This is a genomic window from Tessaracoccus massiliensis (assembly GCF_000826065.2).
In the GTDB taxonomy this organism is placed as follows: domain Bacteria; phylum Actinomycetota; class Actinomycetes; order Propionibacteriales; family Propionibacteriaceae; genus Arachnia; species Arachnia massiliensis_A.
On sequence record NZ_LN623543.1, the window covers coordinates 908335 to 966005 of the forward strand.

Annotated in this window: 33 protein-coding genes and 1 pseudogene (2 of these 34 only partly in view); 12 read left to right on the forward strand and 22 right to left on the reverse strand. The window is 67.7% G+C overall.

Annotated elements, in window-relative coordinates:
• The 3 genes in view from BN1186_RS14875 to BN1186_RS14885 are tightly spaced (each overlapping or abutting the next) and all read left to right on the forward strand, a layout consistent with a single transcriptional unit that may run on beyond the window.
• A protein-coding gene (locus BN1186_RS14875) for a hypothetical protein (RefSeq protein ID WP_040284703.1) crosses the window boundary here: on the forward strand, window positions 1–324 show its final stretch. Its footprint begins 600 nt before the window's first position; only the last 324 of its 924 coding nucleotides appear in the window; the start codon falls outside the window, past its left edge; the stop codon is at window positions 322–324.
• Window positions 321–1394, forward strand: coding sequence for a hypothetical protein (locus tag BN1186_RS14880; protein WP_040284704.1), 1074 nt, complete (start codon window positions 321–323; stop codon window positions 1392–1394). Before BN1186_RS14875 ends, BN1186_RS14880 begins: the two co-directional genes overlap by 4 nt.
• The gene (locus BN1186_RS14885; protein WP_040284705.1) at window positions 1391–2401 is read left to right on the forward strand and encodes a hypothetical protein; all 1011 of its coding nucleotides are present in this window, start codon (window positions 1391–1393) and stop codon (window positions 2399–2401) included. The genes BN1186_RS14880 and BN1186_RS14885 overlap by 4 nt, the downstream gene beginning before the upstream one ends.
• On the opposite strand, the gene BN1186_RS14890 is transcribed toward BN1186_RS14885, so the two are convergent.
• Window positions 2398–3225, reverse strand: coding sequence for a uracil-DNA glycosylase (locus BN1186_RS14890; RefSeq protein ID WP_040284706.1), 828 nt, complete (start codon window positions 3223–3225; stop codon window positions 2398–2400). The two genes, BN1186_RS14885 and BN1186_RS14890, sit on opposite strands and share 4 nt — an antisense overlap.
• 47 nt (window positions 3226–3272) lie before the next feature.
• Here BN1186_RS14890 and BN1186_RS14895 point away from each other — a divergent pair, with 47 nt between their 5' ends.
• Complete coding sequence (locus BN1186_RS14895) at window positions 3273–4991, forward strand: NAD-dependent malic enzyme (protein ID WP_040284707.1); 1719 nt, start codon at window positions 3273–3275, stop codon at window positions 4989–4991.
• A gap of 77 nt (window positions 4992–5068) precedes the next feature.
• On the opposite strand, the gene BN1186_RS14900 is transcribed toward BN1186_RS14895, so the two are convergent.
• Both BN1186_RS14900 and BN1186_RS14905 read right to left on the reverse strand, forming a co-directional pair.
• Window positions 5069–5746, reverse strand: coding sequence for a response regulator transcription factor (locus BN1186_RS14900; RefSeq protein ID WP_040284708.1), 678 nt, complete (start codon window positions 5744–5746; stop codon window positions 5069–5071).
• Entirely contained in the window at window positions 5743–6453 is a 711-nt protein-coding gene (locus BN1186_RS14905; RefSeq protein ID WP_040284709.1) for a sensor histidine kinase, read from the reverse strand. The genes BN1186_RS14900 and BN1186_RS14905 overlap by 4 nt, the downstream gene beginning before the upstream one ends.
• A 124-nt stretch (window positions 6454–6577) precedes the next feature.
• Between BN1186_RS14905 and BN1186_RS14910 the strand changes: the two genes are divergently transcribed.
• On the forward strand, window positions 6578–7282 hold the full coding sequence (locus BN1186_RS14910; RefSeq protein WP_040284710.1) for an ABC transporter ATP-binding protein: 705 nt from the start codon (window positions 6578–6580) through the stop codon (window positions 7280–7282).
• Window positions 7279–8697, forward strand: a complete 1419-nt coding sequence (locus tag BN1186_RS14915) for an FtsX-like permease family protein (protein WP_052460226.1) — start codon at window positions 7279–7281, stop codon at window positions 8695–8697. Before BN1186_RS14910 ends, BN1186_RS14915 begins: the two co-directional genes overlap by 4 nt.
• A gap of 122 nt (window positions 8698–8819) precedes the next feature.
• Here BN1186_RS14915 and BN1186_RS14920 read toward each other — a convergent pair.
• Window positions 8820–9746: pseudogene (locus BN1186_RS14920) on the reverse strand (glutamate--tRNA ligase); the annotation flags it as partial.
• On the opposite strand from BN1186_RS14920, the gene BN1186_RS14925 reads away from it, so the two are divergent.
• From BN1186_RS14925 to glpK, 3 genes are all read left to right on the forward strand, one after another.
• Window positions 9738–9968, forward strand: a complete 231-nt coding sequence (locus tag BN1186_RS14925; protein WP_074437052.1) for a malic enzyme-like NAD(P)-binding protein — start codon at window positions 9738–9740, stop codon at window positions 9966–9968. The pseudogene BN1186_RS14920 and the gene BN1186_RS14925 sit on opposite strands and share 9 nt — an antisense overlap.
• 242 nt (window positions 9969–10210) lie before the next feature.
• Complete coding sequence (locus tag BN1186_RS14930; protein WP_074437053.1) at window positions 10211–10981, forward strand: MIP/aquaporin family protein; 771 nt, start codon at window positions 10211–10213, stop codon at window positions 10979–10981.
• A 29-nt stretch (window positions 10982–11010) separates the two neighbouring features.
• On the forward strand, window positions 11011–12528 hold the full coding sequence (gene glpK, locus BN1186_RS14935; RefSeq protein ID WP_040284713.1) for a glycerol kinase GlpK: 1518 nt from the start codon (window positions 11011–11013) through the stop codon (window positions 12526–12528).
• Between the two features lie 58 nt (window positions 12529–12586).
• Here the strand turns inward: glpK and gltX are convergent, their stop codons facing one another.
• Window positions 12587–14044: a glutamate--tRNA ligase gene (gene gltX / locus BN1186_RS14940; RefSeq protein ID WP_040284714.1), complete on the reverse strand. Its 1458-nt coding sequence runs from the start codon at window positions 14042–14044 to the stop codon at window positions 12587–12589.
• 92 nt (window positions 14045–14136) lie between these two features.
• On the opposite strand from gltX, the gene BN1186_RS14945 reads away from it, so the two are divergent.
• Both BN1186_RS14945 and BN1186_RS14950 read left to right on the forward strand, forming a co-directional pair.
• Complete coding sequence (locus BN1186_RS14945; RefSeq protein WP_052460227.1) at window positions 14137–14730, forward strand: DUF4112 domain-containing protein; 594 nt, start codon at window positions 14137–14139, stop codon at window positions 14728–14730.
• 23 nt (window positions 14731–14753) lie between these two features.
• Complete coding sequence (locus BN1186_RS14950) at window positions 14754–16436, forward strand: glutamine--tRNA ligase/YqeY domain fusion protein (protein ID WP_040284715.1); 1683 nt, start codon at window positions 14754–14756, stop codon at window positions 16434–16436.
• A 139-nt stretch (window positions 16437–16575) separates the two neighbouring features.
• Here BN1186_RS14950 and BN1186_RS14955 read toward each other — a convergent pair whose 3' ends face one another.
• The 16 genes from BN1186_RS14955 to BN1186_RS15030 form a co-directional block, all read right to left on the reverse strand.
• On the reverse strand, window positions 16576–20679 hold the full coding sequence (locus BN1186_RS14955) for a family 20 glycosylhydrolase (RefSeq protein WP_052460228.1): 4104 nt from the start codon (window positions 20677–20679) through the stop codon (window positions 16576–16578).
• Between the two features lie 192 nt (window positions 20680–20871).
• Window positions 20872–25740, reverse strand: a complete 4869-nt coding sequence (locus tag BN1186_RS14960) for a discoidin domain-containing protein (protein ID WP_082031465.1) — start codon at window positions 25738–25740, stop codon at window positions 20872–20874.
• 312 nt (window positions 25741–26052) lie between these two features.
• Complete coding sequence (locus BN1186_RS14965; RefSeq protein WP_180349089.1) at window positions 26053–31449, reverse strand: alpha-L-fucosidase; 5397 nt, start codon at window positions 31447–31449, stop codon at window positions 26053–26055.
• Between the two features lie 235 nt (window positions 31450–31684).
• On the reverse strand, window positions 31685–34264 hold the full coding sequence (locus BN1186_RS14970) for a glycoside hydrolase family 101 beta sandwich domain-containing protein (RefSeq protein ID WP_040284716.1): 2580 nt from the start codon (window positions 34262–34264) through the stop codon (window positions 31685–31687).
• A 45-nt stretch (window positions 34265–34309) separates the two neighbouring features.
• Complete coding sequence (locus tag BN1186_RS14975) at window positions 34310–36613, reverse strand: sulfatase-like hydrolase/transferase (protein WP_052460231.1); 2304 nt, start codon at window positions 36611–36613, stop codon at window positions 34310–34312.
• 277 nt (window positions 36614–36890) lie between these two features.
• Window positions 36891–38084 carry an elongation factor Tu gene (gene tuf / locus BN1186_RS14980; protein WP_040284717.1) on the reverse strand — a complete coding sequence of 398 codons (1194 nt, stop codon included), beginning with the start codon at window positions 38082–38084 and terminating at the stop codon, window positions 36891–36893.
• Between the two features lie 221 nt (window positions 38085–38305).
• Window positions 38306–38755, reverse strand: coding sequence for a GNAT family N-acetyltransferase (locus BN1186_RS14985; RefSeq protein WP_218975492.1), 450 nt, complete (start codon window positions 38753–38755; stop codon window positions 38306–38308).
• 81 nt (window positions 38756–38836) lie between these two features.
• On the reverse strand, window positions 38837–40918 hold the full coding sequence (gene fusA, locus BN1186_RS14990) for an elongation factor G (protein ID WP_040284718.1): 2082 nt from the start codon (window positions 40916–40918) through the stop codon (window positions 38837–38839).
• Window positions 40919–41003: 85 nt separating this feature from the next.
• Complete coding sequence (gene rpsG, locus BN1186_RS14995) at window positions 41004–41474, reverse strand: 30S ribosomal protein S7 (RefSeq protein WP_040284719.1); 471 nt, start codon at window positions 41472–41474, stop codon at window positions 41004–41006.
• Entirely contained in the window at window positions 41474–41845 is a 372-nt protein-coding gene (gene rpsL, locus BN1186_RS15000; protein ID WP_040284720.1) for a 30S ribosomal protein S12, read from the reverse strand. Before rpsL ends, rpsG begins: the two co-directional genes overlap by 1 nt.
• Window positions 41846–42057: 212 nt before the next feature.
• The gene (locus BN1186_RS15005; RefSeq protein WP_040284721.1) at window positions 42058–43224 is read right to left on the reverse strand and encodes an AZOBR_p60025 family cell surface glycopolymer formation protein; all 1167 of its coding nucleotides are present in this window, start codon (window positions 43222–43224) and stop codon (window positions 42058–42060) included.
• A gap of 84 nt (window positions 43225–43308) precedes the next feature.
• Complete coding sequence (locus BN1186_RS15010) at window positions 43309–49467, reverse strand: GH92 family glycosyl hydrolase (RefSeq protein ID WP_052460232.1); 6159 nt, start codon at window positions 49465–49467, stop codon at window positions 43309–43311.
• Window positions 49468–49581: 114 nt separating this feature from the next.
• Entirely contained in the window at window positions 49582–51582 is a 2001-nt protein-coding gene (locus tag BN1186_RS15015; protein ID WP_052460233.1) for a mannosyltransferase family protein, read from the reverse strand.
• 116 nt (window positions 51583–51698) lie between these two features.
• The gene (locus BN1186_RS15020; protein ID WP_040284722.1) at window positions 51699–52619 is read right to left on the reverse strand and encodes a carbohydrate ABC transporter permease; all 921 of its coding nucleotides are present in this window, start codon (window positions 52617–52619) and stop codon (window positions 51699–51701) included.
• Window positions 52616–53521 (reverse strand): carbohydrate ABC transporter permease, encoded by a 906-nt coding sequence (locus BN1186_RS15025; protein WP_040284723.1) that lies wholly within the window; start codon window positions 53519–53521, stop codon window positions 52616–52618. The genes BN1186_RS15020 and BN1186_RS15025 overlap by 4 nt, the downstream gene beginning before the upstream one ends.
• 72 nt (window positions 53522–53593) lie before the next feature.
• A complete protein-coding gene (locus BN1186_RS15030) occupies window positions 53594–54913 on the reverse strand; it encodes an ABC transporter substrate-binding protein (RefSeq protein ID WP_040284724.1) in 1320 nt (439 codons plus the stop codon).
• A 363-nt stretch (window positions 54914–55276) separates the two neighbouring features.
• On the opposite strand from BN1186_RS15030, the gene BN1186_RS15035 reads away from it, so the two are divergent.
• Complete coding sequence (locus BN1186_RS15035) at window positions 55277–55564, forward strand: hypothetical protein (protein WP_040284725.1); 288 nt, start codon at window positions 55277–55279, stop codon at window positions 55562–55564.
• A gap of 471 nt (window positions 55565–56035) precedes the next feature.
• Here the strand turns inward: BN1186_RS15035 and rpoC are convergent, their stop codons facing one another.
• Window positions 56036–57671: the final stretch of a DNA-directed RNA polymerase subunit beta' gene (gene rpoC / locus BN1186_RS15040; protein WP_040284726.1), read on the reverse strand. It continues 2303 nt past the right edge of the window; the window shows 1636 of its 3939 coding nt (coding positions 2304–3939); the start codon falls outside the window, past its right edge; its stop codon occupies window positions 56036–56038.

A 57671-nucleotide genomic window follows, 5' to 3' on the forward strand; every position in this document is an offset into this window, starting at 1 on the left:
ATGCGCTGGGACGACGAGCAGGCCAGGTTGGGCGCAGCCGCGCTGGACAGGCTGTCCATGGAGGTCGAGTTGGCCTTCACCACCGCGCGTGATCACGCGGAAACCGTGGGCCTGTCCCACCTGCCCGCCACCGCCCAGCCGGATGCGCGGCGTGCCCTCAAGGCCGCCGAACTGGCCAACCGCGCCACCAGCGAGGGTGAGCGGGAGGCGGCGCTGCTGCAGGTGACGCGGTTGCTGGAGTCGATCGCACTGTTCTATCTCCCGGCCCCGGCCGACGTGCCGCGCATGATCGGCGGCTCCGCTCCCCAGTTGGGATCGGGATGAGCGAGGATCCCCTCCTGCTCAGGGGCTCCGACACCCCTCGCCACATCTGGCTCCCCGGCCGCACCGACCTGCGCCTCGGTGACGCCGTGGGGCGCACCATCGTGGTTGCGGCGGGTGAGCGGGAACCTGAGGGTGACGTGCACGTGCTTGAGATCGAGGCGGCCGGGTACAAGGACGTCAGGGTGCGCTCCGGGCCGTTGGGGGTCTCGACGGGGTCGAAGGTCAGGTCGGCACCGGCGTCTCGACGGCTCGACGACTTCATGACCGAGCACGAAGATCTGACCATCACCCGCGCGATGCTCACCCCGCAGGCACGGTGGCCGACGTTCATTCCCGACCGGCGGACAACCCACTGGGGTGCTCTCCTCGCCGGCGTGGGCGCTGCCCTGTCGTTCGCCTTCTATCTCGGGAAGGCCGGTGTCATTCTCGCCGTGGTGAGCGTGGTCATCAGCCTCATCATTCCCGGCCGCAGACAACTGGGCATCCGCATCCACCGGGAGGGCAACAAGAAGCCCTACAGCCGCGGCCACGTCATCGATCGCCTGATGGAGATCCCTGCCACTGCACCCCGGCGGAGCCTGGTGGTGGGCGCAGTGGCGGCCCCCGCAGACAGGGCTCTCGCCATCGAGCGGATCACCCAGGTGAAGGAGCGCTACGGCGAACTGCTGACCGACGTGGTCTACCGCATCGAGAACTCCGCCCTGTTCGACCCCGCCGTCGAGCCCACCCGCGAGTTCACCCTCGCCCTGGCCACCTGGGACGACCAGCACACCACCCTCTCCCCCGACGAGGCGGCCGCCCTCTCCCGCGAAGTACGCCTCGCCTTAGGCACCGCCCGCGCCCACGCCGAAGCCCTCGGCCTGAACCACCTCCCCGAGACCGCGCGAGCCGACGCGGACCGCGCCGCCAAGACAGCAAGAATCGCCATGGACGCCACCACCGACGGAGAACGCGCCGCCGCCATCGAACAGACCAACCGCATCCTCACCACCCTCGCCCTCTACTACCTCCCAGATCCCGCCGAGACCGCCAAGGCACTGGGCGGCCGCCCCCCGGAGGTGGAGCGATGATCCGCCGCGACGGCATCAAACTACGAGACCCGATCGGCAGCCTGGCACACCCCACCTACGTGGTCGCGGGGCGGAACTGGACCCGCGATGAGGAGACGGCCGTCGTCGGAGTGCGTTGGAGGCTCGCCGGGTGGGCGGTGGTGTCCGCCTCCTATCCGGGCACCTACTCGACGCGGTGGCGCCTGGTGCCCGCGTCACGCTCCTTCGAGCGGGTCGCCTCCGAGGCGCTCGGCGAACGGGTCGAGTACGCCTCCAGCGCGCATCGCGTGGCGTGGGGCCGGGGGTCGAAGCACAAGGTGCTGCGCTGGCTGTCCTGGCTGATGGTGGCGATCATCCTGATCACCCTCTCCGTCTCCTACCCCCACACGATCCTCTTTCACCTGTGGGTGCCCAGCCTGGTGATCTTCTCGCTGCTCCTGTCGACGCTCACACGAGGCTCGATCCGGCCGTCGCGCCCCACCCGGATCTATGGCGACACGATGAAGCGTCTCAGGCGGCAGAAACCGTCGCCCCGGCGCCTCGCGATCGGCGAGGTCACGCCGCCCACGGACCTGACTGCGGCCGCCGCGCGCGTCGACCAGGTCAAGGCCACCTACGGCCAGCTGCTCTCCGACGTGGTCTACCGCGTCGAGAACTCCGCCCTGTTCGACCCCGCGGTCGACTCCACCAGGGAGTTCACCCTCCTCCTCACGCAATGGGATGAGCGCTCATCCCTGCATCCCGACGGGGTGGCCGAGCTGGCCCGCACCGTGGAACTCGCTTTCGACACCGCGCGGTCCCAGGCAGAGGCACTCGGCCTCGACCATCTCCCCCGCACTGCCCGCCCCACCGCCCGCCGCGCGGTCAAGTCCCTGCGGCTCGCCCAGGAGGCGACCACCGACGGCGAGCGCACCGCCGCCCTCAACCGCGCCAACCAACTGCTCGGCTCCCTGGCCCTCTACTACCTTCCCGACTCGGCCGAGACGAGCCGCGCACTGGGCGAGACCCGCCCCGAGATCGGGGCTTAGAGGCTGGCCAGCACCGCGTCGAGCATCTCCTCGGTCAGCCGGCCGGTGAAAGTGTTCTGCTGGCTCACGTGATAGCACCCCACCAGGGAGACCTCACGGCCCTCCGGAGTGCGCAGCGTGGCCCGGGCGCCGTGCCCGAACTTCGGCTTGGGCTTGGGCGACTCCCATCCCGCCTGACGCACAGCGGCCAGCGTCGCATCCCAGCCGATCCCGCCCAGGCACATGATGGAGCGCACGTGCGGGGCGGAGAAAGCCAGATCGGCGTCCAACCACGGAGCGCAGGTGTGCCGCTCCTGAGTCGTCGGCTTGTTCTGCGGAGGGGCGCAGCGCACGGTGGCCACGATCCGCACCCCGATGAGCTCGAGCCCGTCGCCCGCGTGGGTGGAGGTGGGCTGCGTCGCCATCCCCGCCCGGTGGAGGGCGGCGTAGAGCCAGTCGCCTGAACGGTCACCGGTGAAGTTGCGCCCTGTCCGGTTGGCGCCGTTGGCGGCGGGCGCGAGGCCGACGATGAGGACCGGCGCGTCCACCGGGCCGAACGCCGGGGCCGGCCGGCCCCAGTAGGGCTGGTCCGCGAAGGAGGCCCGCTTCTCGACGGCCACCTGCTCGCGCCACTCCACCAGCCGCGGGCAGGCGCGGCACACCGAGATCCGGGCGGCGAGTTCATCCGGCGAAGCGTCCGAGGCCAGCCGCGTGACGTCGTCGGGCACCTGGGCGACGGGGGTCGCCTGCGTCGCCCCGTCCCCCGGCCACCCCGTGCCCGGCGGCACCGGGGAGGGGAACAGGTCACCGGTGACGGGATGCGGCAACAGCACTGTCTGGCTCATCACCCGAGCGTAGTCCCTGCCGACGCGCGAACCACTAGGCTGCCTGCATGCCCAAGCGTCAATATGAGGTTCTCCCCGGCAGCCACGGCTCCCGCGTCAGGATCAAGGCACACGGCGGCGCAGTGTTGCGCGACCCCCGGATCAACCGCGGCACCGCGTTCACCCACGAGGAGCGCGAGAAGCTGGGCCTCACCGGCCTGCTCCCCACCCATGTGACCCCGCTCGAAGGCCAGTTGCACCGCTCCTACATGAGGTTCAAGAACGCCACCAGCCCCCTGTCGAAGTTCTCCTACCTCCAGGGCCTGCGCGAGCGCAATTCGGTGCTGTTCTACCGGCTGCTCAGCGAACACCTCGAAGAGGTCATGCCCATCGTCTACACCCCCGCCATCGGCGAGGCCATCAAGGAGTTCTCGTTCTGGTTCCAGTCCATCGACGGCGTGTTCCTCTCGATCGACCACGCGGACCAGGTCGAGGCGGCACTGCGCGCCACGCAGATCGCGCCGGAGGACCTCGACATCCTCATCGTGACGGATTCCGAGGGCATCCTCGGCATTGGCGACCAAGGCGTGGGCGGCATCCAGATCTGCCTGGGCAAGAAGTCCCTGTACACCGCGGCCGCGGGCCTCGACCCTGACCGGATGCTCGCCGTCGTCCTCGACGTCGGCACCGACAACCTGAGGCTCCTCAACGACGAGCTGTACCTCGGCGAGCGCCATGCCCGTGTGCGCGGCGAGCGCTACGACGCGTTCGTCGCGTCCTTCGTGCAGGCCGCCACCAAAGTGTTCCCCAACGCGATGATCCACTGGGAGGACTTCGGCGCGAACAACGCCCACCGCCTGCTGGACACCTACCGCGACGAGATCTGCACCTTCAACGACGACATCCAGGGCACCGCCGCCGTCGTGGCCAGCGCCATCCTCGCCGGCGTGCAGGCCAAACGCGAAAAGCTGCGCGACCAACGCTTCGTAATCCACGGCGGCGGAACGGCCGGCGTGGGGATCGCCGAGCTGCTCGTCGACCTGCTGGTCAAGGAAGGGCTCTCCGTCGAGGAGGCGCGCAGGCTGTTCTGGGTCACCAGCAGTCGGGGGCTGGTCACCGACGACGCCACCCAACGGTTCCGTGACTTTCAGCGTCCCTTCGCCCGCGGCATCGGAGAGTTGCAGGAGTGGGACCTGGACCACCCGGGCCACTACGCCCTTGCCGACACCGTTCGCAACGTGCGCCCCACGGTCCTGATCGGCACGTCCGGCCAGCCGGACTCCTTCACCGAGGAGATGATCCGCCAGCTGGCCCAACACGTCGAGCGACCGCTGATCCTCCCCCTGTCCAACCCCACTGCGCTGGCAGAGGCGGTACCTTCGGACATCCTCGAGTGGACGGGCGGGCGCGCACTGATCGCCACCGGATCGCCGTTCCCGCCAGTGGAACATGATGACGCCACCTACACCATCGCGCAGGCCAACAACGCGCTGGTCTTCCCCGGCCTCGGCCTCGGAGTTGCGGTCTGCAAGGCGGAGCGGGTCACCGACGCGATGATCGCCGCCTCCGCGGAGGCGGTCGCCTCGCTGGCGGAGGTGCGCAGGCCCGGCCAGTCACTGCTGCCCAGCATCAACGACCTGAGGAGGGTCTCCGCGACGGTGGCCATCGCCGTCGCGAAGGCGGCCGAGGACGACGGCGTGGCCCGCGAGCCGCTGACCAACCCGGTGCAGCAGGTGTTCGAGAGCATGTGGATGCCCAGCTACCCGGAGCTCGTCTTCGACGAATAGCCGGACCTTGAGCGTGTCGCGTCCGAGCTTGCGAGGACCCCGACACGTCGAAGGGCGCCCGCAGCTTTCCCGCCACCTCACCCGGCGTCGGACAGGAACGCGAGGATCGCCCGCACTCGGCGGTTCTCCTCCTTGGGGTCGAGGCCCAGCTTCAGGAAGATGTTGGACACGTGCTTGGCGACGGCGGCGCCGGACAGGTACAGCCGCTCGGCGATCTGCGTGTTGGACAGGCCCTGGGCCATCAGCTCGAGCACCTCGAACTCGCGGGGGCTGAGGTTGCCGAGGCCTGAGCGGCTGGAGGTCATCATCGCGCGGGCGACGTCCGGGTCGATCACCACTCCCCCGCCGGAGATCAGACGCAGCGAGCCGATGAAATCTGCCACGTCCGCCACCCTGTCCTTCAGCAGATAGCCCGAACCGCCGGCACCGGGCCCGGAGGGCAGCGAGAACAGCTGCTGGGCGTAGACGGGTGAGACGTACTGGCTCAGCACGAGCACCGCCAGCTCCGGGTGCGCCTGCTTCAAGTCGATGGCGGCCTGCAGCCCGTCGTTGGTCATCGACGGCGGCATCCTCACGTCCGTGATCACCACGTCCGGCAGCTCACCTGCCTCGGCCAGCCGCCCCACCGTTTGGCGCAACGCATCTGCACGCGATTCCTGAGCCACCACCCCATAGCCCTGCCGCTCCAGCAGCCCAACCAGGCCCTCGCGCAGGATGGCCGAATCGTCGGCGACGACGACGCGCTGCCCGTTCACAGCGTCACCGCCGATTCCCCGCGGGCGAGCAGCAGCGGCACGCTGGCCACCACCTGCGTGGGCCCGCCGTCGGGGCTGGAGATCTGCAGGTCTCCCCCGAAGGCGCCCAGCCTCTCCTTCATTCCGGCCAGCCCGTGACCCTGGCGCAGCTGAGCGCCTCCGGCACCGTTGTCCACCACCGAGATACGGAGGTGGTCATCGGCCGTCAGCAGCACGGTCACGTCCGCCCCCGGGGCGTGCTTGCCGGCGTTGGCGATGGCCTCGCTGGCGAAGAAGTACCCGGCGGCCAGCACACCCTCAGGCAAGGCGGGCAGCGGATGCGGGCAGATGATGCGCACGCGGTTCGGGGCGGCAGTGGCCACGTCGTCGAGTGCGGCGGCCAGCCCTTGCTCCACCAGGATCTGCGGATGGATGCCGCGCACGGTCGTCCGCAACGCCGACAGGCCCCGTTGGATGGCATCGCTGGCCTCGCGGAGAAGAGTTGCCAGGGCCGGGTCGCCCTCCACCGCTGGCGACAGCCTCGCCTCCCCCAACTTCATGGCCGCCGCCACGAGGTACTGCTGGGTGCCGTCATGGAGGTCACGCTCGATGCGGCGCCGCTCCACCTCATAGGCGTCGACGATGACGCGACGCGAGGCCGTCAGCTCAGCGATCCGCTGCGCGGCGTCCTCCCCATGGCTGCGCCCAGCCTGCCGTCGGAATCTCACACAGCCAACTTACCGACGACCAGTGCCGAAGTGGCGGCTCCACCTGCAAAGGTAGTGCTGGCACTACCCGGGAACGGGAGCGCACTCCATCGTGCCGGAGCTCAATGGACGGTGAAATCGAGGTATGAACAACGAACCCGCGCTGCTGCGCACCACAGACATCGTGAAGACCTTCGGGCAGGTCCGCGCCCTGGCCGGCGTGAGCCTGGAGATCAGGGCCGGGGAATCCGTCGCCATCATGGGCCCGTCCGGATCCGGCAAGTCCACGCTCCTCCACTGCCTCGCGGGCGTCCTTCTGCCCGACGATGGCACGGTCGAGTTCGACGGCCGGCAGATCTCCGCGCTGCCGGACCGCGAGCGCTCCCACCTGCGGCTGAGCCACTTCGGCTTCGTCTTCCAGGACGGCCAGCTCATCCCGGAGCTCCCCGCACGGGAGAACGTGGCTCTGCCGCTGATGCTCACGGGCACCCGACGCGGCACGGCACTCAAGGCGGCCGACGACATGCTGGGCCGCATCGGGATCGCCGAGCTGCGTGACCGTCGGCCGGGCGACATGTCCGGCGGCCAGGCGCAGCGCGTCGCCATCGCCCGTGCCCTGGTGGGCCAGCCGAAGGTGGTCTTCGCCGATGAGCCCAGCGGAGCGCTGGATCAGGCCACGGGCCACGAGGTCATGCAGCTGCTCACCACCACCGTCGCCCTCGCCGGCGCGAGTCTGGTGATGGTCACCCACGATCTGGGGGTTGCCCGTTGGTGCTCCCGCCTGGTGGAGATCCGCGACGGGCTGGTGCACGCGGATCGTCTGCTCGAGACCGGGGCGGGTGCACGATGACCGTCACCGGCCTGCCCACCCTCTCCCTCCAGCTCACCAGGGCACGCTTCGCTGCCCGTGAAGGCGAGTCGCTGCTCTATCTTGCGTCGATCGCGGCCTACACCGTCGCCAGCGCGCTGGCGCTCACCGTCGCGGGCGGCACCTGGATGTTCTACAGCCGCTGGCAGCAGCCCTACGGCATGCTGGCTGAAGTCATCGCCATCGACGCCTCGTTCGAGCCCGTCATGATGTTCTACTTCGTTTTGGCCCTCATCGCCTGCGCGATGCTGGTCCCCTCCATCCTCACCCTCGCCTCCGGCGCAGCTGTCCTGGGCGCCCGGGGACGGGAGCGCAGGCTCTCGGCGCTACGCCTGATCGGCCTGTCGTCGGGGGACGTGACCCGGATGTCGCTCATCGACACCCTCATCCTGTCGGCCATCGGCACGGCGGCCGGATTCGCGATCTACGCTGTCACCTTGCCGCTGTGGCATCGGTTGACCTTCACGGCGATGCCCATTCAGGCGCACGAGATGTGGCTTCCGTGGTGGCTGCTGCTCGCGGTCACCGTCGCTGTGCCGGCGATCGGCCTGCTCGCCACCTTCTGGGGGCTGCGCCAGGTCCGCATCTCCCCTCTGGGTGTGTCGCGACGCACGAACAAGCCCCCCATGCGGCTGTGGCGGGTCCTCTTCTTCCTCGGCCTCCTCGCGGTGGCCTACGTGGCCCTCAGGATGGTCAACCCTGGTGGCGGCCTTCAGGCCTACCTGGTGCTGGCCGGTGTGATGTTCGTCGTCATCCAGGGAATCAACATGGTGGGCCCCTGGCTGCTGCAGGTGGAGGCCCGGCTGGTGTCGCAGTGGCCGTGGGCCAGCACCATGTGCGCCGCCCGGCGTATCGCCGCAGACCCGAAGCAGACGTGGGCACGCGTCTCCAGCCTGGGTCTGCTCTCCCTGATCGCGGGGTACGTATCCACCATGCCCCTGGAACTGAGCACGGGAGGCCACGAGGAGTTGACGAACTTCGCCATGGCGTCGCGCTGGGACTTCACCAAGGGAGTGATGATCACTCTGGCCGTCGGCCTGGTGCTCACGGCTACGTCGATCCTCATCACCCAGGCCTCCGCCGTCTTCGAGCGTGCCGAGCAGACACGGGCCCTCGCGAAGATGGGCGCGTCGCCGTCGTTCCTGACCCGGGTGATGTGGCTCGAAACGGTGGCTCCGGTGGCGGTGGCCGTCCTGCTGGGCTACGGCCTGGGAGTGGCGCTGGCGTGGCCGATGGTGCAGTTCGCCAGCAAGTTCGGGTTCGAAGCCCCCCTCGCCGGGCAACTCGTCATGGGCGGCATCATCGTGGCGGGGCTCGCGCTCGCCGCCGGCGCCGTGGCCGCCTGCCTCCCTCTGCAGCGCCAGGTTCTGGACGAGCAGCGCCGAGCAAACGACTGAGACAGCGCAGCAGTGACTGATAGCGGAACCCGACTCAACCCAGGCGTCAGACACGCTGCGGCGGCCCTTCGTCGTTCGCTGGCTCGCAGGCACGCTGGCGAACGCTCAGGGGCCGATGAGGAGAGGTGGGCGCGCAGGACCTTGAGGCGGGCCAGCGAGGAGTCGCGGCCGAGGATCTCCATCGACTCGAACAGCGGCGGGGAGACGCGGCGGCCGGAGATGGCCACGCGGATGGGCGCGAACGCGAACTTGGGCTTGATCCCCATCCCCTCGACGATGCGCTCCTTCAGCCCGGCCTGGATCGCGTCGGTGGCGAAATCGACGGACTCGGCCACCTCGATCGCCGCGTCGAGCACCTCGGCGGCGTTGTCTGCCAACGCAGCGACAGAGTCCTCGTCGAGGGTGAGATCGCCGTCGGCGACGAAGAGGTAGTCGAGCTGCGGAAGGGCGTCCTTCAGCAGCACCAGGCGCTCCTGGATGATCGGCACCGCCTTGCGGAGCACCTCAACCTGCTCCTCGGAGGGCGTCCAGTGCGCCTCCTCGAACGCGATGATCCGGTCCGCTAGTTCCTCCGGGCTGAGCGAACGGATGTAGTGGCCGTTGAGCCAGTCCAGCTTCTGCAGGTCGAAGATGGGGCCCACGGTGTTGACCTTGGCCCAGTCGAACTCCTCGACGAACTGCTCGAAGCTCTTGACCTCCTGCTCGTCATCGCCGGCGTAGCCGAGCAGCTGGAGGAAGTTGCGCACCGCCTCGGGGAGGTAGCCCTCCTCCTTGAACCACATCAGCCGCGCCGCGGGGTTCTTCCGCTTGGAGATCTTGGACTTGTCGGTGTTGCGCAGCAGTGGCATGTGGGCGAACTTCGGCAGGTCCCAGCCCAGCCACTGGTAGAGCAGGATGTGCTTGGGCGTCGACGAGATCCACTCCTCGCCACGCACCACGGTGTTGATGCCCATCAGGTGATCGTCCACGACGACGGCCATGTGGTAGGTCGGGAAGCCGTCGGCCTTGAGGATCAACTGGCGGAGCGGGTCACCGACGCGATGATCGCCGCCTCCGCGGAGGCGGTCGCCTCGCTGGCGGAGGTGCGCAGGCCCGGCCAGTCACTGCTGCCCAGCATCAACGACCTGAGGAGGGTCTCCGCGACGGTGGCCATCGCCGTCGCGAAGGCGGCCGAGGACGACGGGGTGGCGCGCAAGCCGCTGACCAACCCGGTGCAGCAGATGTTCGAGTCGATGTGGATGCCCAACTATCCCGAACTCGTCTTCGACTAGCCCTCCGAGCCGACAATGTGTGTGAGTCAGCGCCCAGCCACGCCACTGCCCCCACACATTGGCTCCCTCCACGAGCACTGAAGTGCATTGCCAAGGGACGCCTTTGCACGGATGTGCATGCCTGTTGCACTGGCGTGCACACCTGCGGTGTGCTGGGGGTTACAGGCGGAGGAAGTCCGCCCATTGACCGTGCGTCATCGGGACGCCAAGGCTGACAGTGCTGTCAGGAACGGAGAGAAGACATGGATGAAGTCTCACTGGGAGTGGTTTTCCTCTCAGAGGTGGTCGGCTCAGCAATGCTGCTGCTGTTGGGTGGCGGCGTCGTCGCCAACGCGATCCTCACCAAGACGAAGGGACTCGGCACCGGCTGGCTTCTGATCAACTGGGGCTGGGGTCTCGCGGTGTTCGCCGGCGTCCTGGTGTCCTACAAGTCGGGCGGCCACCTGAACCCGGCCGTCACCATCGGCTTCCTCGCCGCCGGCAATGAGGAGTACGCCGCCGGCGTGCCCGTCACCGCCCTCTCGACGGTGGTCTACATCGTCGCCGAACTGATCGGCGCCATGATCGGCGCACTGCTGGTGTGGGTGGTCTACAAGGACCACTTCGACGCAGAGCCTGACCCCGGCAAGAAGCTGGGCGTGTTCGCCACCGGCGCCGAGATCCGCAACCCCATCATCAACGTGGCGACTGAGGCCATCGGCACCTTCGTGCTCATCTTCGTCATCCTCGCCGCCGGCAAGTTCACCGCCAACGCTGGTGACGCACCCGCCAACATGGGTTGGCTCGGCGCCCTCGGCGTCGCCCTACTGATCGTCGCCATCGGCGCCAGCCTCGGCGGCCCCACCGGCTATGCCATCAACCCGACGCGCGACCTCGGCCCCCGCATCATGCACGCCATCCTCCCCATCAAGGGCAAGGGCGGCTCGGACTGGGGCTACTCGTGGATCCCGATCTTTGGCCCCCTCCTGGGCGCCGTCATCGCGGGTCTGCTGTCCAACGTCCTGCTCCCCTGAACCAACTGAACTGAAGGAACTGATTTCACGTGAACGACAAGTACGTACTGGCCATTGACCAGGGCACGACGAGCTCCCGCGCCATCGTGTTCGACCACAAGGGCACCATCGTCTCGCTAGGGCAGAAGGAGCACGAACAGATCTTCCCCCGTGCCGGATGGGTGGAGCACGACCCCAAGGAGGTGTGGGCCAACGTCCGCTCCGTCGTCGCTGACGCGCTGAGCAGGGCTGAGCTGAACTCCTCCAACATCGCCGCGGTGGGCATCACCAACCAGCGCGAGACCACCGTCGTGTGGGACAAGAACACCGGCGAACCCGTCTACAACGCCATCGTCTGGCAGGACACCCGCACCGGCAAGATCATCGAGGAACTCGGCGGCGGGGACCAGAACAAGTACAAGGACCGCGTGGGCCTGCCCCTGGCCACCTACTTCTGTGGCCCCAAGGTCAAGTGGATCCTCGACAACGTCGACGGCGCCCGCGAGAAGGCGGAGGCCGGAGACCTGATCATGGGCACCATGGACACCTGGGTGCTGTGGAACATGACCGGCGGCACCGACGGCGGCGTGCACGTCACCGACGTGACCAACGCATCGCGCACCATGCTGATGGACCTCAAGACCCTCAGCTGGGACGAGGAGATCGCCAAGGACATGACCATCCCCATGTCGATGCTGCCTGAGATCAGGAGCTCGGCGGAGGTCTACGGCGAGGGCCGCCAGCGCGGCATGCTCGGCGGTGTTCCCATCGCGGGCATCCTCGGCGACCAGCAGGCGGCCACCTTCGGCCAGGCCTGCTTCGAGGTGGGCATGGCGAAGAACACCTACGGCACCGGCAACTTCATGCTGATCAACACCGGTGAGGAAATCGTCCCCTCGGAGAACGGCCTGCTCACCACCGTGTGCTACAAGATCGGCGACAAGCCCGCGATCTACGCCCTCGAGGGTTCCATCGCGGTGACCGGGTCGCTCGTGCAGTGGCTGCGCGACAACCTCAAGATGTTCAGCTCCGCCCCGGAGATCGAGGAACTCGCCGCCACGGTCGACGACAACGGCGGCGCCTACTTCGTGCCCGCCTTCTCCGGCCTGTTCGCGCCGTACTGGAAGGCCGACGCACGCGGTGCGCTCGTGGGCCTCACCCGCTACGTCAACCGCGGCCACATCGCCCGCGCCGTCCTGGAGGCCACGGCCTACCAGACGCGTGAGGTGCTCGACGCCATGAACGCGGATTCGGGTGTGGATCTGGCCGAGCTCAAGGTCGACGGCGGCATGACGGCCAACGAGACCCTCATGCAGTTCCAGGCCGACATGCTCGGCGTCGATGTGGTGCGCCCCGTCGTCGCGGAGACCACCGCCCTGGGCGCGGCCTACGCCGCCGGCATCGCCGTGGGCTACTGGAACGGCGAGCAGGACGTCATCGACAACTGGGCCGAGGACAAGCGCTGGACCCCGTCCATGGATCAGGACGAGCGCGAGCGCCTGTACCGCAACTGGAAGAAGGCCGTCACCCGCACCTTCGACTGGGTCGACGACGACGTGAAGGAGTAAGCACCTACAACGAGACGGGGCCCGGCTGCATGGCAGCCGGGCCCCCTTTCGCGTCGGCTCAGCCGAGGCGGGAGCGCAGGTCGCGCAGGCGCGTCAGCGAGGACTCGCGGCCCAGGATCTCCATCGACTCGAACAGCGGGGGTGAGACCCGGCGGCCCGAGATCGCCACGCGGATGGGCGCGAACGCGAACTTCGGCTTGATGCCCATGCCCTCCACGATCCGTTCCTTCAGCCCGGCCTGGATCGCGTCGGTGGCGAAATCGACGGACTCTGCCACCTCGATCGCCGCGTCGAGCACCTCGGCGGCGTTGTCCGCCAGCGCGGCGACAGAGTCATCGTCGAGGGTGAGGTCCGCGTCGGAGACGAAGAGGTAGTCCAGCTGCGGCAGGGCGTCCTTCAGCAGCTTGAGGCGTTCCTGGATGATCGGCACCGCCCTGTGGAGCACCTCAACCTGCGCCTCGGAGGGCGTCCAGTGCGCCTCCTCGAACGCGATGATCCGGTCCGCTAGTTCCTCCGGGCTGAGCGAACGGATGTAGTGGCCGTTGAGCCAGTCCAGCTTCTGCAGGTCGAAGATGGGGCCCACGGTGTTGACCTTGGCCCAGTCGAACTCCTCGACGAACTGCTCGAAGCTCTTGACCTCCTGCTCGTCATCGCCGGCGTAGCCGAGCAACTGGAGGAAGTTGCGCACCGCCTCGGGGAGGTAGCCCTCCTCCTTGAACCACATCAGCCGCGCCGCGGGGTTCTTGCGCTTGGAGATCTTGGACTTGTCGGTGTTGCGCAGCAGTGGCATGTGGGCGAACTTCGGCAGATCCCAGCCCAGCCACTGGTAGAGCAGAATGTGCTTCGGCGTCGAGGAGATCCACTCCTCCCCGCGCACGACGGTGTTGATGCCCATCAGGTGGTCGTCGACAACCACGGCCATGTGGTACGTGGGGAAACCGTCGGCCTTGAGGATCACCTGATCGTCCGGCCGGGGCGCCTTGACCTCGCCGCGCACGATGTCGTCGAAGGTCAGCGGGACATCGTCGGGGATGAGCATCCGCACGACGGGCGTCTCGGAGAAGCCCGCCATCTCGGCGCGCTGCTCCCGGGTCATGCCGTGGCACAGCCGGTCGTAACCGGTCACCGAGGCCTTGGAGCGCTCCTGCTCCTTGCGCAGTTCGGCCAGCCGCTCCGAGGAGCACCAGCAGTAGTAGGCGTGCCCGGCCTCGATGAGCTGCTCGACGTAGGGACGGTAGGTGGTCAGCCGCTCCGACTGGCGGTACGGACCGTGCTCGCCGCCCACGTGCGGGCCCTCGTCGGGCTGCAGGCCGAGCCAGGCGAGGGACTCGTAGATCTGCTCCTCCGAGCCGACAACCAGCCGGGCCTGGTCCGTGTCCTCGATGCGCAGCACGAACTGGCCGCCTGTCTTGCGGGCCCAGGCCAGGTCGAACAGCGCCATGAAGGCGGTGCCGACGTGGGGGTCTCCAGTGGGCGACGGGGCGACACGGGTGCGGGCGGCAATCAGATCAGTCATAGTGCCCTCAGCATACGGCGACCCCGTGGAGGCCGGCCACCGCGCCAGAGCGCTGCTAGGCAGGATTCCCGCCGTGCGGCATTCTTGGAGGCATGACGATGGAACCGACCCCGGCCCGCGCGATCGAGCGCGCGCGCAAGGTGGCCGAGGAGGCGTTCGCTGGCAGCACCACCGATCCGAACCTCAAGGAGGCCCGCGACAAGGTCAAGGCGGACCTGGTTGAGACGCCGAAGCCAGCCAAGCTGACGCGCTCCCTGTCGTACGTGCTCGATGACCTGGTGAAGGTGCCCGGCACCCAGATCCGGGTAGGTGTCGACCCCGTCCTCTCGCTCGTCCCATGGGCAGGCACCGCGGTGGGTGCGGTGTTCGGCGGCGCCATCGTGGTTGACGCGGTGCGCATGCGTGCCCCCCTCTCGGTCATCGCCCGGATGGGCGCCAACTCGCTGCTCGACTGGCTGCTGGGCATGATCCCCTTCGCAGGTGCCTTCTTCGACGCGGCGTTCCGCGCCAACAAGAAGAATCTCAAGCTCCTCAACCGCGCCATCGAGAACCGGGAACTCGTGCGCCAGGCCTCCATCAGGTACTGGGTGGGCGTGGCGGCCATGCTGGCGCTGCTGCTGACGGTCATCATCGCCATCCCCGTCCTGCTGTTCATGGGGCTGGCAGACCTTGTCGCCACCAGGTGACGGGAGCGTGCTAACTTACCCGCATGACCGAGCCCTCAGCCATGCCCTCGAACTTCATCTACGACGCCGTGCGCGCGGACGTCGAGCAGGGCAAGCGCGACGGACGCGTGCAGACGCGGTTCCCACCTGAGCCCAACGGCTACCTCCACATCGGGCACGCCAAGGCCATCGTCGTGGACTTCGGCGTGGCCGCGGATTTCGGCGGCATCTGCGTGCTGCGGCTCGACGACACCAACCCGGAGACCGAGGAGACCAGCTTCGTCGAGTCCATCGTCGCCGACATCGAATGGCTCGGCTACCAGCCGGCGGATGTGCGCTACGCCTCGGACTACTTCCAGCAGCTCTACGACTGGGCCGAGCGCCTCATCGAGAAGGGCGTGGCCTACGTCGACGATCAGGACGGCGCCGCCATCTCCGCTGGCCGGGGTGGCTTCGGCAAGCCCGGCGTCAACTCCCCCTACCGAGACCGCAGCGTGGAGGAGAACCTCGAGCTGTTCCGCCGCATGCGCGCCGGCGAGTTCGCCGAGGGCAGCCGCGTGCTGCGCGCCAAGATCGACATGGCGCACGAGAACATGCAGATGCGCGACCCGGTGATGTACCGCATCCGCAAGGTCGCGCACCACCGCACTGGGGACCAGTGGCCGATCTACCCGAACTACGACTGGGCACACGGCCAGTCTGATGCCATCGAGGGCGTGACCCACTCGCTGTGCACGTTGGAGTTCGAGTCCCACCGCCCGCTCTACGACTGGTTCCTGCAGCAGCTCGAGGTGGAGGACGCCCCCCGCCAGTACGAGTTCGCCCGCCTGGAGTTGACCCACACCGTCACGTCGAAGCGCCGCCTCGCGAAGCTGGTCATGGACGGCGTGGTGGACGGCTGGGACGACGCCCGCATGCCCACGCTGCGCGGCCTGCGTCGCCGTGGCTACCCGGCCGCGGCCATCCGGAACTTCTGCCGCGAGGTGGGCACCACCCGCACCAACTCGCGCCAGTCCATCGAGGCGCTGGAGAGCTACGTGCGCCGCGAACTCAACACGACGTCGCAGCGCCGCATGGCGGTGTTGCACCCGCTGAAGCTGCGTCTGACCAACTGGCCCGTCGACGAGAGAGGTGAGCCCGTCGTCGAATACTTCGAGGTCGCCAACAACCCGGAGCGCCCCGAGGACGGAACCCGCCAGGTGCCGTTCACCGGCGAGTTGTGGATCGAGCAGGACGACTTCCGCGAGGTGCCCCCGCCGAAGTACTTCCGCCTCTCCCCCGGCCGCGAGGTGCGGCTCCGTGGGGCGTTCTTCGTGACGGCCACGGATGTGGTCAAGAACGACGACGGCGAGGTCATCGAGGTGCTGGCCACCTACGATCCGGAGTCCAGGGGCGGCAACGCTGCCGACGGTCGCCGCGTGAAGTCGACCATGCACTGGGTCTCCGCCCCGCACGCCGTCCCGCTGAAGGCCGCGCTGTACGAGCGGCTGTTCACCGCCGAAGCACCGGGCGAGGCGACGGGTGAGGCGCTCGACGACCTCAACCCCGATTCCCGCAAGGTCGTCGACGGCTGGGCTGAGCCGGCGCTGGTCGACGCCACACCCGGCGAGGTCGTCCAGTTCGAGCGGCTCGGCTACTTCGCCACGGACCTGGACCAGGTCATGCTGTTCCACCGCACCGTCGGCCTCCGCGACGAGTGGGCGGCCATCCAGAAGCGCAACGGCTGACCCCGGTCCCTGAGCCAGCCGCCCGCGGCTGGTCGAAGGGCCCCACCACAAGAAGCGTCCCCAGCACCTCATTCAGGTGCTGGGGACGCTTCAGGGTTTCGACACGGTCACGGTCCTCGGACGCGACCGGCTCAACCAGCTATCGCAGCTCGGGGCCTCCGAACATCACGATGTTGTTGAACACCCACTCGTTGTTCTGCGAGAACACGTATCCACCCTCGGGCTTCGCCGTGGCCTTGTAGACCGTCACGAAGGTGTAGGAACGGCAGCCGTTGCGACCCGTGCGCTCCGTGTCACACTCGGTCATCCACTTGCGCTGGTCCGTGGTAGCGGTCCACTCGCCGGTGTTGGCCAGGGGGTTGGCACCCCAGGCTTCACGGGTCATGTACGGCAGGTAGGTGAGGTTGTTGAACGTCCACCCGTTCTTGCGGACGAACTGGCCGTCCTCGATCACCACGATGGTCGCCCAGATGTCGGTGCGGCAACGCTCGGTCTGCGAGTACGGCTCACACTTGGTCATCCAGTCGCGACCGTTGAGGCCCTTGTGGAGGCCCGGCAGCGTGTACGGCGCGGTACGCACGTACTTCTTCACCGGGGGCGTCGTGGGTGTCTGCGTCGGGTCATCCGTCGGGTCATCCGTGGGATCGACCGTCGGATCATCCGTGGGGTCCACCGTCGGTGCGACCGCGACGGTGATGGTGAACGTGGCCTCAGCCTCGTTATCGGCCTCGTCGGTCACGGTCACCGTCACCGGGTACGTGCCGGCCTCGGTGGGCGTGCCGGAGATCCGGCCGGTGGCCTCGTCGATCGACATGCCGGCGGGCAGCCCCTCGGCGGCGTAGGTGAGGTCCGAGGAGACCTCATCGGTCGCCTGCACGTCCACCGTGAGCTCGGTGCCGACCTGACCGGTCTGGTCCTCGATGTCCGCGATCACCGGTGCGGTGGTGTCCGGGCCGCAGGTAGCCGGCGGGGTCCAGACCGCGGGCACCACGGGCTCCGGCGTGGGCTCTGCCTCACGAGGCTCCAGGCCGCGGAACTCCAGCTCGCCGATGGTGGCGAACTCGTCTGTGGTGGCGTGGTTGTCCGTGATCGAGATCCGCACGTAGCGTGCGGTCGCGTCCACCTCGACGTTCGTTGCGGTACGGCCGCCAGGCAGCGTCTTGGCCACAGGCTCAGTCCAGGTGGTGTTGTCCTGGCTGAACGCGATGGTGAAGTTCGACACCTGGCCGTTGTCGTTGTTCTGACGCGGCACCCACGTGAGCCAGTCCAGCTCGTACACCTTGCCGAGATCGACATTGACGGTGTGCGGGAACGTGTCAGCCGGGGCGGACCACTTCGAGTGCCAGTACGTGTCGCGGTTTCCATCGACGATCGCCGAGGCGAGGCCGTTGGGGGCCGGCTCGTTGGGCGCCTCGGAATCCGCCGTGGCGGTGGCACCCGTCAGCACGCGCCCGGTGAGGGGCGGCACCTGGGAGTTGACGGTGATGACCTTCTCCACGAAGCGGCCGTTGCTGTCCTCGAAGCGGACGACGTGGTCGCCGGCCGCCAGCTGGTAGCGGAAGTAGACGCTGGAGAAGGCGTTGCCCTCATCGTCGCTGCGCACCGTGCCGTGCACGTCGCCGTCGACGCTGACCTCGACCCAGTCGCTGGGCGTCAGGCCCTCGATGTCGACGAACACACGTGCGTCGTCCCGGGTGGTATCCGCCTCGGGAGTGGCCGACGGGGCGACGCACTCGTCGAAGACAGGCTCTGCCGGGGCGGTGTAACCGGCGGTCGCCTCGACGCTGCCGGTGACCGTGCGGCCATCCGAGAAGGTCACGGTCACGTCGTAGGTGCCTGCCTCTGCGTAGGTGTGCTCCGCGCCGACGGTGTAGAGCGAACCCGCGTAGACGTTGTTGCGCTCCTGCTCGGTTTCGAACGTGGCGGGCACCGCGGCGGTGCCGTCACCGAAGTCGATCGTGGCCGTCAGCGCACCGTTCAGCGCCGAGTTGCTGGGCCCGTCCAGGTCGTCGACGGAGTCGACGGCGATGGAGGTGCCGTCAGCCGACGCCTTGGTACCGGGGGCGGCGATGGTGGCGCCGTCGATGCGGAAGGCGCCGCCCGGAGCAGCCTGGGCCTTGAGACCGGCGACGTGGGTCTCCCACTCCACCTTCGGGGTGTCGAAGAAGTTGATGTCGGCCGCCAGCATGCGCGCGCCCTGATCCGCCATCCGGTCGAGGAAGTCGGGCAGGTTGCGCTGAGCCTGCGGGGTCCAGCCGATCTCGGCCAGCGAAATGCCGCGGGGGAAGACAAGGAACTGCATGTTGTCCATGCCGCGGATCGCCTCAGACCAGGTGGGGCCCTCGACGCCGATGATGGCGCTCTCGGGCACACCGGCGTCGACGGTGGCGGGGTTCCAGTTGTAGTACTTGTCGATGTCACCCAGGCCCAGCCAGGTCAGGCCGATGGGGGTCTTCTGGGTGTACTTCATGTCGAGGTACGCGGTCTGGCCGCGGCTCATGACCACCTTGGCGCCACGCGCGACGGAATCTGCCACGGCCTGACGCTCCTCGGCGTTGTTGATGTACCAGTACTGGATGATGTCGCCGGCCTCCAGGGCGCCGCCCTTGGCGAACTCGTTCCAGCCCATGGGGTGCTTATCCTCGGCCCGGACGATCTCGGTCATGTTCTCGACGTGGTGGAGCTGGTCCGCCGCGGTGGTGGAGTGCACCTCGTCACCGCCGATGTGGATGATGTCCGCATCCGTCATGTCCATGAGCTGACCGTAGATGTGGCGCAGGCTCATCCAGGTCTGGCCGGCGCGCACCGCCAGCGAGGAGGTGCCGACGCGGCGGTCGTTGTGCTCGGGCGCGGTGCCGTAGACGGTGGTGGCAGGGCGGGAGTTGTCGACGTTGAGCTCGGGGATGGCGTGCAGCAGGGCGTTGGTGTGGCCGGGGACGTCGATCTCGGGGACGATGTCGACGAAGCGCGCCTTGCCGTAGGCGACAAGCTCCTTGTAGTCCTCCTGCGTGTAGTAGCCCACGCGGCCGAGCTCGTCAAAGTGGTTGTCAGGGTCGTTCTGCATGGCGGACTTGCCGCCGATCTTGGTCAACTGCGTGTAGTCGACCGGATCCGCGGGATCCTTGCCCTCGTTGGTGATCTCGATGCGCCAGCCCTGATCATCGGTGAGGTGGATGCGCAGCACGCTCATCTTGACGCTGGCCATCGAGTCGACCAGGTCCTTCATCTCCTCGAGCGTGTAGAACGAGCGGGCCGGGTCTGCCATCACGGAGCGGTACGCGTAGCGCGGCACGTCGTTGATGGTCACTGCGGGGGCCGTCCACTCGCCCAGCACCTCAGTGGTGGAGTTGATCATGGGCGGGAACAGCTGCAACAGAGTGCGGGTGCCGTTCCAGATGCCGTTGGCGGCACGCGCGGTGATGGTGGCCGAACCGGCCTCCGTCACCAGGGTGTAGCCCTCGTCGCCGTTGAGTTCGGCGACCGGCTCGTAGGCGGCGTCGACACGCAGCGTGATGGAATCCTCCGCGGCGGTGGCGACCACGGGGATGGCGTAGCCGGTGGAGGCGCGCAGCGTCCCGGCCAGCAGTTCGGCCACCGGCACGGCGTCGCCGGTGGCGACGATGCTGGAGGTGGGCTTCAGCTCGAAGGGTTCGCCGTCATCCTGGGTGACCTCCACCGGCAGCGGAACCAGGCTGATGCCTTCGCCGGGCTCCGGCACGGGGCCGTTCCAGACCTCGAACTCGAAGAGGGACACGCCCCACTTCCGGCCGCCCACAGGGGTGCGGTCCAGCGCCTGCATGCGCACGTACTGGTACGCGGTGGTGGCGGTGTCGTTCAGGGTGAACTTCTGCGTATCGGTGGTGCCGCACGTGGGGCGCAGTTCAGCCGTCGCGTCGGTCCAGTTGGTGCCGTCGTTGGAGACCTCCAGCTTGTAGCGGGCGGCGCAGGCGTCCTCCCACTGGATGGTTACGTGGTCGACGACGGTGGGCTCGGCCAGGCGGACCTGGATCCAGGCCTGGTCGTTGTGGTCAGACGACCACCGGGTGGCGGGGTCGCCGTCGACGGCCAGGTCAGGGCCGAACCGGTCCGGGACTTCCTGGCCGGAGGCGGTCACTTCGGCGCCGATGGCGACGTTGACGCCGTCCTGGGCGCGGGCCTGTGGGGCGCCGGCGGTGACCAGGAAGGTGGCCAGAAGTCCCACCGTGGTCAGGATCGCCGTGACGCGGGATCGAACTCTGAGCATCCTTGCTCCTCTTGGTGTGCTGACAGCCGCGACGATACGACTTTGAGGTCAGGCTACTTACCGGCTCTGACAGTCGCCACAGTTTCGCTGACTTGCGCACTCACCATGACGCCCCCAGTGCCTCATTGAGGTGCTGGGGGCGCTTCAGGGGTTTCGACGCGGTCGCGGTCCGGACGCGACCGGCTCAACAAGCTATCGCTGCTCGGGGCCTCCGAACATCACGATGTTGTTGAACACCCACTGGTTGCTCTGCGAGAAGGTGTAGCCGCCCTCCGGCTTCGCGGTGGCGGCGTAGACCGTCGTCATGGTGTACGAGCGGCAAGCGCCACGGCCGGTCTGCGCGGTGTGGCATTCGGTGCGCCACTGACGGCCGCCCGAGGTGAACCCCGCCATGTTGTGCTCGGCCAGCGGGTTGCCCTGCCAGGCGGCCTCCGTCATGTACGGCAGGTAGGTGAGGTTGTTGAACGCCCAGCCGTTCTTCAGGACGAACTGACCATCCTCGATCACCACGATGGTCGCCCAGATCTCGGTGCGGCACCGCTGGGTGCGGGAGTACGGCTCACAGGTGGTCATCCACTGGCGATCGTTGAGCGTGTGCTTGCCGGCCAGGGTGTAGGGGGCGGTGCGCACGTACTTCTTCGCAGGCGGCACCGTGGTGGCCGGATCCGTCGGCCGCCCCGTGGCCCTGGGCTCGACGGTCAGCGTGAACGTGGCCTCAGCCACGTTGCCGGCCGCGTCGGTGACCGCAACGGTCACCAGGAAGGTGCCCTCGCCGCTGGCGGTGCCCGTGATGCGACCGTTCGCGTCAATGGACAGCCACGCGGGCGCGCCGGAGAGGTCGTAGGACAGCGGCAGCGACGCGTCCGTTGCCCGGACCTGGACGGAGACCCGCCCGCCGGCCGTGACCGAGACGTCGGCGATCTCCCTGATCACCGGCGCGGCCTCGTCTGGCGGCGTCGAGGTGGGCTCGTCGGTCGGGTCGGCCGTCGGGCCAACCGTCGGTTCGGGCGTGGGCGACTGCGCCGGCAGCGGCACGTCGACGAGCGGCTCGGGCTGCTCGACGGCCGGGCCCGCTGCCCCCAGCTCCGCGGCGTGCGCCCAGGGCTGGCTGGCACCGTCCGCACCCGGCACGGCAGAGGTGGAGACGAGCTTGAGGTAGCGCGTGGTGACCGGCTCGTCGAGCGTGATGGTCTTCGCCTCGGTGCTGGCGGCGTCGAACGTGCCGGAGCTGATCAGCGTGTACTCGGCATCGGCGGGCTCGGCGAAGGAGGTCTGCTCCAGATCTTCAGCCGTGCGCACCCCGAAGGACCCGGTGCCCGCGTACAGCTCGTAGCCCACGATCTGGCCATTGCAGATGGGGGCGGCGATAGAGCCGCTGCAGTCCGAGGAGGGACGCGGCAGGTAGGTGAACGAGGCCACCTCCTGTTCGCTGCCCAGGTCGAGCACGATGTGGTGGGGGTGCGCGGGGTTGGCCTGCTCCCACTGCGTGTGCCAGAACGTGGCCGGGTCGCCGTCGATGGCGGCGGTGACGTACCCGTCGGCTGGCTTACCCTCGGCGGGCTCGGCGGAATCCCACGCCACGACCCCTTCAACCGTCAGCACGGACGGGTCCGTGAGCCTGATGATGGTTGAGGTGGTCCTGCTCGTGCCATCAGGGGCGGTCACGGTGGCGCGGATGACGCCGGACAGTCCGACGACGGGCGCGCGGACGGTGACGGAAGCTTCGGCTTCCCCTTCCTCCAGGTACTGCTGGGAGGGGCTGACGGACCAGCCGGCGGGCACCAGCACGCTCAGGATGCTGCCCGCGGGCACATCGGTGGCGGTGAAGGCGAGCGTGGCGTCGGAGCCGTAGTCCATGCTGGCCGGCGACTGTGTGACGGTGATCCCGGAGCCGTCCTGCGGTTCGGGCTGCGGCCAGGCGGCACGATCCGCGTGCGACAGCGTGGTCCAGCGGTAGATCCGCTGGCTCTTCCCGTCTGCGGCGGTGACCCAGGCCTCGAGGACGGTGCTGCCACCGGTCACGGGCACGGTGAAGGTGCCGTCGGCGGCGGGCTCGAGCGCCACGCCGTTCAGACGGGCGTCAAGGGTGGCGGCCGGGTCGGCCGTCGCGAAGTTCACGGTGTAACCGTCGACGTCATCGGCCACCGTGGTGACGAGCCCCTGCGTCGTGGCATCCCGGACCGTGCCGGGGAAGGTCACGCCCTGGAAGCTGGCCGTGGCGATCTCTGCCAGGCGGCTGGGCGGGCCTGCTGGGCGCACTGGGCTGTCAGGGCCAGCCTGACCGCCGCCGAACTGCACCAGCGGGACCGAGGCAGCGCCGACGGTGAGGTCACTGAAGTCGAAGGTGTGCTGCAGTGAATTGGCGTTCTGGTACCCGCCCGCCACCAGGACGACGCGACTGGTATCGGTGATCGAGGCGTTCGCCACCTCGCTGCCGACATTGGTGAACGTCGTGCCATCGAGCGAGTACGAGCCCTGCACTCCGGTGGCCGTACGGGTCAGGCGCAGCTGCACCGTGTCGCCAGCGGGATCAGCGACGAAGCGCCCCTCGTTGGCCGCACCCGCCAGTTCGGTGACCACGCGAAGGTCGGGGCTGCCGTTGTTGTGCTTGCGTTGGATAAGCACGTAGTTGTCATCGTCCGTGTACAGACCCATGCCCACCTCTTCGTACCACTGCTGCGTGCGGCCCTCCATCGTCACGGTGACGGCCTCGCCCACCCGGAGGGTGGGCGAACGCAACGCCACGATGTTGCTGAGGTTGTTGCCGGTAGCCCACAAAGAGGTGCCCGCCGGCAGCAGCCGCAGCGAGGCATCCTCCCGCGCGATCAAGCGACCGGAAGTGGGGCGGATCACGTCGAACGCGCCGGAGAGGTTCGGCACCTGTGTGCCGGATCCCTGCCCGACGGTGACCGTCGCGGCGAGGCTGTCGGTGATGCCCAGCGGCGAACTGCGCCACCCGGTGATCTCCGCAGTGCCACTGGTGATGGCTGTGACGACACCATTGGCATCGACCGTCGCGACCGCCGGGTTGCTCGAAACGTAACCGTTCTGACCCTGCGGAGCGGTGTTGTTGGCGTTGACGGCGAGCGCGGCGTCGTTGTTGGTCAGGTCTGCCGTCGTCATGTCCGAGGTGGTGACACGACGGTTGAATCCGTCGTCGTAGGTGTTGCCCGCCAATTCCACATCCGTGGAGCCGCGCAGGACGAACAGGGGACGGTTGTAAGTCCCCCCGGCGAGCGTGGCCTGGGTGGTCTCCCCTGGCGCGAGTTGGGCGTCACCCAGCGTGAGGCCGGTGGCCAGGGCACTGTCGTAGCGACCGATCGTGTTGTTACGAATGGTCAGCCCGTTGACGGACTTGGCGTCCACGATGGTCACGTCACCGGTGAGGAAGGTGTTGTCCTCGATCGTGATGTCCTCATGCGCCTTGCGTGACGGCACGATCGTCTGGAGGATGGGGTCGACGAAGATCACCGGATTACCGCCGCCGTCGGCGCTGCCTGGACGGATGAACACGTTGCCGCGGATGGTCACGTCACGCACGACGGAGGACTCGTACCAGTTGTTCGCGTCACCGGAGATGTAGATCGAGGCCATCTCCATCTGGTCGAACACGTTGTTCTCGATGAGTACGGGCTTGCGGGTGGTCACCAGGACGCCGCGCGTGGGGATGGCCTCGAAGTGGCTGCCGCGCACCGTCAACTGCGGAGAATAGGTGAGGTTCTCCAGCACGAAGTTGTTGGCGGTGATGCCGGCCGGGAGGTCGCGGTCGAAGGTGACCTTCATGGTGGCCAGCGGCTTGGTGGAGTCGTAGCCGGAAGGCCCGTCCACGGCGACGACGGTGCCCACCCAGCCGGGCACCTCGAGCATCGTGGAGCGTTGCACGAACATCGCCTCGTTGCCCGGGTAGAACTGCGGGAAACCCGCGGTCTCGTTGTGCATGTAGCGCAATGTGACCTCCCGGCCGTTGATGGCGTCGACCTGCACGTAGGTGCCGTGCACGTTGATCGGGTCGTCATGCGCGAAGCCGAACGTGGAGTTCTCGATCAGCACCTCGCCCTTGTCGCCCGACACCTGGATCAGGTCGGCGAAGGCTGAGGTGGAGCGCCAGGAGTCGCCGGGGGCGCGGAAGTTGACGTCGCGCACGGTCAGGCCGTCGTTCATCTGGGCCACGACGCCGAAGCCGTGCAGGTAGCCGAGGTCCAGGTTGCTGAGGGTGGTGTTGACGGATTCGAAGATCAGCATGCCCGAGGTGTCGCGGGTGGTGGTGCGGATCTGGATGGAGCGGCCGAGTTCCATGGTGCTGCCGTGGAAGCGCAGCAGGCCTGGCTCCACCTCGGTGATGGAGGTCACGCCGGTGAACAGTGAACCGGCGGCGCCGCCGGAGCGCAGCAGGCGGCCGCTGTCGTAGTCGAAGGTCTGCGTGTAGCCCATGGAGCGCAGGCTCGGGTAGCTCCAGTACGGCTGGCCGCTGTGCGGGCTGAGCTCGGAGGTGACGGCCAGATCCGTACCGTTGATGGTGTAGCGGTAGCCGTCGGGGATCTTGATGTCTCGGTAGCCCTCCCCCACCGCAGCCACGGTGAGGTCGACGACGCGGGGGGTGATCCAGTCGAGGTCGAAGTTCTGCATCGTCGCGTTGGTGGAACGCAGCGCGGCGAAGATGATCTGCTGGCCGTGCATGACCAACTGCGAGCCGTTGCCCTCCACCGTCACGTCCGCCATGTCCTCCAGAAGGATCGCGATGCGCTTGTTCCGGTAGGCCTGGTTGGTGCCCACCGTGTTGGAGATGTAGAGCTCACGCTCCGGCGCGTTGTCGCTGTACAGAGCGTAGGTGCCGTACGGGAAGCTGATGGTGACCGGGCCGGTGAGCGTCTTGGCATGCTCGATGGCGGCGGTGACGGCCTCCGTCGAATCGGTGGCGCCGGTGGGGTCCGCCCCGAAGTGCGTCACGTCGACGACGGTTGCGGCGTTGGCCGGGATCGTCGAGGCGGGAACAAGCCCCAGCATCAGAGCGAGGGCTGCCAGCACAGCGAAAGGAGCGGCGAGGATTCTGCGTGCGCGCATGGGACGGACCAATCTGTCGACGGTGACCTGGGTGCCATCACTCTACGACGTACCCTGTCTCCGCGCAGCACCCGAACACGGTTCCTGAGCGCTAACACCAGACGTCCCCATCACCAGAGTCCCGGCCCCAGACGCGCTACGAGCGCACTGGTACCTGAGCGTTCGACAGCGAGCTTGCGAGCCAGCCAACGACGAAGGGACCCCGCAGCCAATCTGTCACCTCAACCACAGGGGTCAAGGTCACAGTCACGCTGCGGGGGCCCTTCATCGTGGCCCGGCTCCTTCGCCGCAAGGGCCACGCTCAGGGACCAACTATCGCAGTTCGGGGCCTCCGAACATCACGATGTTGTTGAACACCCACTGGTTGCTCTGCGAGAACGCGTACCCACCCTCAGGCTTCGCGGTGGCCTTGTAGACCGTCACGAACGCGTAGGAGCGGCAGCCGTCACGACCAGTGCGAGCAGTGTCACACTCGGTCATCCACTTGCGGCCATCGGTCGACGCAGTCCACTCACCGTCATTCGCCAAGGGATTGGCACCCCAGGCCTCACGCGTCATGAACGGCAGGTAGGTGAGGTTGTTGAACGCCCAGCCATCCTTACGGACGAACTGACCATCCTCGATCACCACGATCGTCGCCCAGATGTCCGTGCGACACCGCTCCGTCTGCGAATACGGCTCACACTCAGTGTGCCAATCCCGGCCATTGAGGTTCCGATGCAGACCAGGCATCGTGTACGGCGCGGTACGCACGTACTTCTTCACCGGCGGCGTCGTCGGGTCCTCCGTGGGATCGACCGTCGGATCAACCGTGGGCTCATCCGTCGGATCATCGGTGGGATCAACCGTCGGATCAACCGTGGGATCGACCGTCGGATCAACCGTGGGATCGACCGTCGGATCAACCGTGGGCTCAACCGTCGGATCAACCGTGGGCTCAACCGTCGGATCAACCGTGGGCTCAACCGTCGGATCATCGGTGGGCTCGACCGTCGGGTCAACCGTGGGCTCAACCGTCGGCTTCAGGGTCACCTGCAGCGTGGCGGTGCCGGTGGCCACACCGTCGGTCGCGGTGATCTCCACCGTGCCGGCAGCCTGGGCCTCCGGGACCGTCAGCGTGGCGGTTGCCACGCCCACCTCGTTGGCGGTGACGGTGACCGTCTCGTCGCCGAGGGTGATCTCCACCGAGGCGCCGGGCTCGAAGCCCACGGCGGTGACGGTCACGTCTCCGCCCTGCTCCACCGTGGCGGGCGCCACGGAGACGCGGGCGTCGGTCAGCGGCACATCCTCGAGATCTGCCATGTCGACGGGCTCGGCGACCATCACCTCACCCGCGCTGGCCCACGCCTGGCTGGTGCCGTTGGCGTGGGTGACGGAGGAGGTCGAGACGAGCTTCAGGTAGCGCGTCGTGACAGGCTCGTCGAAGACGACCGTCTTGGCGTCGGTGTTCGACGCGTCGAAGGAACCTTCGGCGATGAGGGTGTACTCGGCATCCTCCGGATCTTCGAAGGAGGTCTGCCTCAGTTCGTCGGCGGTGCGCTCACCGAAGGTTCCGATGGCCGAGTGGATCTCGTAGCCGACGATCTGGCCGTTGCAGCCGTTCGGGTTGATCGACTGACCGCACTGCGACTTCGGCCGCGGCACGTAGGTGAACGACCCGATGGTCTGCTCCGAGCCGAGATCGATCGTGATGAAGTGCGGGTGCGCCGGGTTGGAATCCTCCCACTGGGTGTGCCAGAAGGTGGTGGGATCGCCGTCGATGGCCGCGGTGACCACACCGTTGGCGCCGCCCTCGGCGGGTTCCGCCGAATCCCAGGCCACGACGCCGGAGATGGCGACGTTGGCGGCCGGGTTGGTCAACCCGATCTCCGCGGAGACGCTTCCGATCTCGCCCGACGGGGTGAGCACCGTGGCGGTGACCTCACCCGACGTGCCGGAGGCCGGTGCCCGGAGGGTCACGGTGACGGTGTCGTCGCCGGTGGGGGCCCACTGGCGCGACGGGGACACGACCCAGCCCTCAGGAGCGTCGACCACGACCACGCTGTCGGCCGGGAGGCCGTTGGTGGTGTAGGTGATGGTCTGGGTGGTGCCCAGCGCCATCGTCGTCGGCTGCTCAGCCAGTTCGATGAGCGGGGCCCGCGTCACGTCGATGGTGAACGTGGCGGAGGCCTCTCCCCCACGGCCGTCATTGACGGTCACGGTGACCTCGCTGCTGCCGATGGCCGTGGGCTGGCCGGAGATGAGGCCGGTGTCGGCATCGATCGTCAGGCCGGCGGGCAGGCCGGCGGCGGAGTAGGTGAGCTCGTCGCCGTCGCGGTCCGAAGCGAGGATCTGCAGGGAGGCATCGCGGTCCACGATGTAGCTCTGCGCTGCGGGCTCGGTGATGCGGGGCGCACGGTTCACGTCGGGGTCGACGAAGACCTCGAGATTCTGGGCCTCGTCGTAGGACGCGAACCAGGCCTCGGCGGGCTCGCCGCCGATGGTGGGCATGTCCTTACCGTCGTAGGTGGTGATCACGACGGGGTCCTCGGGCGTTCCGTAGGACCACAGCTGGGCCGTGGACGCGTCGCAGGAGGTGCCGGACTTGAAGAACACCGTCGCGCTGGCCGCCAGGTCCAGGGTGCGCAGCTGTTCGAGCGAGTTGAGCGGCGAGGTCTGCGCGCCGGTGCCGGCGGTGGGAGCCTCGCAGTCGATCCAGATCTCGCTCTTCAGGCCCGGGTCTTTGGCCAGGGTCTGGTAGAGCGAGATGTTGGCGATCGCATAGGTGTTGCGGGCGGACTGGACGGTGAAGCGGAACTCCTGCGCGGTGACCGGGGTGGACAGGCGCCAGGTGCGGTTCACACCGACGGTCTGTGCCGTGGCCACCTGCTGCCAGGTGCCGCCGACGTTGGCCTCCACCTTGATGCTGCGGATCTGCTGGCCGTGGGCCAGCGAGTCCTCGCTGATGCTGATGCGGTTGACGCGCTGGGCGGAACCCAGGTCCACCACGATCGGCGTCTGGTCCTCACCGCCGTCGGAGACCCACGATGAGCGCGTGTTGTCGTCGGTGATCGCCTTGGTGGTCTCGGTGCCGACGGTCACGTCCCGGCCTAGGGCCAGATCGTTGCCGTAGGCCTGGCGGCGCAGTGCCGCGAAGTCCATGATCGCGTTGACGTTGGACTCGGAGAAGCGGCCCTCCGTGGTGGGGGGCACGTTGAGCAGGAGCAGCGAGTTGCGGCCCACAGAGGCATCCCAGTGGTTGTCCAGCAGCGCCTGGCCGGACTTCGGGGTGTCCTTACCGGGGCCCCAGAACCAGCCGGGGGTCAGCTTCATATCCGCCTCGGACGGCCACCAGTGCATGTGCGTGGCGCGGCCGGCCTGGGTGACGTTGACGATCTGATCGTCGGAGCCGTAGCTCTGGTCGAAGTGACCGGAGCTCTGCACGTCCTCGATCTTGCCCTCGGGCTGCACCTCGCGGACGGGCACGACGGCCCACTCGTTGTTGCGGGCGTAGCCACCCTCGTTGCCGACCCAGCGGATGTCGCGACCGCCGACGGCGATCTGCGCCTTGGGCTGCAGCTTCTTGATGAGGTCGTAGTAGGCCACGTAGTCGAAGCGCTCGACGCCGGTGGTGTTGCCGCCTGCGCCGTCGAACCACACCTCGTCGACCTGGCCGTACTGGGTCAGCACCTCGTAGAGCTGGTTGAGGAAGTACTGGCCATACTCGGTGGCCTCGTAGGTGTAGGTGGGCAGGTCGCCCGCGGCGACGGCGTCGGCACGGTCGTCACCCTCGACGAGGGTGGGGATGGTGCGGTCGATCTTCGGCGACCCGTTGGCGTAGATGCCCTCGATCTCGGCGTGCGAGTCAGCCGGCGACAGGTAGAGGCCCACGCCCATGCCGTACTTGCGCGCGGCATCGGTGAACTCCTTGACCACGTCGCCCTTGCCGTCCTTCCACGGGGAGGAGGCGATGGAGTAATCGGTGTAGCGGGTGGGGTAGGACAGGAAGCCGTCGTGGTGCTTGACGGTGAGGACGGCCATCTTCATGCCGGCGTCGCGCATGTTCTTGACCCACGAATCGATGTCCGAGTTGGTGGGGTTGACCTTCTCTGCGGGGAACGTGCCGTGGCCCCACTCGACGTTCTCGAAGGTGTTGGGGCCGAAGTGGATGAAGCCGGTGTACTGCAGTTCCTGCCAGTCCAGCTGCTCCACCGTGGGGCGGACGGCGCTGGCCTTGGCGATGATGTCCTCGCGGCAGTCGGTGCGGTCGACGGGGACGAAGTTGGCGGTCTCGAAGGGGCCGCCGGTGCAGTCGGTCTCGACCGGGTCGAGCTGCTGGTAGACGAAAGCGGCGTTGGTGAAGGCGTCGTCCAGCGAGGCGAGACGGGCACGCTGGATGGTGCCCGTGAAGCCGCGGGTAGCGCCCTGCGCGTTGACGTCGTTACCGAACGCGGCTGCGCCGGGGACGCTCTGGCGCGACAGCCCGGTGCCGGTGATGGTGGGGGCGGCCACGCCGTCGACCCAGAGGTGCATCTTGGCTCCGCCGTCGGCCTGGGGCTCGTAGGCGACGGAGATGACATGTGCCTCGCCGGCTGCGGGCAGCGCGGTGGTGGCGATGTGATCGGTCCACTCTCCGCCCGAATTGCTCGACCAGCCATAGCGCAGTTCGTTGTTCTGGTAGCGGACGAAGAGGTTGCCGCCCAGCGCGAACAGCGTGGTGAGGTTGGCCTGGGTGGCGCCCGGGGTGAACTCGAACTCGGCGACCAAGCCCTGGTCAAGGTCCTGCGCGGTGAACGGGTTCTCCGCGGGTACGAACTGGACGGCCTGCTGGCCGCCGGCGATGGTGGCCTGACCGCCGGAGACTGCGGCGCCGCCGCGGAGGGTGACCGCACCGTCGGCGACTTCGCCCTCGGCTGCGGTGTACGTGCCGTCGGCCACGGTCCCGTCGAAGGAGACGTTCAGCAGGTCCGTGGTGAGTTCACGGGGCTGGTACTCGTAGTGGTTGCCAGCCTCTCCGTCGGTCTGGGCGACCCGGACGGCGTGCAGCGTGCCGGCGATGCCGCGTTCTGCGGCCTGGGGGTGCACGTCGTTGCCGAAGCCGAACATGTTGCTGGCGCCGTTGGCGATGGTCAGCGGCAGGGCGCCGGTCAGCGACGGGAGGGATTCGCCGTCGAGCATGATCTCGAGCGTGGTGCCTGCGGGTGCGTAGCGGTAGTGGATCGACAGCGCGTGCGGGCCCTCGCCGGTGGGCAGATCGGCTTCCTGGAAGTAGTCCTGCCAGGTGCCGCCGCTCTCGCCGGACCAGCCGTAGCGTAGCTTGCCGTTCTGGGCGCGGACGAACAGGTTGCCGCCGGCGGACACAATGGTGTCCAAGTTGTCGAGCGACGCGGCGCTGAAGCGGGTCTCCATGATGAAGCTCTGCGTGCCGGAGTCAAGCGCGAAGGTGTTGGGCAGGAAGCGGATGCCCTCGGCACCGCCGGCCAGGCCAACGCCGCCGCCCTCAAGTTGGTCCTCTCCACCGGCGATGCGCTGCAGGACGCCGCGCTTAATCTCGTCGCCTTGGCCCGTGTAGTCGTCGGTGCCCACGAGGGAGCCGCCGAACTGCACGTCGAGCGCCTCGGTGACGGCCGCTTGCGCGAGTTGTGGTGAGGTGATGGTCATGGTGGCGGTGAGGGCCACAGCGAGCGCAGCTACCAGCGCCCTTCTGAACCCTACGAAACGCTTGCGCATCTGGTCTCCTATCCTGATCAACGATGATGCAGTCAGCATCCAGACTAAGGCCCGCTGTTAACGGTGCCAACCATCCGTGCAGTCGGGCTGCGCGGTCGCTGAGGGACCCGCAACTGATCTGACGCCTCCGCCACAAGTAACGTCCCCAGCACCTGCAATTCAGGTGCTGGGGACGCTTCAGGGGTTTCGACACGCTGCGCGGCTCGTTCCTCGCCGGCAGCGGCTCAACCAGCGACTACCGCTTCTCGGGGCCTCCGAACATCACGATGTTGTTGAACACCCACTCGTTCTTCTGCGAGAAGGTGTAGCCACCCTCGGCCTTCGGCGTCGCAGCGTAGACCGTGGTCATCGTGTACGAACGGCAGGCGTCCCCACCGGTGGCGGGAGTCTTGCACTCCGTGCGCCACTGGCGACCGGCCGAGTCGAACAGACCGTTCGTCGTCGCGCCCAGGTCACCGAGCGGGTTGCCCTTCCACGACGCCTCGGTCATGTACGGCAGGTAGGTGAGGTTGTTGAACGCCCACCCACTCTTGCGCACGAACTGGCCGTTCTCGATCAGCACCACCGTCGCCCAGATGTCGGTGCGGCAACGCTCGGTCTGCGAGTACGGCTCACACTTGGTCATCCAGTCGCGACCGTTGAGGCCCTTGTGCAGACCCGGCAGCGTGTACGGCGCCTGCGGCACGAACTTCTCCACCGCCGGCTTGGTGGCCGGAGGCGTGCTCGGCGGCTGGGTCGTCGCCGGAGGAGTCGTGGGCGGCGGGGTGGTGGGCGGGGTCGTCGAGTCCTTCGGCGCCACGGTGATCGTGAGGGTCGCCGAGGCCGAGGCGCCGGCGGCGTCCTTCGCGGTGACGGTCACGTGGTAGGTGCCGGCCTTCGTCGGGGTGCCGGTGATGGCACCGGTGCCCGCATTGATGGCGAGGCCAGCGTGGAGGCCGGTGGCCGAGTACGTCAGCTCGCCCTCCTCCGGATCCGTGGTCTGCACCTGGATGCTGACCGGGGTGCCCACCTTGGCGGCTGCGTCCTCGACCGTGAACTCGGCCGGCGGCAGGTTGCCCGCCGTCGGGGCCTCAGAGGTGGGGAACAGCACGTAGGCGGTGCCGGGCAGCGCCTGGATCGTGATGGCGCCGCTGGCGGCCTTGACCTCGCGGACGAGGGCGCGGCCCTGGTCCGTCAGGCTGAACTGCGTGAACGAGGTGTCCGCGGCGAACTCCTCCGTCAGCGTCCACGTGGTGGCGCCACCGGCAGGGTTGTAGTGGTAGAGGCGCTTGGGGCCCTCGTCGTTCCACTCCGAGCCGCCGTCGCACCAGGGCAGCAGGTAGGCGCCGTCCTTGGCGACGGTCACGTCGCCGTAGGTGACCTCCGTGGCGGTGGCCACGGTGCCGTTGGCGAACTTCGCAGTGGTGGCGTCCCGGTCGGTCAGATCCGAGCGCTGCAGGAACTTGGCGGGCAGGTTGTTCTCCCACACGTTGGTGTAGAAGGCGTCGTCCCCGAAGTCCACGAACTGGGCGGCACCCAGGATGGGATCGTCGTTCCAGCCGTCGCGCGCCGCGTTGTAGACGAAGCGGATGACGTCGGAATCCGCGCCGGTGTTGGCCAGCGGGTGCGTGGAGACCACCCAGCCCTGCTCCTGGAGCGCGGCGTTCAACTGCTGCTGCGCCGGGGTGTCCAGGGCCTGATCGAAGTAGAGGGTGTCCACGTTGACCGGGCCGTTGTCCCAGAGGCTCTGGAACGCGCCGGCGGTGGCGCCGGCCACTGCGACGTCGTAGCCGAAGGTGGAGTTCAACGCCACGCCCGCGTCGGACATGGCCTCGAGGCCATCGGCGTCTGCGGTCACGCCCTCAAGAACGACCCTCTGGCCGAGGTTCTCGGTGGCTGCGGAGATGGCGGCGGTGTCGGCCTGGGCCTGGGCGAAGGAACCCGACGGGGCGCGCGCGATGACCTCGTTTGCCACCTCTTCGGCGCCGTTGCCCAGTGCGATGATGCTCTGCGCGGCCACACCGGCGTCCTGCCAGTCCACCGTGCCGTCGCCGTTCTCGTCTGCGACGACCTTCACCTCGACGTAGGGCTCAGCACCGGCGACACCGGTCCAGGTGCCGGCCGAGACCGCACCCAACCGGTTGTGCCCCGAGGTGCGGATCTGGTGCTGCCACGTGCCGTTGGCGGCCGTGCCCACCGCGTTGGTGGCGAACGCGGCGGCCAGCGACGAGGTGTTGGCCAGCACCAGCGAAGAACCCTGCGCGGAGCCTGCGGTGCTGCCCGCGAGCTTCTGGAAGGTGTCTCCCCCGGCCTGGGTGCCTGCGGCCACGCGCGCCGTGGTCAGCTGCGCCGCCGCGTCGGTGGAGCCCAGCGTCACCAGGTCATGGTTCGGGATCTGGATGCTCTGGATGCGGGATTCGGGATCCACCAGATCGGTCAGTGTCAGCCGCAGCACCCGGTCCTCCACCTCGGCCAGGACGGTCAGGGTGACACCCGCGAGGTTGGGGAACGAGACCGCGTAGGTGGCGCTCTTCTGGCCGTGGCCGACGACGGCCTCTGCCACCGTCACGGTCTGGCTCTGCCCGTTGACGAGCATGGAGGTCAGCGGTCCGCCGATGCGCCCCGCGAGCTGCTCGTCGCCGAGGCGGTAGTCGACCACCTGGGGGAAGTCAGGGTGCAGGCGCACCTTGAAATCGTAATCCTGCAGTTCGATCGCCCCCGCGGGGATGACGACGGCCGGGTCGCCGTGCGCCACGTAGTTCGGGATGACGATCCCGCCCGCGGCGAGCGCCGAGGCGGCCACCACTGAGGCGATGCGGGTCTTCTTCGACACCATGGTCTTTCCTTCTCGTGTATTTGGCGTCATGTCAGTCATCGCCGATCAGCGCCAGAACTCGATCTCGCGGACCACGAAGTGGCCTTGGCTGGCCTCGTGGGTGCCGTCTGCGCCCGTCTCGAGGCGCACGAACTTCGCGCTTGTCGGGCGGAAGTTGACGACCTGCGGGGTCTGGTTGGCGGAGCCGCCTGCGGCGTAGGTCTCGGTGGCCACGGTGGTCCAGTCGGTGCCGTCGTTCGAGGTCTTGATGTAGAGCGTCCTGGGCAGCTCATGGTCGCCACGGGCGATGAAGCGCACCTGGGCCACCGTCGTCGCGGCGGGCGCGTCGGCCTGGATCCAGTGCGGCGGCGGAGCGTGATCCGGCTCCGCAGTGGCGGACTTCCACTGGCTGTGCCAGAACGTCTCGGAGTCGCCGTCGAACGCGTGCTGAGGGCGTCCGCCGCGGCCGTTGCCGGACAGGTCAGTCGACGAGCTTGCCGTGAACGTCCACCCCGCGGTGGGGATGCGCCTCAGTTCGGCGGTTGGCACCCCGGCGGTCACCGAGGCGGTGGTCCTGGCCGTCCTGGCGTCGCAGCCGTCGTAGAGGTAGGCGGCGGTAGCCACCAGTTGCTGCGCGCCCCGTGCCGCGGCGGGCACCGTGACGTCGATGACGAACTCGCGGCTCTGCCCCGGGCGGATCGCGGCCCGGCTGCGCCGGGGAACCGTCACCGACCAGCCCTGCGGGGCCATCACGGCGAGCTCCACGCGGGTGTAGGGCCGGTCCGTGTGATTGTCGAAGCGCACGGTCACCGGCGTGGTGCCGCCCGCCAGCAGCGTCTGCGGTGGGTCGATCACCAGACCGCTGACGCTCCACTTCGGACGGGGCAGCGCCGGATCCGTCCAGGAGTCCTTGATCGCGGCCAGCATCATCGCGGCGATCTCCGGCTGCTGCGCGGCGAGGTTGGTGCGCTCGCCGATGTCGGCGCTCAGGTCGTAGAGCTGGAAGTCCCACTGCGCGTCGGGAGCGGTGCGGTCCCGGCCCGGCGCGATGCGTACCGCCTTCCAGCGGCCCTTGCGTGCGGCCTCCGCCGCGTGGAGGACGCGGCCCTGCTCCTCGGCGTCTGCCCGCGGGGAGGGCCACGGGTCGAGGCGCCACCAGTACAGGTTGCGCTCCGGCAGCGGCCGGCGGTACTCGTGGGTGGCGGAGGCGTCGAACGTGTGGCGGATGGATCCGCCGTCGACGAACGGCGGCACGGGAGCGCCGGCGAGATCGGCCAGGGTGGGTAGCACGTCCCAGAACCCGAGTGGATCCGACACCTCGCTGCCCGAGATGGTGCCCGTGTAGCCGGGGGCCCAGACGATGGCCGGCGTGCGGATGCCGCCGTCGTAGAGGTTGCGCTTGTAGCCGCGCAGCGGGCCGTTGAGGTCCAGCGGCACGTCCGGATTGAGGCTGGGGTCGCCCTCCTCGTGCGGACCGTTGTCGCTGAGGAACAACAGCACCGTGTCGTCGGCGATGCCCAACTCCTCCAGCTTGGCCACCACCTGGCCCACATGCCCGTCCATCCTGGTGATCTGCGCCGCGTGCGCCTTCTCACCGGCACCCCACGGCTTGGTGGCGTACTCCCCCAGGTCCGGCACCTGCTGCGGGGAGTGCGGGATGTTGGTGGAGAGGAACAGCAGGAACGGGTGGTCCCTGTTCTCCTCGATGTAATCCAACGCAAGCTGATTGAAGAAGTCCGGCGCGTAGGTCCCCCGCGCGCCGCCCTGGTTGCCGGGCACGTCCACCTTGGTCTGGTTGTGCCACAGGTAGCTCGGGTAGTACTGGTGCGCGTGGATGTGGGTGAGGTAGCCGTAGAATTCCTGGAAACCCTGCGGGTTGGGGTGACTGAAGTGCCCCGCGCTGTCCGGGGAGAAGCCCCACTTGCCGAAGAGCGCAGTCTTGTAGCCCTGCGCCTGCAGGAGGTGAGCGAACGTGACCTCGTCCGGGTTCAACGGGAAGTCCTCCACCTGACCGCGCTCGGGGTTCTGCCTGACCGTCGCGTGGCCGGCGTGCATGCCGGTGAGCATCGTGCAGCGCGACGGGCCGCAGACGGCCGCACCGGCGTAGAAATCGGTGTAGCGCACGCCCTGAGCGGCGAGCCTGTCGAGCACGGGGGTCCTGATCTCCTTGTTGCCGAAGGAGCCGAGCGCGCCGTAGCCCAGGTCGTCGGCCAGCACGATCACGACGTTGGGTGAACGCCGGCCCTGCCGCGCCGCCTCGGCGCGCGTGGACCGCCATGCCCCGCCCGCGAAGGCCGCAGCACCCAACGCTCCCCCACCGGCGGCAAGGAACGCGCGCCTGTTGAACGCCTGCTCAGCCGAACCCAGCATCTGATCCTCCTTGATACGACACCATCGTCTGGCCCATCCAACCACCGGCTCTCCACGGCGCCGATACCGGGCGGAGAAGTGCTCAACGTGCGAGCGCGGATGCCTTCGGTGGGGGCCGCGCCCAACCACTGCGGTGACGGCCACAGGCACGCCTGGCGGTTTCGACACCTCTCGCAGCTCGCGGGCTCAGCCAGCGCGGGGCCGCGACGCTCAGGGACCAGAAAGGGGCCGCGCAGCTTTCGCTGCGCGGCCCCTCCGGTGGCTCAGTTGCGTCAGATCACTTGAGGATCTTGGTGACGTTGCCGGCACCAACGGTGCGGCCGCCCTCACGGATGGCGAACTTGAGGTTCTCCTCCATGGCGATCGGCTTGTTGAGGTGCACGGTCATCTCCGTGTTGTCGCCGGGCATGACCATCTCGGTGCCAGCGGGGAGCTGGACGACGCCGGTCACGTCGGTGGTACGGAAGTAGAACTGAGGCGAGTAGTTGGAGAAGAACGGCTTGTGACGGCCACCCTCTTCCTTGTTCAGCACGTAGACGTTGGCCTCGAAATCGGTGTGAGGCGTGGTGGAACCCGGCTTGATGACAACCATGCCGCGCTCGACGTCTTCCTTCTTGGTGCCGCGGAGCAGCAGGCCGACGTTCTCGCCAGCGCGACCCTCGTCGAGGATCTTGCGGAACATCTCGACACCGGTGACGGTGGTCGTCTGCTTCTCTTCGCGGATGCCGACCAGGTCGACGGTGTCGCCGGTGTTGACGACGCCACGCTCGATACGGCCGGTGATGACGGTGCCACGACCGGTGATCGTGAAGACGTCCTCAACGGGCATCAGGAACGGCTTGTCGGTGTCGCGCTCAGGCTGCGGGATGTACTCATCCACGGCGTCCATGAGCTCGAGGATGGTCTTGGCCCACTTCTCCTCGCCGTTCAGGGCGGGGAAGGCGGCGACGCGGACGATCTTGGTGTCCTCGAAGCCCTGGGCGGACAGGATCTCGTCGAGCTCCATCTCCACCAGGTCGATGAGGTCGGCGTCGCCCTCGTCGATCATGTCGCACTTGTTGAGCGCGACGACGATGGCGGGCACGCCCACCTGGCGGGCCAGGAGGATGTGCTCGTGGGTCTGAGCCATGGGGCCATCGGTGGCGGCCACCACGAGGATCGCGCCGTCCATCTGGGCGGCACCGGTGATCATGTTCTTGACGTAGTCAGCGTGACCGGGGCAGTCGACGTGCGCGTAGTGACGCTTCTCGGTCTGGTACTCGACGTGCGAGATCGAGATGGTGATACCGCGCTGACGCTCTTCCGGCGCCTTGTCGATCTGGTCGAACGCCGAGGCAGCATTCCACTGCGGGTAGGCGTCGTGCAGCACCTTCGTGATCGCCGCGGTCAGAGTGGTCTTGCCGTGGTCGACGTGTCCGATGGTGCCGATGTTGCAGTGCGGCTTGGTCCGCTCAAACTTGGCTTTTGCCACGAGGGCTCCTTCTTGGATCTGCCACGCGCTCTGCGCAGCTCGAGTTTCTGGTATCCCTGCATACGGACACAGGGAACTCATTCATTTTTGTGCAGTGAACGCCGATAGTCAAACTGCGACGGTCACACTGATCGAACAGTCTAGCGCGAGTATGGCACACACAACTAACGGCCTTGCCAAAAGCTCACCTGGGAGCCGTGCCGGGCGTCCCGCCGGGAACGCTACGGCAACCGCAGCATGGTGATGTGTTCGATGCCCGCCTCGTCGAACGTCTCCCCCACCGGCCGGAAGCCGAAACCTTCGTAGAGGCGCTGCACGTAGGTCTGGGAGTGCAGCACCATCGGCTCTGACCCGAGGCGTCCCACCGCGGCCGCGATCAGTTCCCTGGCCCAGCCCTTCCCCCGGCGGTCGTGGCGCACCGCGACGCGTCCCAGCGCCCACGAGGCCCCGTACTCGGGCTGCGGCAGCCGCAGGGTGCGCAGGTAGGCGGCCGCTCCCCCGTCGTCGTGGATGGCGTAGTGCAGCGTGCCGGCCGCGCGGTCGTGCTCGTCGAAGTCCTGCACATCGGCACGCTGCTCCACGTAGAACACCTGGCTGCGCAGCACCGCGATGTCGAAGAACTCGTCCTTGTCGAGTTCGGTCCAGGTCTTGATCCGGATGTCGGGAATCACACCGGCACTCTAGCGCCGCGAACGAAAGAAACGGCCGGGAGCGTTTGCTCCCGGCCGGTTCTGGTCACTCAGTGGTGAGGATCACTCGCCCTTGGACTTGGCGACGATCTCATCCATGATGTTCTTCGGCGTCTCGGCGTAGGAATCGAACTCCATCGAGTAGGACGCCTGGCCCGAGGTCTTCGAACGCAGGTCACCCACGTAGCCGAACATCTCCGACAGCGGCACGAGCGCGCGCACGACGCGGTTGCCGTGCTGCTCGTCCATGGACTGGACCTGGCCGCGACGCGAGTTGAGGTCGCCGATGACCGTACCGAGGTAGTCCTCGGGGGTCGTCACCTCGACGGCCATCATGGGCTCGAGGATGGCCGGGTCCGCCTTGCGGGCCGCCTCCTTGAACGCCTGCGAGCCGGCCAGCTTGAACGCGAGCTCCGAGGAGTCGACGTCGTGGTAGGCGCCGTCGGTCAGGGTCACCTTGATGTTGTCGACCGGGTAGCCGGCGAGCACGCCGAACTGCATGGCGTCCTTGACGCCCGCGTCCACGGCGGGGATGTACTCGCGCGGGATGCGGCCGCCGGTGACGGCGTTGACGAACTCGTAGCCGGAGCCAGGCTCGGTGGGCTCGAGGTCGATGATGACGCGGGCGAACTGACCCGAACCACCGGTCTGCTTCTTGTGCGTGTACTCGATCTTCTCCACCTTGCGGCGCAGGGTCTCGCGGTACGCGACCTGGGGCTTACCGATGTTGGCCTCAACCTTGAACTCGCGCTTCATGCGGTCGATCAGCACGTCGAGGTGCAACTCGCCCATGCCGGCGATGATGGTCTGGCCGGTCTCCTCGTCCGTGTGGACGCGGAACGTCGGGTCCTCTTCAGCGAGACGCTGAATGGCGTTGGACAGCTTCTCCTGGTCGGACTTGGTCTTCGGCTCGATGGCCTGCTCGATGACGGGGTTCGGGAACTCCATCGACTCCAGCACGATCGGGTTGGCCGGGTCACACAGGGTCTCGCCGGTGGTGGTGTCCTTCAGGCCCATCACGGCGCAGATCATGCCAGCGCCGATCGACTCGATCTCCTCACGCTTGTTGGCATGCATCTGGTAGATCTTGCCGATGCGCTCCTTGCGGCCCTTGGTGGCGTTGAGCACCTGGGAGCCGGACTGCAGCACACCCGAGTAGACGCGCACGAAGGTCAGGCGACCCAGGTGCGGATCCGCGGCCACCTTGAACGCCAGGATGGACAGCGGCTCCTCGTCGGAGGGGTGACGCTCCATCTTGACCGACTCGTCGCCCGGCTTGAAGCCGTCGATGGCCGGCACGTCGAGCGGGGACGGCAGGTAGGCGATGACCGCGTCGAGCAGGGGCTGGACGCCCTTGTTCTTGAACGAGGTGCCGCACACCACGGCGGTGAAGGCGTTGGAGATGACGCCCTTGCGGATGGCGGCCTTGATCTGCTCCACGGAGGGCTCTTCGCCCTCGAGGTAGAGCTCCATGATCTCGTCATCCACGTCAGCGACGCGCTCGATGAGGGTGGCGTGAGCGGCCTCGGCCTCGTCCTTGAGCTCGGCGGGGATCTCCTCGACCGTGTAGTCCTCGCCCATTGCCGTCTCGCCGCGCCAGGTCAGCGCGCGCATCTCGACGAGGTCGACGACGCCCAGGAAGTCGGCCTCGGAGCCGATGGGGAGCTGCAGCAGCACCGGATCGGTGTTGAGACGCTCGCGGATCGTCTTGACGACGTGCTGGAACGACGCACCGGTGCGGTCAAGCTTGTTGACGTAGCAGATGCGGGGGACGCCGTACTTGGTGGCCTGACGCCACACCGTCATCGACTGGGGCTCAACGCCAGCCACACCGTCGAACACGGCGACGGCGCCGTCGAGCACGCGGAGCGAACGCTCCACTTCGACGGTGAAGTCAACGTGACCGGGGGTGTCGATGATGTTGATCAGGTGGTCTTTCCAGAAACAGGTCGTCGCGGCCGACGTGATCGTGATGCCGCGCTCCTGCTCCTGCTCCATCCAGTCCATGGTGGCTGCGCCGTCATGGGTCTCACCGATCTTGTGGTTCTTACCGGTGTAGAACAGGATGCGCTCGGTGGTGGTGGTCTTGCCGGCATCGATGTGAGCCATGATGCCGATGTTGCGAACCTTGTTCAGGTCGGTCACAGTGCAGTCCTTCTTGATGTTCGAAGAGTCAAGTCTTGAGAGACGGTGAACGCCCCCGTGCCTGTCCGGCGCGGGGGCGGTTGGCTCACCAGCGGTAGTGGGCGAAGGCGCGGTTGGCCTCGGCCATCTTGTGCGTGTCCTCACGACGCTTCACGGAAGCGCCGAGGCCGTTGGAGGCGTCGAGGATCTCGTTCATGAGACGCTCGGTCATCGTCTTCTCGCGACGGGCGCGGGAGAAGCTCACGAGCCAGCGGAGAGCCAGCGTGGTCTGACGGGCCGGCTTGACCTCGATCGGGACCTGGTACGTGGCGCCACCGACGCGACGGGACTTGACCTCGATGGAGGGCTTGATGTTGTCGAGCGCCTTCTTGAGCGTCGCGACCGGATCGTTGCCGGTCTTGGTGCGAGTGCCCTCGAGGGCGTCATAGACGATGCCCTGCGCGACGGACTTCTTGCCGTCGAGCAGGATCTTGGCGACGAGCTGCGAGACCAGCGGCGAGCCGTAGACCGGATCGACGACGACTGGGCGCTTCGGGGCGGGACCCTTGCGAGGCATTACTTCTCCTTCTTCGCGCCGTAGCGGCTGCGGGCCTGCTTGCGGCCCTTGACACCCTGGGTGTCGAGCGAGCCGCGGACGATCTTGTAACGCACACCGGGGAGGTCCCTCACTCGGCCGCCGCGGACGAGCACCATCGAGTGCTCCTGCAGGTTGTGGCCGACGCCCGGGATGTAGGCGGTGACTTCAATGCCGGAGCTCAAACGCACACGCGCGACCTTGCGGAGCGCGGAGTTCGGCTTCTTCGGCGTAGTGGTGTACACGCGGGTGCACACGCCGCGACGCTGGGGCGAGCCCTTGAGCGCGGGGGTGTTGCTCTTCGACGGTTTGTCCCTGCGGCCCTTCCGGACCAGCTGCTGAATAGTTGGCACCTGTTTGGTTTCACTTTCGTTGTCTTGGAAACTGGCGGGGTTTTCCCTGGCGCAGGTCTCCGCGCAACCCTTCCGGGTCACCGTTCCAGGCAGGAAGCGCAGGTAGCTGCCGTGCGAACTCCGCACAGGTCAGGGTTCCTCGCAACGTTTAGGATCTGACCGTCATGCCAGGGCACGCACAACGCGCCCGAGTCCGGGCACGCTTGTCAAGGTTACTCCACGGGTGCCGCGCGGTCAAAAGCGGCAACCTTCTCCCCCGGCGTCCTGCCGCTCAAGTGGACGGCGATGAGGAGCGCCGCGAACAGCAGCGCGACCGACGGGATCCGGAACATCTCGTGCGGATACAGCAGGGTGCGCCAGCCCAGCGTCGAGAGCAGCACGGCCTGCAGCACGACGACCCAGCCGAGCGCGTCGCGGCGGATCAGCCCGATGACAGCGGCGATCACCATGACGGCCGCGGTCGCCATCAGCCCCGGCACCGCCGTCGACCCGATCTGGGCGGCGTGGAACTCGCCCACGCGCAGTGTGCCCGCCATGTCGAAGGACTCCAGCCAGCCCAGGACCGGCACGCCGATGTTGCCGTCGTCGTAGGCCCGTTGCTCCGCGGTAAAGTTGGACCGCACGTAGAGCAGCCAGGCGCCCAGCGCCAGCGGGCCCACCACCACCACCAGGGCCCTTCCCCACAGCAGGCGCCGCTCGCGCACCATGCGGATGAGCAGCGCGAGGCCCAGCGCCGCGGGCACGAGCACGAGTTGCTCCTTCGTCAGGCACAGCACCGCCATCAGCGGGGCCAGCAGCCAGAGGTTGGGCCTGTCCCGGAGCCACAGCAACAGCACCACCGCGACCAGAGCCACCTGCGCGGGCTCCGTCAACGCCGAGGTCGCGCTGTAGAGCAGGCCGGGGCTCACGCAGACGAGGAGGCCCCACCAGCGCGAGGCGCCGAGCCGGCCCGCCAGGAACGACACCGCTGCCGCCGCCCCGGCCATGCTGGCCACGCTCAGCAACCAGAAGACCCACGGCAGGGCGGCCGCGTTGCCGCCGCTCAGCAGCGCCGCGATCCAGGAGTACATGGGGTGGCCGTAGCGGTAGGCAGCCAGGTCAATCAGATCGTGCGCTGCGCCCAGCGCGAAGGGGTCGTTCGCCATGGCCCAGAGGTAGACGCCGTCGTAGTGGTCCACCGCCACGGTGAACCGGAACGCGGGGTCGAGGTGGGCGACGTGCCCGGCGATGGCGTCGGTGTCGGCCACGTTGAGCAGCAGGCTGGGGTGGAACTCCGGCCGGCGGGACGAGTACTGCGTGGTCACCGTGACAACAGCCGCCACGAGCGCGCACAGCCACGGCACCAGCGACTGGATCCGGTTGCGTAGGTGGGATTGCATGGCGCGCCTCTCGTTGAAGCAACAGCGTAGTGCTGAGGGGTGGCCGCACCGATGTGCGCCCACCCCTCAGATCACCGACCCGGCTCAGCGGCTCTTGAACCGCACCATGTTGTTGAACAACCAGCCCCGCTCCCAGGCGTAGCTCCACGTGCCGTCAGGCGCCTGGCTGGCGCTCACGTAGTCGGCCAGGATGTAGCTGCGGCAGCCGTCGCGGCCGGTGGCCGGGGTGTCGCACTCGGTGCGCCAACTGCGGCCCTCCGTCGACGTCCAGGAGTTGGTGTGCCCCAGCGGATTGCCCTTCCACTCCGCACGAGTCATGTACGGCAGGTAGGTCAGGTTGTTGAAGTGCCAGCCGGTCAACTGGACGAACCGCCCGTCGATCTCCCGCACCTGTGTCGCCCAGATGTTGGTGTGGCACCGCACCGTCTGCGAGTACTCCTCGCACTCGGTGAACCACCGGCGACCGTTGATGAAGTGGTGACCGGGCACCTCGTAGGGAGCGATGAGCGCGATCGGCTCAGGCGTCGGCTTCTTCGTGGGTGCCGGAGTCGTCGGCTCCACGGTGGGCTCCTCCGTCGGCTCCACAGTGGGCTCCTCCGTCGGCTCCACAGTGGGTTCGTCAGTCGGCTCATCCGTCGGCTCGACGGTGGGCTCATCCGTCGGGTCGACGGTGGGCTCCTCCGTGGGTTCCGGATCCGGCTCGCGGACGGTGACGGTGAATGTGTCGGTGAACGTCTCCTCACCCACCGTGTAGGTGACGGTGACGGTCTGCTCCCCCACCGTGTCCGGGTCATAGCCGCTGATCTCGACGTCGTCGAGTTCCAGCGGCTCAGTCGACCCGTCGGAGAGGGTCCCCGTGACCAACAGCCCCGTCAGGTCCAGTTCCTCACCGGCGAGGTAGTCGACCTTGGTGGGCGGGGTGACCTCGATCCCGGTGAGAGCCGGGGCCACTGTGACGGTGAACGTGTCGGTGTACGTCTCGCCCTCACTGGTGTAGGTGACCGTGACGGTCTGTCCCCCCACCGTGTCGGGGTCGTAGCCACTCACTGTCAGGTCCTCCGCCGGCAACACTGCAGTGGAGTCGTCCGAGTAGGCCGCGGTCACTACGAGGCCGGCGAGGTCAAGTTCCTCGCCCGCCACGTAGTCCACCTTCGTGGGCGGCGTGGTGACTGAGATCCCTGTGACCACCACCGGCGCCGCGTCGACCTCGATCTCGAGTGAAGCCGAGGCGGACTGCACACCGTCGCTGGCCGTGACCCACACCGTGTAGGTACCTGGCTCGGCGTAGGTGTGCGAGGCCGACACGGCCCCGTCGACGACGGCGGCATCTTCCAGCGGTGTGCCGTCGCCCCAGTTGATGGTCGCCATCGCGTCGTCCAGGCCGAAGCTGCTGGTGACCGTCGCCAACTCAGCCTCGAACTCGACGCGGGCGGTCGGGTTGGCCACGGTGCCCGCAGTCACGGCGATCTGGTCGAAGCCGCTGCGGTCGCCGTCGTCTGCGATCGCGAAGATGTGGATCCGGCCCTGTTGACGCAGCGTGCCCTCCTCCTCGGGCAGGGTGAGGCTGACCACGGTCTTGGGCGCGCCCTCATCATCGACGGCCAGGGTGAACGGGGCTGTGGCGTACACGGCGGTGTTCTTCACGCTGGACTCCGGGCTGGTACCCGAGAGCCGCCCCTCGGAGACGGCGAGCACGATGTTGCCGAAGGCCGGGTTGCCTGAGGCTCCCACCCAGTCGCCGAACTCGATCGGCACTTCCTGCGTCGTGCCGTCGCTGTAGGTCAGGACGCCGACCGTCTGGCGGTTGGCCTCGGTGCCCATGCCGATGAACGAGATCTGCGTGGCGCCCTCACCCAGCACGAGCCTGACGGTCTGCCCCTCGCCGGTGATGTTGTCCGGCCTCCCTGCCGGGATGTCCGGCAGGTCGTAGGTCAGCTCCGTGCCTGGCACCGCGATGGTCTGGCCCTGGATGAAGCCGTCCGCGGCGAGCTTGTCCCGGAAGTAGCCGTAGTTCTGCCCATCGCAGTTGGCGGCGGTCCGGTTCAGATCCCCGATGCAGACGTTGTTGAACTGGCCGACGAGCGTGTCGTCGGTGGTCACCGTGATGCGGATGGTGTCGGTGCGGACGGTGCCTGCGCCGTCCGTGACACTGATGGTCGCGGTGTAGACGCCGGGCCTGGTGAAGGTGTGCGGCGCGGCGATGCTCCAGCCGCCCAGGCCTGTGGACGTGAGCACGCCCGGCTGCGGGCCGGTGCCGTCGCCGAAGTCGACCGTGACCTCCGAGCCGCCGCCGACCTCACCGCCGATGACCCGTGCCAGGGGTGCGGAGAGTTCCGCGTTGACCGGCACATACTGATCGTCAGCGGGGATCAGGGTCAGCTCTCCACCCTCCGCGGCGCGGGCGAACAACTCGATCTCCGCCAGGCCGAGGGTCATGCCCTCGGCGCCCTGGATGGTGAGGCGGTAGTGACTGAAGCTGCCGGCGCCTTCTGGCACGGTGAACGGGCGCGTCTGCGTGTCGAACATGAACACCTGCTCGGTGCGGGCGTCCAGCTGGGTCCATGCCTCGCCGTCGAGCGAGCCCTCAAGCGTCCACGACACCGGCGCGCTGACGCCCTCACCGACGGTGCTGGTGAGCGTGTACTGGTACACGTCCACCGCGCCCGCGAGCGCGGTCCACGTGAGCACCGCCTCGTTGCCGGTGAATCGGGCTGCGGTGCGCATGTCGTCGTCGATCAGCGGGCGGGTCTCCGTACCGTCTCCGGAGACGAGCGCGCCGAAATCCGGGCCTGATGCGTCGATGTGGGTCTCGGGCACCTCGAGGGCCTCCCCGAGATCCTTGGCACCCCAGGCGGTGGGCGTGTCGCTCATGGTGAACGCGAGCGTGCCTCCTGAGCGGATGAGGTCGCCGTCGATGGTGGTGGTGGTCAGGGCCGTGCCGTTGTGCGACAGGCCGGCGACATACACGCGCCCCTGAGTCGCCGCGCCGGGCGCGGTGATGGTCAGCGGATTGCCGTCGAGGTTGAGCGTGACGCTGTCGAACAGCGGCGAGCCGACGGTGTAGTCGCCCGAGCCCACCTGGAGCGGGTAGAAGCCCAGCGCGGAGAAGATGTGCCAGGCGGAGAACTCGCCGTTGTCCTCGTCGCCGGGGTAGCCCTGGCCGATGTCGGAGCCTGCGAACAGGCGCTGCTGCGCGTCCCTGATGAGGGCCTGCGCGCCGGACGGGTCGCCCGCCTCCGCCAAGACGTAGGGGATGTGGTGGGCGATCTGGTTGGACAGCCCCAGCATGCCGAGCCGCACGTCGCGTGCCTCACGGGCCTCGTGGATGCCCGAACGGTCGGCCCGTTCCTGGGTGGCCAGGAACTCGTGCAGTTCGTCGAGGAGGCCCTGACGCCCGCCGTAAAGGGCGGCCATGCCGTCGACGTTGTGCGGCGCATGGAACGCGAAGGTCCAGCCGCTCGCCTCGGTGAACGCGCCGCCCCAGGCCTTCTTGTCGAAATCGGCGCCGTAGGGCCAGGAACCGTCCGCGTTGCGGGCGGTGAAGACACCGGCGGCAGGGTTGTACATTTCGACGAAGCGGTTGGCCCGCACCCCGAAGTACTCCGCCTCCTCCAGCAGTTGCGGCACGCGTGCCGCGGGAGTTGCGGGGTCCTCGGCGAGCTTCAGCGCCATCTGGGCGATGCCGAAGTCGTTGATGAAGCCTTCGAGCCCCCACGACGCGGACTCATGTGTGGTCGCTTCCGTGAATCCGAGGAAGATCGAGCGCTCGAGGCCCTTGCGGCCGACGGCGTTCGACGACGGGCGCGCCGTCGCGTTCTTCACCGCGGCGTCGTAGGCGTCCAGCGCGAGTTCCGTGCTGATGGCGCCGGCGAGGTAGGCCTCGGCGAAGGCGACATCTGAACTGGTGCCCGTCATCAGGTCGGCGTAGCCGGGCGAGGACCAGCGGGCGATCCAGCCGCCGTCGCGGTACTGCTGCACGAAACCGTCGACGAGTTCCTCGGCGAGTTCGGGGTAGAGCAACGCGTAGGCGGGCCAGGCGGTGCGGTAGGTATCCCAGAAGCCGTTGTTGACGTAGACCTTCCCGTCGACGATCTGGGCGTTGGTCCGGGTGGCGGTGGCCGCCCCGACCGTGGGCGAGACCGGGCTGGCGTACTGGTAGGCCGGCGCCTCGACGGTGCCGACATTCTCGAACTGCGAGTTCGGGTACAGGTTGAGCCGGTACAGGCCGGAGTAGATGTTGACCAGTTGCTCATCGGTGGCGCCGACGATGTCGGTGATGACCGAGAGTCGCTCGTTCCACGCGGCCGTGGCGGCGGCGCGCGCGTCCTCGAAGCTGCGCCCGGTCGTCTCCTGGTCGAGGTTCTTCTGCGCTTGGTCCACCGAGATGAACGAGGTCGCGATGCGTAGTTCGACGGACTTGTCAGCGGTGGTGTCGAAGGCGGCGTACCGGGCGCTGGCCCGCCCTTCCGCATTGCCCTGCCCGGTGGGGGTGGCGTCAAACTGGCCGGCCACGAACATCCGGGTGCGGCCCGGCCAGCCGGAGCCGCCGTCGACCCAACCGGTGACGCGCCCGTCGGCGCTGACGTTGAGCCCGGACTGGCCGACGCCCTGGTCGACCACCACGCTGCCCACGTCGCCAGGGAAGGTGAACCGGAAGATGGCCGCGTGATCAGTGGGGGTCACCTCCGTGCTGATGCCGTTGTCGAAGTTGACGGAGTAGAGATCCGGCCGCGCCACCTCGTTGTCGTGGTGGAAGGCGAGCGCTCGGTTGGTGAGGCCTCCCGGCGGCGTGGCGGACAGCGACGGCATCATGACGAGCTGATTGCGGTCCCCCATCCAGATGCTGGGCTGGTGGGAGAAGCCGATGCCCTGCAGCCTGGGACGGTTCTCCGCGTTGTTGGCCTGCTGGTAGCTGTAGACCGTGCCGGTGGTGTTGGCGTTGGTGAAGGGGGTCACGAAGTTGAACCCGTTGGGCCAGGCGGTGGCGGGCAGATTGTTGCCACGCGAGAAGCCGCCCGTCGAGTTGGTGCCGCGGCGGGTGTCGACGTAGCTGATCAGCCCGTCGGAGGTGTCTCTGGGCGTGGCCTGCTCGATGGTGATGTCGTCGACGAAGCCCGCCACGGGGGTGCCGGCTGGCGCGGCGGCCTGGTCGTAGCTGAGCAGGATCTGGCTGATGGTGCGGCCGGCGAGCCCGTCGAGGTCGACGGTGACGGAGTTCCACTGATCCGGGAAGAGGATCTTGCCTTCGCCCTGGGCCCGCGCACTCGCCCCGTAGCCGTAGGCGTCGGTGGCGCCGGAGGTCGACAGCCGGGAACCGTCCGTAAAGACCAGGTCGACCGCCACATGGGTGGACGAATAGGTCAGCGCCGGGTCGAGCACCGGGAAGATCTTGTAGCTCAACTCGTCACCAGCGGCCACGGCGATCTCGAGGTCGTCGAACAGCAGATTGCTGGCCGACGCGGCACCTGCCACGAGGACTCGGCCGGAGTAGCCGAGCGACCGCACGCCTGTCCACCCGACGCCGAGCTTGGCCGTGTAGGACGATCTGGGCCCGCCTGTCACCTCGGTCACCATCGGCAGCAGGCGCGCCTCCCGATCCACATCTACGAGGTCGAAATCCGCCAACTGCACGATGGTGGCGCCGTTGTTGAGTTGCACGCTGAGGCGGTAGTACTGGTACTCCGCGCTGCGCTCCGCGAGGTCGTAGTCCTTGGTGACGAAGCGGTTCTGGCTACCGCCCTCCTGCCACTGTTGCCCCGTCTGCGTGTCGATGGTGACCCAGGTGCTGCCGTCGGTGGAGCCCTCCACGAGGAAGTCCCGTGGGTCGCGGTCCGGGGCGTCATTGGCCGAGGTCAGCGCGTAGCCGGTGATCGAAGCGGGCTCGGAGAGCCGGTAGGTGAGCGTCGCCGTCGGGGCGAAGGTCAGCCACTTCGTCGTCGAATTGGCGTCAGCGGCCATCTGCGGGGACTCACCTGCGGGGCTGGAGCCGGTGCCGCTGACCTCGTCGACGAGGCTCAGCAGGCTGCTGGCCATGAACTGCTCTCCGGTGAAGTTGACCGGGTAGCCCGCCGCCTCGTTGAGGAGGGGTTGGGGCTGTTCCGCCTCGAATGACGTGTGGAAACCGTTGACCGGCGCGGCGGCCGCCGGTTGTACAGACACGCCAAGGCTCACCGACATGGCGGCGGCGACGAGCAGTGCCACCTTCTGGGTGGCGGGGCGTGAGGCCAGGGGCAGATGCAACATCGTGGGTGCTCCTCTGTGCTACCACCGCCTGACAACGCCGTCAGGCAGAATGCGAGCACACTAACACGGTATGCGGGCCATGAGGAGCGTTGCGAAACAAAAGATTCTCCAGGCTCAGAAGAACCAGCGCCCGCTGGTCAGCACGACGGCACCCACCATGGCCAGGCCCGCAAGCAGCACCACGACATAGGAGTGCACTGCTTCCCTGCGGCGGGTCAGCGCGGCCAGTGCGAACGCGAACGGGAAGAACGCCAGGGCCAGGCGTGGGTTGCTGAAGTACCACGTGTTGCCCAGGGCGATGATCAGGGTGGCGCCGACGTAGACGCTGTAGCCCACGTAGCCGCGCCACATGAGCCACAGCAGGAGGAGGACGGACAGGCCGGCGAAGATGACCTCCAGCCGCCAGGCGAAGATGTTGTTGGCCGAGTAGCCGCCCTCCCAGGTGTTCCACGTCAGGACCAGGCCATCGACCAGGCCGACGAATTCGCGTCCCCAGCCCTCCTTCTGCGCGTGCTGGAAGGCGAAGAAGGCCCCCGCAACCTCGCGGAGATGCAGGCCATAGGCCCAGAAGGGGATGGTGGCCGCCGCCATGGCCAGGGCGGACATCAGAAGCTTGCGCCAGTCTGGCCAGACGCGCCTGGCCAGTTCGAAGGCCACGCCCATCAGGACCAGCAGCCCCACCGTCCGGGTGCCCACCGCGACGGCGGCGAACAGCGCTGCCGGCCAGGGGCGCCCGCGGTAGGCGTAGTAGAACGCGGGGATGGCGCCGGCGAGGAACAGCGCCTCGGTGTAGGGGGCCACCAGGAAGGCAGCCGTGGGAAACAGCAGCAGGTACAACTGGGCGTGCCTGCCCGCGAAGCCGTGCAACTCGGCGAGGCGATGGAGGTAGACGCATGCGACGAAACTGGCCAGCAGCGAGATCAGCATGCCCGCGATGAGCGGTTCGAGGCCCAGCGCGCTCAGCCCCCGCACGCTCAGCGGGAACAAGGGGAAGAAGGCGGCCGCGTTGCCGTTGGCCACGTCCGCAGCGTATCCCCGCTGCGCGATCTCGATGAAGTACTCCGCGTCCCAGCGCAGCCAGGTCTCGAGCGTGAACTCGGGCTGCATCTCGTCACGCGTCGTCAGCCACTGCGCCGCATAGGCACCCAGCACGTACATCACCCGGGTGACCCCCACCGCCACCGCTGCGGTGACGACCGCGGGACGCCACGCGGGCCAACCCGAGGGAGGATCGGCTTCGACGTGCCGGGCGGCGGGAGTGGCCGGGGGCACGACGCGCAGCCGGTCCTGCACCGGCCAGAGGAGATCCCAGAAGACGAGGGCGAGGATCCAGACCTGGGCGACGATCGGCGCCGCCGTCAGCAGCGCGTGGAGCCAGTGGGCGGGGTCGCTGCCCGCGGGCCCGAACCAGCCCGAGGCGCCCGCCGCATAGGCGGCCTGCGCGACGCCCACGACGAGGACCTCGAGCGGATACGGCCTGGCCACCAGCACCGCGAGCAGCACCCACACCCCCACGTGCGGCGCCACCTCCGGTGCTAGCAGCACGGAGCTCAGGACCACCACAGCGATGAGGGAGCCGACGCGGGGGCTCTGCCCGGTGCTGCGCAGCAGGCCGAAGAGGCAACCCAGCGCCAGGAACAACGCCGCGAAGCCCAGCCACCCGGCGTGGCCGATGCTGGGTCCCCACAGACCCAGGAGGTACCACACTGACCCCGGGCCGACGGGGGCGTCGATCTGCGCGAGATAGCTCTGCACGACGCCGGCCGGGCCCTGGCCGAAGGCCAGTTGCCCGATCAGGAGCGCCCCCGCGGCGGGCGCGCCCACCTGCAGCAGGCGCCGCCAGCCCTCCCTCAGCCCCACCGCCACCAGAACGGCCAGTGCCACCGCCACCGGCATGCTGCCGCCGCAGATAGCAAGGCCCAACAGCACCCCGGCCACGACGCGGCGGCCGTCGGCGAACGCGACCAGCGCGAGGCCGGTGAGGGCCAGCGGAATCATCTCAGCCGGGGAACGGACGAGGGCGACGGCACCGCTGAGCAACGCCACCACCAACGGCACCCACAGGAGCCGGGCCGAGTAGCGGCGCAGCGAGGCCTCCGCGGGAAGCTTGTTCATGGCGATGAGACTACTGGCCTGACAGGGACCGAGCCCAACGGATCCCGGCATGGAACTGGCCGGCGGGATGGGGATCCATCCGACCGGCCAGTTGCAGGTGTCCTGATCGGGGCGGGTTACTTCACAGAGCCGCTCATCAGGCCGCTCACGAAGTAGCGGCCCAGGAAGATGTAGACCAGCAGCGTGGGCAGCGAAGCCACGAGCACGCCCGCCATCATGCGGGAGTAATCAGGGTTCTGCGCCGACGCCAACTCCTGCAGTGCGTACGTCACCGGGCCGGTGTTGCGGTCGGTGAGGAACAGTGCGAACAGGAAGTCGTTCCAGGCGGAGGTGAACTGCCAGATCATCGTCACCACGAACGCGGGCGCCGACACCGGCAGCACGATCTTGGTGAAGATCGACCACATCCCAGCGCCGTCCACGCGCGCCGCCTCGATGATGTCGGTGGGCACCGCGGTGGCGTAGTAGTTGCGGAAGATGAGGGTGCAGATCGGGATGCCGTAGATGACGTGCGCGATGATGAGCGTGGGCACGCCGGAGAGGAACGGCATCGACTGGTTCATGTTGATCATGAGCGCCTGCAGCGGGATCATCACAGCCTGGTACGGGATGAACATGCCGAACAGGAACATCGTGAAGATGATGTCCGCGCCGGGGAACTTCCACTTCGAGAAGACGAAGCCGTTCATCGAACCCAGGATCGAGGCGAACACAGCCGACGAGATGGCCAGCACGACGGAGCGGACCAGCGCGGGTGCGAGGGCCTCCCAGGCGGCGGCCCAGCCGTCGAAACTCAGCCGCTCCGGCAGGTTCCAGGCGGTGACCACCGAGAAATCGGCGGGCGACTTGAAGCTCGTGACCAGCACCACATAAATCGGCATCAGGATGATTGCGACGAAGAAGATGAGCAGCGCCATGCGGATGACGCGCCAGGACACCTCTCCCGGGGTCACCGTCTTCTTGCGGGGCTTCAGCGACGTGAGCGCCGAGCCCTCCCCCTCCAGGGGAGCGGGGGGTGCGACAGTTGAGGTGGTCATCGCATGTCCTTCTCAGTCTTGTTGGTGTAGACGAGGTAGGGGATGACCACCAGCGCCACGATCAACAGCAGGATGGTGGCGTTGGCCGCCGCCTGCGGGGCGTTCTTCTGCTGGAACAGCTGGACCCACATCAGCGTGGCAGGCACGTCGGCGACGACGTTGTTCTGGCCGGCGATGGCGTAGATCAGGTCGAACGTCTTCATCGACATGTGGCCGATGATGATCAGCGCGGACAGCGCGATGGGCGACAACTGCGGGAACAGCACGTGGCGGTAGATCTGCCACTCCCCCGCACCATCCATGCGGGCGGCCTCACGCTGATCCTCCGAGATGCCCCGGAAGCCGGCGAGGAACAACGCCATCACGTAGCCGGACAACTGCCAGACGGCGGGCATGGCCATGGCGGCCATGCTGAACGCGCCGGGGTCCGACCACCAGCGGGACTGCAACTCCGGCATGCCCATCATGATCAGCAGGCGGTTGAGGCCGATGGCCTGGTTGTCGCCGATGCCGGGTGACAGGAGCCACTTCCACACGGTGCCCGAGGCGATGAACGACACGGCCATCGGGAAGAGGTAGACGGAACGGAAGAAGCCCTCGCCCTTGACGCCCTTCTCCAGAAGGATGGCCCAGATCAGGCCGAACAGCATGGTGCCGCCGACGAACACAGCGGTGAGCACCAGCAGATTCCACAGCGAATCCTGGTACCGCTGATCTGCCAGCAGGGACGTGTAGTTTTCAAACCCGCCGGGAGCGACGACCCGCTCGTTACCGGCGAATGTCTTGGTCGACGATCGCTCGAAGGAGGTTGCGATGTTCTGGCCGATGAGGCCATAGACGAACACAACCACCAGCAGAATCGACGGGGTCACCAGGAGGAGACCCTGCCACTTCTTGAACATTGAGTTACCTTCCCACGGGGAAGGGTCCCTGGGCGCGGCGCGCCCAGGGACCCAACCTGACGGATCAGACGATCAGCGGAAGCTCTCGGCAGCCGACGCGAGGTCGGACACCAGAGCGGCTTCATCCTTGTTCGTCCAGAAGCTGGACACGGCTGCCTGGATCTCGCCCAACCAGGCGTTCGACGTCGCAGCACCGTGCGCGATCGAGGAGGCGATGGCGTCGTTCTGGAACGACTCCATGGCGCTCTGCTGGTAGGCCGGGAACTCATCGATGGAGACATCGGTGCGAGCCGGGATCGAGCCCTTGGCGAGGTTGAAGTCCATCTGGCCTTCGGCGGAGCCGACGAGGCGCAGCCAGTCCTTGGCGCCCTCGGGGTTCGGCGCGCCGTTGGGCAGCGTGAAGGAATCAGCCAGGAAGAGGAAGGTGCCCTCGGTGCCCGGGGTGGGCCAGTAGAGGTAGTCCTCGCCGTCCTTCATCCCCTTCTCGTTGAACTGCGCAACGGCCCAGTCGCCCATCACGTTGTAGGCGGCGGTGCCGTCGATGACCATGTCGGTGGCCTGCGGCCAGTCGTCAGCGCCACCGGTGTTGGCGAACTCGAGGAGCTTGGCGTACTTCGACACCGCGCTCTCCACCTCGGGGGAGTTCCAGTCACCGTCGGTGAACAGCGCGTTGTACTTGTCCGTGCCGAGCTCGGAGAGCAGGACGGACTCGAGGAAGTGGACCTGGGTCCATGGGGCGGTGCCGATGGCCAGCGGGGTCTCGACGCCGGCGGCCTTCAGCTTCTCCATGTCGGCGATCCAGGCGTCCAGATCGGCAGGAGCCTCGTGGCTGATGTCGGCCTGGTCCAGCACCGCGGGGTTGACCCAGGCGACGTTGGAGCGGTGGACGTTGGAGGGGATGGAGTAGATGTTGCCGTCGACCGTGATGAGGTCGAGCAGGTTCTGCGGGAACACATCCGCGCCGCCCAGTTCATCCATCACGTCGTTGACGGGGAGGATCTGCTCCGCCTGGATATAGTCGAACAGTTCAGCACCGGCGTGGCCCTGGAAGGAATCCGGCGGGTTGTTGTTCTGCAGGTCTGCTTCCAGTTTCGCCTTGGCGTTGGAGCCGGCGCCGCCGGCCACGGCCAGGTTGACGAACGTGTCGTTGGGGAACATCTCGCCGAAGCGCTTCTCGAGGGCCTCGAGACCCACCTTCTCGGAGCCTTCAGCCCACCAGGTGAACACGCCGACGTCGCCGCCGGCGCCACCCTCGGTGCCGCCGGGGGCGGCAGCGCTGGTCTCGCCACCATCAGCAGGGGTGGTGGGGTCAGCGGGATCGGCGTCGGTGCCGCAGGCGGAGAGCGCCAGGATGCTGGCCAGGCCAGCAGCGATGAGTGCCTTGAATCGCATCAACAAACCTCCTTGGTTGTCTTTCTTCTTCCCGGCTGCGCAACCGCGCGCAGAGGGGTTTGGCAGCGTTATCATCGCATGTTCGGGCAAACAACCTGTAGCGCGCCCCCCGATAAGTGACCGAACCGTTATGAACGCTCACCGGGTCCGCCCACTTGGCGCTTTGCCGGGAACGCGCACCAGTTCCGCTCAGTTCTGAGACGGCTGTGGACACCCCCGCTCCTGAAACATATTGCGTCCGTTGGGCGAGGTGTCGCCCGCTTGATCTAAGGCGCCAGTGCAGGCGTCCGAAGAAATGGGGAAACCCACGTCACCTTCGAACTGCCGGAGAATTTCGCCGACTACACCGACGTCCAGTTCACCATGGACTACATCGGCGTCAATGACCCCACCAGCGCCACCGAGATCTGGTACTGGGTCAACGAGACCCCCAACGCCACATACGACAGCCTCACGGTGTTCCACGGCATGGTGAAGGATTCCCGTACGCTTCAGACCGGTGCCGCCCTGAGCACGGATGGCCTGCAGGCGGGCACCAACACCATCACGTTCGGCATGCCCCGCCGCGATGCCGCACACTACCTGTACATGACTGCCATCTCGGCGCTCAACATCTCCTGGACCGTGACGGCCGCCATCACGTGCCCGTGATCTGACTCTCAACGCAACCAGGAGGGTCGGCTTCGGCCGGCGCCCTCCTTCTTTTCCATGTCTGTCTTCGCCGAGCCGCACGTGCCGGATGCGGCTGGACGACCCTGGCGCGATAGAGGATGACTCCCGTCTTCATCCGCCCGCGGCTCGCACACCTGCCGGGAATGAGGTGCTGGATCGGCCGCGGGGGCCCTTTACTTCGACCTGTCCGGCGCTTCGCGCTGGGACAGGCTCAGCACAAGCGTCGTCCGCTGGCTCGCAGGCGAACGCTCAGGAATCGGTTGCGAGCGCCCTTCTTTCCCCGACCTCGGCGGAGCACACCCGCAGTGGGACAAGTGACAGATCGACTGCGGGGGTTTCGACACCGCTCGTAGAACTCGCGGGCTCAACCAGCGCGAACGCAACCGGCTCAACCAGCACGCGATAAGGGCCCGAGACCTGGCGGTCTCGGGCCCTTCACCGGTTTCAGCGTCAGCGGATCTCGCCGAAGTCCATCTCGTCGAGCGGGACGGCGGGGCCGACGACGTCAGAGCCGAACGCGTAGTCGTACGGGTCGTAGCTCATCGTGTAGGCGGTGGCGCGGGCCTCTTCGGTGGGCTCCACCCGGATGTTGCGGTAACGGTCGAGACCGGTACCAGCCGGGATCAACTTGCCGAGGATGACGTTCTCCTTCAGGCCCATGAGCTTGTCGCTCTTGCCCTGGATGGCGGCATCCGTGAGCACCTTGGTCGTCTCCTGGAAGGAGGCGGCCGACAGCCACGACTCCGTCGCCAGCGACGCCTTGGTGATACCCATCAGCACCGGGCGACCCTCGGCGGGCTTGCCACCCTCCGACAGCGCCTGGCGGTTGGCCGTCTCGTAGGTGGGACGGTCCACCAGTTCGCCGGGCATCATCGTGGTGTCACCCGAGTCGATGACCGTCACGCGACGGAGCATCTGGCGGATGATGATCTCGATGTGCTTGTCGTGGATGGGAGCGCCCTGCGTGCGGTACACGCGCTGGACCTCTTCCACCAGGTGCTCCTGCACCTTGCGGAGGCCACGCACGCGCAGCACGTCCTGCGGATCCATCTGGCCGGCGGTGAGCTGCTGACCGATGGTCACGCGCACGCCGTCCTGGATGTGGATGCGCTGGCCGTTGGCGTCCTCGAACTCGAGGCGCGTACGGCGACCCACCGGGTACTCCAGGTCCTCACCACCGTCATCGCGGACGATGACGATCTTGCGGGAACGGTCCCCGTCCTCGATGCGCACGACGCCATCGGCCTCGGCGATCGGGGCCTTGCCCTTGGGCTGGCGGGCCTCGAATAGCTCGGTGACACGGGGCAGACCCTGCGTGATGTCGTCGCCGGCCACACCACCGGTGTGGAAGGTACGCATCGTCAGCTGGGTGCCGGGCTCACCGATGGACTGGGCCGCGACGATGCCGACGGCCTCGCCGACATCGACGAGCTTGCCGGAGGCCAGCGAACGGCCGTAGCACATGGCGCAGGTGCCGACCGCGGACTCACAGGTGAGCACGGAACGGACCTTGACCTCGGTGACGCCTGCGTCGACCAGCTTCTGGATCTCGGCATCGCCCAGATCCGTGCCGGCCTCGACGAGCACCTCACCCTTGGCGTCGACGGCGTCGACAGCCAGGGAGCGGGCGTAGACGGCGGTCTCCACCTCGATGGACATCTCCACGGAAGCGCCCTTGGCGAACGGCTCGGCGGGCACCTCGATGGGGCGACCCGTCTCGTCCGTACCCGGCGTGCTCCACTTCGCGATGACCTTGGTGAGGCCACGCTCGGTGCCACAGTCCTCCTCGCGGATGATGACATCCTGCGAGACGTCGACCAGACGACGGGTGAGGTAACCGGAGTCAGCGGTACGCAGAGCGGTATCGGCCTGACCCTTACGGCCACCGTGCGTCGAGATGAAGTACTCGAGCACGGACAGGCCCTCACGGAAGTTGGACTTGATCGGTCGGGCGATGATCTCACCCTTCGGGTTGGCCACGAGGCCACGCATGGCAGCGATCTGACGCATCTGCGTCATGTTTCCTCGCGCACCGGAATCCACCATCATGTAGATGGGGTTATCAGTGGTGAAGTTCGCCTTCATC

Bases quoted from the DNA above. Each gene is read 5' to 3' on its own strand.
- BN1186_RS14880 (WP_040284704.1), top strand. From the start codon at position 321: ATGAGCGAGGATCCCCTCCTGCTCAGGGGCTCCGACACCCCTCGCCAC.
- BN1186_RS14885 (WP_040284705.1), top strand. From the start codon at position 1,391: ATGATCCGCCGCGACGGCATCAAACTACGAGACCCGATCGGCAGCCTG.
- BN1186_RS14890 (WP_040284706.1), bottom strand. From the start codon at position 3,225: ATGAGCCAGACAGTGCTGTTGCCGCATCCCGTCACCGGTGACCTGTTC.
- BN1186_RS14895 (WP_040284707.1), top strand. From the start codon at position 3,273: ATGCCCAAGCGTCAATATGAGGTTCTCCCCGGCAGCCACGGCTCCCGC.
- BN1186_RS14910 (WP_040284710.1), top strand. From the start codon at position 6,578: ATGAACAACGAACCCGCGCTGCTGCGCACCACAGACATCGTGAAGACC.
- BN1186_RS14915 (WP_052460226.1), top strand. From the start codon at position 7,279: ATGACCGTCACCGGCCTGCCCACCCTCTCCCTCCAGCTCACCAGGGCA.
- BN1186_RS14925 (WP_074437052.1), top strand. From the start codon at position 9,738: ATGATCGCCGCCTCCGCGGAGGCGGTCGCCTCGCTGGCGGAGGTGCGC.
- BN1186_RS14930 (WP_074437053.1), top strand. From the start codon at position 10,211: ATGGATGAAGTCTCACTGGGAGTGGTTTTCCTCTCAGAGGTGGTCGGC.
- gltX (WP_040284714.1), bottom strand. From the start codon at position 14,044: ATGACTGATCTGATTGCCGCCCGCACCCGTGTCGCCCCGTCGCCCACT.
- BN1186_RS14945 (WP_052460227.1), top strand. From the start codon at position 14,137: ATGACGATGGAACCGACCCCGGCCCGCGCGATCGAGCGCGCGCGCAAG.
- BN1186_RS14950 (WP_040284715.1), top strand. From the start codon at position 14,754: ATGACCGAGCCCTCAGCCATGCCCTCGAACTTCATCTACGACGCCGTG.
- BN1186_RS14955 (WP_052460228.1), bottom strand. From the start codon at position 20,679: ATGCTCAGAGTTCGATCCCGCGTCACGGCGATCCTGACCACGGTGGGA.
- BN1186_RS14960 (WP_082031465.1), bottom strand. From the start codon at position 25,740: ATGCGCGCACGCAGAATCCTCGCCGCTCCTTTCGCTGTGCTGGCAGCC.
- BN1186_RS14965 (WP_180349089.1), bottom strand. From the start codon at position 31,449: ATGCGCAAGCGTTTCGTAGGGTTCAGAAGGGCGCTGGTAGCTGCGCTC.
- BN1186_RS14970 (WP_040284716.1), bottom strand. From the start codon at position 34,264: ATGGTGTCGAAGAAGACCCGCATCGCCTCAGTGGTGGCCGCCTCGGCG.
- BN1186_RS14975 (WP_052460231.1), bottom strand. From the start codon at position 36,613: ATGCTGGGTTCGGCTGAGCAGGCGTTCAACAGGCGCGCGTTCCTTGCC.
- rpsG (WP_040284719.1), bottom strand. From the start codon at position 41,474: ATGCCTCGCAAGGGTCCCGCCCCGAAGCGCCCAGTCGTCGTCGATCCG.
- BN1186_RS15005 (WP_040284721.1), bottom strand. From the start codon at position 43,224: ATGCAATCCCACCTACGCAACCGGATCCAGTCGCTGGTGCCGTGGCTG.
- BN1186_RS15010 (WP_052460232.1), bottom strand. From the start codon at position 49,467: ATGTTGCATCTGCCCCTGGCCTCACGCCCCGCCACCCAGAAGGTGGCA.
- BN1186_RS15015 (WP_052460233.1), bottom strand. From the start codon at position 51,582: ATGAACAAGCTTCCCGCGGAGGCCTCGCTGCGCCGCTACTCGGCCCGG.
- BN1186_RS15020 (WP_040284722.1), bottom strand. From the start codon at position 52,619: ATGACCACCTCAACTGTCGCACCCCCCGCTCCCCTGGAGGGGGAGGGC.
- BN1186_RS15025 (WP_040284723.1), bottom strand. From the start codon at position 53,521: ATGTTCAAGAAGTGGCAGGGTCTCCTCCTGGTGACCCCGTCGATTCTG.
- BN1186_RS15030 (WP_040284724.1), bottom strand. From the start codon at position 54,913: ATGCGATTCAAGGCACTCATCGCTGCTGGCCTGGCCAGCATCCTGGCG.
- BN1186_RS15035 (WP_040284725.1), top strand. From the start codon at position 55,277: ATGGACTACATCGGCGTCAATGACCCCACCAGCGCCACCGAGATCTGG.